Consider the following 57262-nt stretch of genomic DNA (forward strand, 5'->3'; position numbering starts at 1 on the left):
AGCCATCGCGAGAGCCAATGTTGCTCGCCATGTGCCAGATCGTGTGCGCCTGATACAGAGTGACTGGTATAGCGGTGTTGATGGCTTCGTGTTTGATACGATCGTGAGCAATCCACCCTACATCGTGAAAGACGATCCGCATCTCTCACAAGGCGACCTACGTTTTGAACCGATCAACGCATTGACAGATCATGCGGATGGTCTCAGTGCTTACCGAACCATCATTGCCAACGCGCCCCAACATCTCGTTCACGAGGGATGGTTGCTGATGGAGCACGGCTATCACCAAGCAGAAGATGTACGCGAACTGCTCTCTGGACACGGTTTTGTACACGTACAAAGCTGGCGTGATTTGGCGGGGATTGAACGGGTATCTGGCGGACAATGGGTCAAATAAAAAAAACGACTGCCAAGATCACTTGCAGTCGCTTTTTTCGGTCGTAAGAAACGTTGATCAGTTGGCCTGCTAATTTAGCGCGCACCAAGTGGAATCGATGAACCTGCCGATTTTTTGGCATCCTTCGCCGCTTTTTTCTCTTTGGGTGAGAGCAATGCCTGCTTTTTTACTTCTTTATTGGTCTTAGTTACTTTACTCATGCTATTGCTCCTGGTAGACGCCTGCGAATGCGGGTGTTACCTCAGTATAGGCGATGAAGACCTCTACGATGCATATTTAAATTCAAGACCTCCAGAGAAGGCGCTACTTCACCTGCTGCTTATTCAACTTTCTTGCCAACGTTCGGCGATGCATGCCTAATCGCCTTGCGGCTTCAGAAATATTAAAATCAACCTCCACCAACACCTCGTGAATGCGCTCCCACTCCAGTGTTTTGATCGACGTTGAACGGTTCGTTAACTCAGGCTCGGACACACCCGCCACATGGCCAAAGGCGGCTTCAATATCATCCGTGTTAGACGGTTTCGCCAAGTACTGACACGCACCCAACTTCACGGCCTCGACTGCCGTAGCGATACTAGCAAAGCCCGTCAGCACGACAATGAGCATGGTGGGGTCGTGCTTATTGAGCATCTGCACGCAAGCGAGACCCGACGCTGCACCATTGAGTTTCAAATCAACCACGGCATAGCGTGGCGAATGCTTGCTTAATAAGTCTGCCGTATCCTCAAGATTGGCAGCGTGAATGACCGTATAACCCCGCCGTTCAAAAGAACGTGCAAGTGTACGAGCGAAAGCAGTATCGTCCTCGACTATCAATAGCAGACGATTTTCCGACATCATTGTGTTTTCCCTTAAAGCATAATTGCCGAGAGTGGCAAGCCAATTTTTACTGTTGCACCGCCATCTTCGCGATTACGCGCCGACACCGATCCCCCCAATTTACGTGCGACATTGACGACAAAGAAAATACCCAGCCCACTTCCCGGGCGTCCTTTTGTCGATTGATAGGGTTGGCCCAGTTTTTCCAAAATCTCTGGTAAAAATCCGGGACCACGATCAGTCACCACAATATTGAGCGTGTTATCTTGACGCGACACGGTCAGACTGACCCATTGTGGTGAAGCCTCAAGCGCATTATCTAACACATTGCAGATCATCTGCTTTAACGCGGAATCAAACACAACAGGCACATCTTCTTCGATGTGATTTTCAAAGAGGAAGGTCGTAATAGGACGCGTCGTTTTGAAATCATCAGCGAGGTGGTTTAAGAAGGTATTCAGGGTCGTTTTCACCGACGATTCACCCCGCGCTTCTCCCGCTGACAACAAGACACTGCTCACGATACTTTTGCATCGCTGGAGCTGTCGTTGCATCTCATTGATTTCTTCCAACAACTCTGGATTTTTACTGAACTCCGGCATGCGACGCCAGTCACCAACAATTACCGATAATGTGGCTAAAGGCGTGCCTAATTCATGCGCCGCACCTGAGGCAAGCAAACCCATTTTAACGATATGCTCTTCTTCCGTTGCATGCTGCCTTAACGCGGCAAGCTGTGCGTCGCGGCTACTCAAATTGCCGTTAATGCGCGTCAAAAAGAAGACCAATAAGGCTGCATTGACTAAAAAGCAGACGATCACACCATCTTGATATAAGCCGGGCATGCTGTCTGCATGTTCGGGTGGCAAGACCAAGGGGTAATAAAAAATCGATAAACCAAAAAGACAAACGCTGGTGATAGCGACAATCAACCACGTCGACCATGCTTCAAGCAATACTGCACTCAAAATCACTTGCAACAAGTACAAAAAGGCAAAGGGATTACTGGTGCCGCCCGACAAATAAAGCTGCATCGTCAAAATGCTGACATCGACCAACAGGGCAAGGAATAATTCTTTGTTCGAGACTTTGATTTCTTCATGCCAACGCAAATGACTGGCAATATTGAACGCGATTAATGCCGCGAGTACATATGAAATCTGTAATAGCGGGAGCTTGATATCAAAAACAAGAATAGCCAAAGCAATGGTGGATACCTGCCCGAGCATCGCAATCCATCGCAACTGAATCAGCTGGAGCATATTTTTATGCCCTGCTGAACTCTCGTAGTCAGATGCCGCATACAGAACGCGTTTTTGTTGCGTCTGTATCTCGTGCTCGCGTGTCTGACGTGCCGGATTCACAGTCATTCGTGCCTCTCCCATTGATGCTTCTTCATCGGTCTGTCTACTCGCACGGCGAAATGCGCCGTGCGACGTGCTATGTTAACAGACTATCGAGAGTTGGGCTCTGTCGCTTGCAATCGCAAACGACGATCATCGCGGCGAACATAGACAAATGCAGCGATAACCATTAATGCCAAGGCGTACCACGTGACGGCATACACCAAATGATTATTATGAAAAGCAATGACCGTCAGCCCCGGCACTGGGTAATCCGTCGGTTCAACTGTAGAGGATGTCGTTGCTGGAGAAAGACGTTCCTGATCAACAAAGAATGGTGCCGCCTGTGCCACATGGTGAGACTCAGAGAGCGCCTGAATATCTCTCGAGAACCAATGTTGCGTCGATGGTTCATTGTGACGTAAAAACCCACCATTGGGTTCACTCATGCGTAACAAGCCTTGCACCGACACACTCGCCTTATCATCAGCGTCTACGGGGGCTTTTTCAGGCTGATACTGCGACGCCATACTCGTTGGAATATAGCCACGGTTGATCCAGACGGTTTCACCGTTGGGCTGCCGCAAGGGCGTCATGACCCAAAACCCACTTCCGAGCTCTGTCGATGCTTGTACAAGACTGGTCGCGCGGTAGTCATACGCCCCTTGCAATTGCACGTGACGATATTCATCCTGTGCGGCAGTCACCAACGCCCACTGCGTCGCAGAAGGAACCGCCACTGCAGGCGCATGCACGCGTTGATCGACGCGCTGTATCAAATCCAGTTTCCATTGCAAGCGTTTCACTTGCCACGTACCAAGTGCAGCGAAGCCCACAAACAACAACCCCGCGCAGATTGCAAGAAAGACTCTCACAACGCTGGAGCGGGGTTGAGAAACATCGACCGCCGCCGCGTGGGCTGCGGCAGTCGGATGGTTCATTGGCTCAATCATGACATGCCAGGCATTTTCTTCATGTCTTTTTCAACGGGTACTGCACGAATCGATTCAGGGACAGTTTCGTGGTCCATACCAGGCATCATGTTGTGATTCAAGTGATACATGACCCACAAAGAACCACTCATCATGATCACAACCACCATCGTTGTGAACAATAAAGCCAACATTGTCCAGCCGCCTTCGGATTTCGAATTCATGTGCAAGAAATAAATCATATGCACAACGATTTGCACCGCAGCCAAAGCTAACAATACAAAACCAGTGGTGCTCGACTTATCAAACACTTTACCCATCACCAACCAGAACGGAATCACTGTCAGCAATACCGCTAAAACAAAACCGGTGGCGTAGCTCTTCAGACTGCCGTGATCTGCGTGGTCGTGACCATGGTGATCATCATGGTGGCCATGGGCCGCGTGGTCGTGGTGTGCGCTCATGGCAGAACTCCCATCAAGTAGACAAAGGTAAAGACGCCAATCCAGACAACGTCAAGAAAGTGCCAGAACATCGATAAGCACATCAGACGACGGCGATTTTCGTGGGTTAATCCATGACGCTTCAATTGGAATAACAAGGTCACCAGCCACACGATACCAAAGCTGACGTGCAAGCCGTGCGTGCCAACCAAAGCAAAGAAGGACGTCAAGAAACCACTACGTTGTGGGCCTGAGCCTTCCATGATCAGGTGAACAAACTCGTACAGCTCGAAATAAATAAAGCAAGCACCTAACAAACCGGTCACTGCCAACCAGATCATTGTGTTACGCAAACGATCCTTTTGCGATTCCAGCATGGCGAAACCGTACGTAATCGATGACAACAGCAGCAATGATGTATTCAGACCAACCAAAGGCAAGTCAAAAATTTCAGCACCTGTTGGGCCGCCTGCGTAGTTGCGACCCAATACCGCGTAGGCAGCAAACAAACAAGCGAACACCAAACAGTCACTCATCAGGTATAACCAGAAACCCAACATCGTGCCGTTTTCTGGATGGTGTTCCAGAACAAAGTAGCGGGAGCCGGAAGTCGCGCCCGTCGCGTTATGAGTAGAAGTAGATGTATTAGACATGGCTAGCTAACAAACGTGTGCGTTCTGCTTCAGTACGGGCGACTTCGTCGGCCGGAATGTAGTAATCGCGGTTGTAATTAAATGTATGAGTAATGATGGCGGCCATCATCGCGATAAACGCGATACCAGCAGGCAACCACATTTGCCAGATCAATGCGAAACCAACTGCCGCACTCAGACCAGCGATAATCACGCCAGCGCCAGTGTTCTTTGGCATATGAATCGCAACGAAGCCATCGGTAGGACGCTCATACTTATTGCTCTTCATATCAGCCCATGTATCGATATCATGCACTTTTGGTGTGAAGGCAAAGTTGTAAGCAGGTGGTGGCGACGATGTCGACCATTCCAGCGTACGACCGCCCCATGGATCACCAGTGAAATCACGCAGGGATTCGCGACGCATGAAGCTCACGCCCAACTGAATCACGAAGCAAGCGATACCCAAAGCAATCAACGCTGCACCGAACGCTGCGATCTGGAACCAGATCTGCAACGATGGATCTTCGAAGTGGCTCAGACGACGAGTCACACCCATCAAACCCAGTACATACAATGGCATGAACGCGAAGTAGAAACCAATCGTCCAGAACCAGAAGGAGCATTTACCCCAGAACGCGTCGAGCTTGTAACCGAATGCTTTCGGGAACCAGAAGTTAATACCAGCAAACGTTCCAAATACGACACCACCGATAATCACGTTATGGAAGTGAGCGATCAAGAACAAACTGTTGTGCAATACAAAGTCAGCAGGAGGAACCGCCAACAACACGCCGGTCATACCACCGATAACGAAGGTCACCATAAAGCCCATCGTCCACAACATCGGTACTTCGAAGCGGATACGACCACGGTACATCGTGAACAACCAGTTGAAAATCTTCGCGCCGGTTGGGATCGAAATAATCATCGTCGTGATCCCGAAGAACGAGTTAACACTCGCACCAGAACCCATCGTGAAGAAGTGATGCAACCATACTAAGTAAGACAGGATGGTAATAACGACCGTCGCGTACACCATGGAGGTGTAACCAAACAGACGCTTGCTGCTGAATGTCGATACGATTTCAGAGAACACACCAAAAATCGGCAAGACCAGGATGTACACCTCTGGGTGACCCCAGATCCAGATCAAGTTCACGTACATCATGGAGTTACCACCCATGTCGTTCGTGAAGAAGTTCGTACCAAAAACGCGATCCAGAGACAACATCGCCAACACTGCAGTCAACACAGGGAAAGCAGCAACAATCAATACGTTAGTACACAACGCAGTCCATGTGAACACTGGCATCTTCATCATTGTCATGCCAGGTGCACGCATCTTGATGATCGTCACAATCAGGTTCACACCCGAAAGCAAGGTCCCGACACCGGCAATCTGTAATGACCAGATATAGTAATCAACCCCCACATCCGGACTACCGAGAATGCCTGACAGTGGTGGGTAAGCCAACCAGCCTGTACGTGCAAATTCACCCACAAACAAGGACGCCATCACCAATACGGCACCGAAGGTCGTCATCCAGAAGCTGAAGTTATTCAGGAACGGGAAAGCAACGTCACGTGCGCCGATCTGCATCGGTACCACGTAGTTCATCAAACCAGTCACAAATGGCATCGCCACGAAGAAAATCATGATGACGCCGTGTGCGGTAAACACTTGGTCATAGTGATGCGGTGGCAGAAAGCCGTGTGAATCACCGAATGACATTGCTTGTTGTGCACGCATCATCAATGCATCGGCAAAACCGCGCAGCAGCATCACGATACCGAGAATCATGTACATGATACCGATGCGTTTATGATCGATACTGGTGAACCAGTTGCGCCACAACACACCCCACATACGGAAGTAAGTCAGTGCGCCTAATAAAGTGATCCCGCCCAATGCAACCATGGCAAAGGTTGCCAGCAAGATCGGCTCATGGAAGGGAATTGCATCCCAGCTCAGACGGCCGAATATCAGCTTAGTCATATCAATTTGATCAAACATTATTTTTTCCCACTAGTAATTGACGGCGTGGTACATACATCAGCATCAAGAGCGCGCCCGTTACGCTGATTTTGCGCCAGCAAGGCAAGACCTTTTACTTCGCTGTTTTTTGCAGTTTTGACGTTCATATCGCTCGCCATCAACTGATCCATACACACCTGATCTTCCGCAACGCAACGATTCACGATTGCATGAAACAGATCTGCATCAACGGTACCGAAATGACGCACCGGATCTTTGATACTTGGCTGCTCTAATTGCAGATAATCAGCGCGCTTGAGTGCACGTGTGTCTGCTTTCGCTGCTGCTACCCAATTGTCAAAGTCCTGCTGGTTCATACCGTGGAACTTGAATTTCATGTCAGAGAAACCCGCACCACTGTAGTTGGCGGAGAAGCCTTCGTAGACACCTGCCTTATTGATAACTGCATGTAATGCTGTCTGCATACCTGGCATCGCATAGATCTGACCTGCCAACGCTGGGATGTAGAACGAGTTCATCACAGAAGACGCGGTAATCTTGAAGTTAACAGGGACGTCAACAGGCACAGCCAATTCGTTGACTGTTGCAATGCCTTGCTCTGGGTAAATGAATAACCATTTCCAATCCAGCGCCACAACCTCAACTTCAATCGGTTTGACGTTTGCAGGAATCGCACGATGTTCGTCCAATCGAGACAACTTTCGATATGGATCAAGTGTATGCGTGGAAATCCAGGTTATCGTACCCAAAGCGATGATGATTAACAACGGTGCGCCCCAGATCACCAACTCCAACATCGTGGAGTGATCCCAGTCGGGTTCGTAGGCAGCCTCGGTATTGCTGTGGCGATAACGCCATGCAAAAAAGAGAGTGAGTGCTATCACCGGAACGATGATAATCAGCATCAATATTGTCGATACAACAATGAGCTTGCTCTGTTGTGCGGCAATATCACCAAACGGATTTAACACAATCGTGTCACATCCAGCCAACAGCGCGAAGCATAAGAGCATCAGTCCGCGCCGCAAGAGTAGGGAAATCATCATAAAAATTCCAATTTAGGCTAAGTTTTATGTTAAGGTACATCAACTGACTAGCATTAGCGATTGGACGTTTTGTCCTACCTTAGCAAAGTTATATCTGCGAGGGTTACCTGGCGTCCATCGATCAGACCATAACTACGAGAGACGACTATGCCAAGTATCAGCCACCACGGTGACCATAACACCGAATTCCCCCTCCGTTCCAACACGGGTTCGACTAAAAATACCAAAGAAGACCATTCAACGATTGCGCCGGGTGAGATTGCGATCGGCGTGGTCATTGGGCGAGCGTCAGAGTATTTTGACTTTTTCGTCTACGCAATTGCTTCTGTCTTAGTCTTCCCGTCGGTGTTTTTCCCATTTGCACCACGACTTGAAGGCACGCTGTACGCATTCACTATATTTTCTTTCGCGTTTCTTGCAAGGCCTTTTGGAACAGTCATCTTCATGACCATCCAGCACCATCTCGGTCGTGAGGCCAAATTGACGATGGCACTGGTGCTACTCGGCTTCTCAACAGCTGGTATTGCATTTTTACCTACCTATAAAAGCTTAGGTGCTACTGCGATTATCATTTTGTCAATGCTTCGAATCGGTCAGGGTGTCGCGCTCGGTGGTGCATGGGACGGCTTGCCTTCTCTTTTGGCACTTAATGCACCACAAAACAAACGCGGTTGGTACGCTATGCTGGGGCAACTCGGAGCACCGATCGGCTTTATGCTGGCGGGCACCATCTTTGCCTTCCTGATTTCCAACGTTTCAGCCGACGATTTTCTCGTCTGGGGCTGGCGCTATCCATTCTACGTGGCTTTTGCGATTAACGTTGTCGCCCTCTTTGCGCGCCTGCGTCTCGTCTCTACCAACGAGTACGCACGCCTCTTGGATGAACGTGAGCTTGAACCAACAAAAGTGACGGATTTAGTCTCGTCGCAAGGACGCAACGTACTGATTGGTGCCTTGGCAGCACTGGCGAGTTACGCTTTGTTCCATTTAGTCACCGTCTTCCCACTGTCGTGGATTACGCTGTATTCGCCACGCTCATTGAGTAGCTTCTTATATCTCCAAGTGGGCGGTGCAGCGCTGATGGCAGTGGCGGTGATTGTATCGGGTCTGATCGCTGATCGCTTTGGTCGCCGTAACACGCTGGGCACTCTGGCACTGATGATTGCGGTACTCAGCGGCTTTGTCCCGACCTTGTTGGATGGTGGAGAAAGTGGTCAAAATCTGTTCATCTTGCTGGGTTTTGTCTTACTTGGTCTCTCCTACGGCCAAGCAGCAGGTGCAGTGACCGCTAATTTCGCCGCAAAATATCGCTACACTGGCGCGGCGTTGACCTCCGATCTGGCATGGCTGGTCGGTGCTGGATTTGCACCGCTGGTGGCGCTGGGTCTGTCTTCCCACTTTGGTTTAGAGTATGTAAGTCTCTACTTACTCTCCGGTGCAGCTTGCTCGCTCGCGGCGTTGAGTCTGAACCGTGCACTAGAGATTCGAGATTAACTTGGGACTCACTCGAAACGACAGTGCAAGCATGACGAGTATGTGAATGCAAGGAAACATCGATCAACAAGGCGTGTCAGGCAATGTGTCGTTGCTTTACACGCTTTTTTTATACGCCCGTCCGACATCATTGACCTCAACTCCCCGCTACATTGCGATCAGACAAATGCTGAGTAACACGCTGCAAAAGACTATAAATATAAAAAAGACAATATCATGACGTTGACTTTCGACACGTCAACGTCATGATATTTTTATTCTCGTACCCGCACTCTCCCTCGCTGTCAAGACTGGCGCAAATACACAAATTGCGTATCATCTGCGCCTTGATTGCTTTTTATTGTCTGGATTTATGCTGCCTTCGATTGAACAAAGACTCGCCTTAGAACTCGCTGCTAAGCCAGTTCAGGTTGCTGCTGCCGTTGCCTTGCTGGATGAAGGTGCAACGGTTCCGTTTATTGCCCGTTACCGTAAAGAAGTCACCGGCGGCCTGGATGATACCCAATTGCGCTTACTGGAAGAGCGTTTGCGTTATCTGCGCGAATTGGAAGACCGTCGCGCTGCGATCGTGGCTTCGATCGAAGAACAGGGCAAGATGACCCCGGCTTTGCTCGACGTAATTACCCACGCAGAAGACAAAACACGTCTGGAAGATCTTTATCTTCCTTACAAACCTAAACGCCGTACCAAAGCGCAAATCGCCGTCGAAGCGGGCTTGTTACCACTTGCCGATGCCTTACTCGCTAATCCTTTATTAACACCAGAAACAGAAGCCGCCGCTTATATTAAGCCGGCCTTTACGACGGACAATGGGGATAATCCCGGTGTGCCAGATGCCAAAGCCGCGCTGGACGGTGCCCGTCAGATTCTGATGGAACGCTTCGCCGAAGATGCGACCCTGTTGCAATCCTTGCGTGAATATCTCAACGACCATGGCGTTGTGGAATCGAAAGTGGTTCCGGGTAAAGAAGAAGCAGGCGAGAAGTTTGCCGACTATTTCGATTATTCCGAAACACTCAGCACCATCCCATCCCACCGCGCCCTCGCCTTGTTCCGTGGTCGTCGCGAAGAGATGCTGACCGTCACCTTGCGTCTCGACAGTGAAGAAGAAAAACCAACGTGGGCATCGCCATTAAATCCTTGCGAAAGCCGCATCGCAGCTCACTTTGGCATCAGTCAAAAAGAACGTCCCGCGGACAAATGGCTGATCGATACCGTGCGCTGGGCATGGCGTGTCAAAGTCTTTATGCATCTCGATACGGAGCTCATGGGTAAATTGCGTGAGCAGTCTGAGATCGAAGCGATCAATGTGTTTGCCCGCAACCTGAAAGATTTATTGCTGGCAGCACCTGCCGGTCCACGCGCGACCATGGGTCTGGATCCTGGTTTGCGTACTGGCGTTAAAGTAGCTGTCGTCGACGCTACTGGCAAAGTCATGGAATACGCCACTATTTATCCGCACCAGCCACGTAATGACTGGGATGGCTCCTTGCACGTCTTAGCGCAACTCGCTGCAAAATATAATGTGTCGCTGATCTCGATTGGTAACGGCACCGCTTCGCGTGAAACCGATAAGCTCGCGCAGGATCTGATTAAGCTCAAACCTGAGTTAAAGCTGACCAAAATTGTGGTATCCGAAGCAGGTGCGTCGGTCTATTCCGCATCTGAATTTGCATCGAAAGAATTGCCAGACCTCGATGTCTCCATCCGTGGTGCGGTATCAATCGCTCGTCGATTGCAAGACCCGTTGGCAGAGCTGGTGAAAATTGACCCGAAATCCATCGGTGTCGGTCAATATCAGCATGATGTCAGCCAAAGCCAACTCGCTCGTTCGCTCGACGCTGTCGTCGAAGATTGCGTCAATGCGGTGGGTGTGGATGTGAATACGGCTTCAGCGCCTTTATTGGCGCGGGTATCAGGTTTGTCATCGAGTGTGGCGCAAAGCATTGTTCATTTCCGCGATGCCAAAGGGATGTTCACTTCCCGCGCTGACTTACGTTCGGTTCCCCGTCTCGGCGATAAAACCTTCGAGCAAGCAGCAGGCTTTTTGCGCATTATGAACGGTAATAATCCGCTCGATGCCTCAGCAGTTCACCCAGAATCGTATCCGGTCGTTGAAAAAATTCTGGCGGATATCAAAAAAGACGTCAAAGGCGTGATTGGTGATAGCAGCTTATTAAAATCACTGAATCCAGCGAAGTATGCCGATGAAAAATTTGGTATTCCAACCATTACTGACATCATTAAAGAATTAGAAAAGCCTGGTCGCGATCCACGTCCAGAATTCACGACTGCCACCTTCAAAGAAGGCGTCGAAGAAATCAAAGATTTGCGCCCAGACATGATTTTGGAAGGCGTCGTGACGAACGTCGCAGCATTCGGTGCGTTCGTCGATATCGGCGTCCATCAAGACGGATTGGTTCATATTTCTGCGCTCTCTCATACCTTCGTTAAAGATCCGCACACCGTTGTGAAAGCGGGTCAGGTCGTGAAGGTGAAAGTCTTGGAAGTGGATGTCAAACGCCAACGTATTGCACTGACAATGCGTCTGACCGATGCTGCGCCACAAGCTGGCAGCAAGCCAGAACAACGCGGTGATCGCAATGACGCAAAACGTCTCAATCAGCATCGCGCACAGACACAAACCGCGCCAGCAGGTAACGCGATGGCTGCCGCTTTTGCAAAACTGCGCGGCTAACATCACGCCCTGAGCGTCATGAAAAACCGGAGCAATGCCTCCGGTTTTTTTCGTCTAAGAAATACCGTAACGTCCCACTGTCCCAATTTGCAACAGTGTGTACCACCGTTCTGCTCCGACTTGTCACAGTATGTACATGGCGTTATTTGCCTCCGTGCAAAGTTCCTTCTCATTGCCCTCGTACACGCTTCACGGTGCAGCGCAACATCCACCATGGCACAGGGTTTGCTCAATAGGTCGTGTGCAACAGCACGATTAACCACCATAACGACATTACGGAGACAACCACCATGAACATGGCAGACATCAGCAAACTGGGTATCAGCAATCCTTTCAAAAACCGTTACGACAATTTTATCGGCGGCAAATTTGTGGCCCCAGTGAAAGGCGATTATTTTGCCAATATCAGCCCTGTCATTGGCAAAGCGTTTTGCGAAGTGGCACGTTCCACTGCGGAAGATATCGAGTTGGCGTTAGATGCGGCGCATGCTGCTAAAGCGGCATGGGGCACAACCTCCGCTGCCGACCGCGCCAATATTCTGAATAAAATTGCGGACCGCATGGAAGCCAATTTGAGTTTGCTAGCGACTGCTGAAACCATCGACAATGGCAAACCAATCCGCGAAACCATGGCCGCCGATATTCCACTGGCTATTGATCATTTCCGCTATTTTGCTGGCTGCATTCGTGCGCAAGAAGGTTCGGTTTCTCAAATCGATGAGACCACGTTTGCGTACCACATCCAAGAGCCTCTTGGCGTCGTCGGACAGATCATCCCATGGAATTTCCCTATCCTGATGGCGGTCTGGAAACTCGCGCCAGCATTGGCAGCCGGTAACTGTGTCGTGCTCAAACCCGCAGAGCAAACACCCGCCTCTATCATGGTCTTGATTGAGCTGATTCACGACCTGTTACCAGCGGGCGTGGTCAACGTTGTCAATGGCTTTGGCTTGGAAGCAGGTAAGCCACTCGCATCAAGCAAGCGTATTGCGAAAATCGCCTTTACCGGCGAGACCGGCACTGGCCGTCTTATCATGCAATATGCCGCGCAAAATCTGATTCCTGTCACACTCGAACTGGGCGGTAAATCACCCAATATTTTCTTTGAAGACGTCATGGACAAAGACGATGCGTTCTTTGATAAATGTCTTGAAGGCTTCGCCATGTTTGCACTCAATCAAGGTGAAGTCTGTACCTGCCCTTCCCGCGTGTTGATTCAAGAATCGATCTACGAGCGCTTCATTGAACGCGCCATTAAACGCGTTGCCGCTATCAAGCAAGGTAGCCCACTCGATGCGACAACAATGATCGGTGCACAGGCATCGCAAGAGCAATTAGAAAAAATTCTGTCCTATTTGGATATCGGCAAACAGGAAGGCGCTGAAGTATTGATCGGTGGCGCGCGCAAAGCCATGGGCGGCGATCTGGAAACAGGCTTTTATGTTCAGCCAACGATCTTTAAAGGCCACAACAAAATGCGTATCTTCCAAGAAGAAATTTTTGGACCGGTCGTATCAGTGACAACCTTCAAAGATGAGGCTGAAGCGCTCGCCATTGCGAATGACACCTTGTACGGTCTCGGTGCTGGCGTGTGGACACGGGATGGCTCACGTGCATTCCGTGTTGGTCGTGGCATTCAGGCAGGTCGGGTTTGGACGAATTGCTATCACCTGTATCCCGCACATGCTGCTTTCGGCGGCTACAAGCAATCCGGTATCGGACGTGAAAATCACAAAATGATGCTGGATCACTACCAACAAACGAAAAACTTGTTGGTGAGCTACAGTCCAAACGCGCTTGGGTTCTTCTGATCGAATAGATCGAAGAGACAACCATGCCACTGGTTTACTCGTCTGCGCGATCGCTACTGTCGCGCAGACGGGATTCCAGTGGTTCGCATGCAGCCTCATCCGAGCGTCAAATTCAACAATGAAGCCCCGACCATGACTCAACCGGTATTACACCCCGCATTACCTCGCGTCCTTGGTACACCCGAAGCCATTGCGTTTCTTCAACAATTGCAAACCAAACACGGTGCACTCTTATTTTTTCAATCCGGTGGCTGTTGCGACGGTAGCGCCCCACTATGTTACGCGCAGAATGATTTTCAGATCAGCGATCAAGACATACTCTTAGGCGAGATCAACGGGGCACCGTTTTACATGAGCCCAAAACAATTCGAATACTGGAAACATACCCAATTAATCATCGATCTCGTTGATGGCATGGGTGGTATGTTTTCTTTGGATAACGGCACAGGAAAACGCTTTTTGACGCGTTCTCGACTGTTTAGCGATGAGGAATACGCCCAGCTCGAAGCGATCAGCGCCAGCTAAACCTGACTGAATGACGGTTGGATCACTGCCGTCGTTTCAATTCAGTTTCTTGCGATAGATCGTATTTCGCGATACCCCTAATGCACGGGCTGCCGCAGATACGTTCCCATCATTTGCTGCAAGCGCACGTTGAATGAGGTCTCGCTCGACTTCATTCATCGTTGCAACAACAGGGACCGAGGTTACCGTAGCGTGATCCGTCAGAGAGGTAGATGCCGTCGCTGGGTAGGTCGGTGCCATCTCCACGATGTCATCCAAAAAATCATCAGGTAAATGTTCCATCCGGATTTCGCGTTCATCTCCAGCCATCAATATCGCAGTCCGTAACAGGTTGCTGAGTTGACGGAAATTACCCGGCCAGTGGTGTGCATGAAACAAGGTCATCACTTCAGGATGCAATGTGTAACTTACGCCATTGCTTTCTGTTTGCAAAATTTTGGCCACGACGATATCGAGGTCACTACGCTCACGTAATGCGGGTAAGCGCACCACCAGACCATTAAGACGATAGTACAAATCGTCTCGGAACTCGCCACGGGCAATCATGTCGCGTAAATGACGATTCGTCGCACAGATCACGTCAACGTTGACAGGGATCGATTTGCTACTACCTAACGGTGTCACCATGCGCTCTTGCAACACGCGTAACAAGCGCGCTTGCAGGCTGAATGGCATATCGCCGATTTCATCTAAAAATAACGTGCCACCGTTGGCTTGTAAAATTTTTCCGATGTTCCCTTTTTTCCGTGCGCCAGTAAAGGCACCATCTTCATAACCAAACAATTCAGCTTCGATCAAGGTCTCGGGGATCGAGGCGCAATTAAGCGCGACAAACGGTGCGGCATGTCGTGGCGAGTCATTATGGATTGCCTGCGCCAGTAATTCTTTGCCAGTCCCCGTTTCGCCAGTAATCAAAATCGAAATACCTCGGCCGATGACTTTCCGTATTTTTTCGATACTCCGCGCCACTTGTTGGTCTCCGGTATCGAGGTAATTTAAACTCGATAAACGTGGCTGGGATTTCAGCTCTGGGATCACCGTTGGCGAAGCAGGTCTCGCATTGTGCAATGCATGCTGATACACCGACGGCGACGGGCGCATGTCGCTACATTTCGCATACACCTTCACACCGTTGTGTAAGCACAGTTGCAGTAAGCCTGGCGTGGCGGTTCGGTGGTGGTCGATACAGGCCGAAATGGGCATACCAAAGAGAGAGCTAAACGTATGCGCTTGTAATGCCGATGCCGACATGCCAATCTGAAATAAGCCACTGCGGCTCGCTGAGATAAACCGTCCGTCTGGTGTAAAACATACGATCCCTTCCATGAGGGTGCCGAGGAATTCTGGACGGCTATGAAAATGAATTTTAACCGCCCCTTGGAAGGCTTCATTAAATAATTGATTTTCAATCATCTGCGCCGACATCCGCACCAATGCTAAGGTGTGCCGCTGAAAGTGATGATGATCTCCCGTCACATCGAGGACACCAATCATGGCCCCTCTTGCATCAAAAATAGGCGCGGCTGAACACGTCAAAAAATTGTTTGCCAGCATGTAATGTTGATCCGCATGGACAACAGTCGGGCAGGCACTGGCAATCGCTGTACCGATCGCGTTCGTCCCTTTACTTTGCTCTGACCACGCCACGCCGGGGCTCAACGCGACTTGGTCTGCCTTGGCTAAAAAATCAGCATCGCCGAGCGTATGTAAAATTTGACCATGCGTGTCGGTTAATACGATCATATGATGCGTATTAATGATCTGCTCGTAGAGATTTTCCATGACTGGCACAGCATGGCTATGAAGCAAACGGTTTTGCTCTAACAGCAATGAAAATTTCTCTTTGCTCGCGGGTTCATAGTCAGGCATGGCTTCACGCGTCACGCCATAGGCAGCCGATCGCTCGTGCGCTTGTAGAATCTGGGTACTGGCATCCACGATTGTGGAAGTGGATGACAAATTGACACCCATTGATTGCGCAAGCTCACTTGGCGCATGGTGGTTTCCCAGCTGCTGCATTGATGTCTCCTAGGCAATTGTGCCCCTATATTGGAGCATCTCTGGTCGTGAATGCCGTCTGTGGTTGATGGTCGCTTTGCATTGACCTCATCAACAGTTAATGTACCACCCTTTCTTATCGCACAGTGCGCTCTTTGGAGTGGTTGGACACGTTGCAATCATGTAATTTAGATAACATTACACGCACCGTAGAGGGCTATTTTGTCTTTTCCACTTGCCAGTTCGAGGTTTGCGGTAGGAGACGACATCAGATTTCTCTTTCCACTATAATGTCGAGATTCGTTTTATAAGGAAGAGTGCCATGAGCGACGTTCAAAGCTGGATCAAAGAAACCGTAACCCAAAACCCTGTAGTGCTGTTCATGAAGGGAACTGCCCAATTCCCACAATGCGGCTTTTCTGGTCGTGCAGTACAGTTGTTGAAAACCTGCGGCGTACAGAGCCTGGTCACCATCAACGTGCTCGAAGACCCAGAAGTACGCCAAGGCATCAAAGACTACTCTAACTGGCCAACAATTCCGCAGTTGTACGTCAAAGGCGAGTTCATTGGTGGTTCTGACATCATGAATGAAATGTATGAAAGCGGCGAATTGCTCGCTTTGCTGAAAGACTAATGTTTATGACGCCAACGCACACCGCACCGAAACGCTTGATCATCGCCATCACTGGCGCTACGGGGTCGGTGTACGGCGTGCGTTTGCTTGAAGTATTACGAGATTTACCGGATGTCGAAACGCATCTGATGGTTTCAGAAGCAGGTGTGTTGAACCTACATCAAGAGATGGATTTCAAACGCAAAGACGTCGAGGCGTTGGCGGATGTTGTGCATAACGTACGGGATGTCGGCGCGAGTATTGCTAGTGGATCTTTTTTGTCCGACGGCATGATCATCGCTCCCTGCTCCATGAAGACACTGGCCTCGGTGGCGCACGGCATGTCGGACAACTTGATTACCCGTGCCGCTGACGTCGTACTGAAAGAACGCCGCCGTTTGGTGTTAATGGTCAGAGAAACACCATTCAATCTCGCTCATTTACGCAACATGACGGCTGTCACTGAAATGGGCGGCATCATCTTCCCTCCACTACCTGGCTTTTACCAACGTCCACAATCGATTGCCGAGATGGTCGATCATACCGTGGGTCGTGTATTGGACATGTTCAGTGTGCCACACCAACTCACACCACGTTGGCAGGGCATGAAGTAAGCGACCACGCTGGCTTCATCAGAATTGCAGTCGCTTTCTAAGTGCTAAGAAAGGCACTACCGTGCCACTGGATTACCCGCCTTCGCGGGTAATGACGGTTTATACAAATCGAGGCTGGTCTTGATGACGTTTTATACAAATCGCGGCTGGTCTTGATGACGATTTAAACCTGCTACAGCAGCTTCACCTTGTTATCCCACGTCATTACACGCCCCCCCCATCCGTCGCTCCCGCGCAGGCGGGAGCCCAGTGCGCCTTCGGCGCTTTATAGGTTATTCCTCAAGAACTCCCATTTCGCTTTTTGCAGTGACCAAATAACCCAATCACCGCGCGGACCATGTGTTTGTCCAGGATACAGTTGCAAGCTATAGTCTTTATCCGCCTTAATGAGCGCATCGATCAGCATGACGGTATTCTGAGGATGGACATTGTCATCCATCGTTCCATGCATCAACAAGACTTTGCCATGTAAGTTGGCGGCGGCTTTTTGCACGCTGCTGCTCTCGTAGCCTTCTTTGTTATCAACTGGCAGCCCCATATAGCGCTCAGTATAGACGCTGTCATACAGATGCCAATCGGTCACTGGAGCGCCGACAAATCCGACTTTCCATGCATCGCTGTGCGTCAATGCGTAAGACGTAAAGAAACCGCCATAGCTCCAACCATCCAATGAAATTCGGCTCATGTCAGCCCAGCCTTGCTGACGTAACCATGCGAGACCATCCAACTGATCCCGCAATTCCAATTCACCTAATTTTTTGTGAATGGGCCACGCGCTAGCAACACCCTTATTACTCGCGCTGCGGTTATCTAAGATCCATACGATGTAGCCTTGTTGCGCCAGAAAATGGTAATACAAGTCGTTTGTCCAACGATCAATGACGGTCGGTGTCATCGGTCCGGCATAGAGGTGCTGATAGACCGGATATTTTTTATGCGCATCGAAGTCGGGTGGTAAGTACAGCAAACTTTCAAGGGGGAAGCCATCACGCGACATAATTTGCTGTTGCTTCACTGTTGCCAGACGTAAGCCTTTCATTTTTTCTGGCATGCCAACATCGTCAACTAACTTTTGCTGCGCACCATGATCGTCGAACAACGCTTGTCGCGGCGGTTGCTTGAGGCTACTCCAGCTGTCGAGGAAATAAGTAAAATTATTATTCCATCGAACAGCATGTGTTCCCGATTCAGTCGTCAATCGATGAAGATCAGAACCATCTAGGTTCACGGCATATACGTCATTCCCGATGGGGTTACGTTCATCCGCCGCAAACAGGATGCGACCATGTTCTTCATCCACACCATAAGCGGTACGCACTTCCCAGTTACCTTGGGTGATCGGTCCTTGCAGCTGATAATCTTTGTTATAGCGATAGAAATGACGATGACCAGTACGATCTGATTCCCAGACAAATCCACCATCTTTGAGAAAGACGGGGAACGGTAAGCGTTCTGTCCATGCAGGACTGCTCTCATGGACCATCACATTGCTGTGCATCATCGTTTGATCGTGCAAGCGCAAATCGAGCCACGTTTGAATACGGTCTTGCCACGCGGAGAGCAAATGACCATCTGGCGTCCATCCTACTTGTACGATGAGTGTTTCTTTGCCCTGATACGGGTTCTCCGTCCATTGAAGCTTCCCTGTGACATCGACAACACCAAGTTTGACTGTCGGATTCGGGTCACCTGCTTTGGGATAATGCGTGAGATTCGTCTGTTCTGGCTGGTCGTGGTCTCCGGCCAAGGTGTACACCGGCACTTTGCTTTCGTCAAAATTCAGAAACGCGAGCTTGGTGGAATCAGGCGACCACCAGAACGCCCGTAAGACCCCGCGACCATAAATTTCTTCCATGTACACCCAGTCGAGTCGACCGTTGAGATTGGTGTCACTGCCATCGGTCGTTAAACGCCGCTCTGTCGCTGTCGCAATATCTGTGACGTAGAGATCATTTCCCTTTAAATAAGCAACGGATTGCGCGTCAGAAGAAAGTTGCGCTTCATCTTTACTCACATCGGGGCTATGCGTCAGCTGACGAGCTTGGGCACTCTTCAGATCTAACAGCCACAAATCGCGATTAAGCGTGAATAGATAGCGTGAGACTTCAGGTTTGATCTGCGGACCAAGTTGGTCCGTCAGTAATCTCGCCTGCGCCTGCGGAACACCCGATTTCTGCAAAATACTGAGAATCTGCGTATTGGCGGTCAGTGCTTGTTTGTTCCATGTCTTTGGGTCAACAACGAACAATTTGACTTCGCCGTCCTTGATCTGTGTTTCGATCAAACGATTTTGCGCATCCCAAGACAATCGCGTTAGCGGTGTCGTGCTAAAGCTTTGCTTTTTCTGCGGATGGTACAACATCTCCAGACTCAGTTGTCCCTCATCGGCATTGGCGATCCCCATCCCCATTAACCATACCGCTACTACACTCCATCCCCAACGCTTATTCATCCATCCCCCACACTCTTTTTTAAAGAAGCAAATTGCTTTTAGTAAATTTTTGTCGTTATTATGACTAACAAAATAAAAAGAGGTTCAAGAATTTCGTTCTAGAAAGAGAACAATCCAACGAGGAATACCTCCTTTCTTGCCTCTCAGCTGATTGATGGTCTTGGTAGGGTGGCGATAAGATCACGAGCCCGCGTCAGTCTGCGAAAAATTAGAACGCGAACAACACTGAAAGTTACTTTGTAACAGAATATTTCAGCTACTCAAATAGCGAGCAACGAGCCGTTCTCGGCTTCATTTTTTTCTATTTCTGGTACACAAAATAACAGCATCGACAAAAAAGACAGAGATCATCTCTGTCGTCATTGAGAGCGACAGGATTTGCCAAATACAAGCAAACCAATGCATATGAAAACGCTGAAAGCCGACATCATTGACCGCTGATGAAGGTATTGAATTTGCATTTTTTTTCAGCAAAAAGATCGCGAACCCGCATTAAAAAAAAGAAAACGATCAATTGGGCAAGACTTCGTTTGGAACGATTTTTTACGCAAGCCATCGCCACCCATCCTCATAAAAAAATCGATGCGATCATCAACAGCAGAATCAAGTTGATAGTTTTTCTTAGAAGAAATTAATCTATATCAATCAGCCCAAAATGCAGGCCTGATGGTCTATTTTGGGCTGATTACATTTACTTACATCTGAGCCTGTTCGAAAGAAGCTTGATCGGTAGAATTTGTAAGCCAACTAAACCGAAGCACTACACACAGAATAAAAAAAATAACATCTATGAGCTCTCTCGTACCTGATTAGTAATCGAACACAAGCTCTCCAGCAAATTCACTGCAATCGCAGTGAATATCGCCAAGCAAGAAGCATCAATTTTGCCTTACCTACATCACCAGCATGTTCTGTGCTGATCGTGGCAGGTGAGTTATCGACTCTGGAAAATCAAAGTAGACCGATCATCGAAAGCACAAGTGCACTTCGGTACGCATGGGATGCTGAGAACGTTCAGATCGATGCAAACAACGTATCGTCGATTGAGAAAACAACATCATTAATGAACAAGAAATATCCAACTGAAGTCACTGGAAAAAACGCCATGAACGTTAACCAATTTTTGCTCATCACACGTCAACAAACCATTGCTTTTCAATGTGAAAAAATCCTCGCCATCTGCGCTGCGTCTATCGCGATATGGTCACTACAATCTGCCTACTCATCACTAGAAAAAGAGCCCTCTTTCCTGCATGAAGAGCCCTCCGCTCTGCAACATGAGAAAGTATTTTCCGACCCGTTCGTCACAACGGAGAGTACCCCAGTCCCTAGACCCGTCCATGAATGACGCAGACCACCGAGAGGCGATGGTTTCCACAGCGCTTTCAAGACCGACCAATAACCCCTAATTGCCAACACAGATCAAACACCTTTTACAACATGGGTGATCCGCTTTAAAAAGAATGAGGACAACGTGGGATTCAGACCAACGAACAAAAAAAACGCTCCCAAGACCACAACAGGAATGACAGCAGGTATATCGATTTCAGATCACTTACGGCTGCCATTAACAACAAAAACGTGGCAACAATCTATTGTAAAAAACTATACGATGCGTGTGATTTCGCATCGACTCATGTTACGTGATACCCCGCATGAGCGTGGCATGATTATTCTTGAACTGGTCATGCATTCGACGGTCAAACTCGGCACAGAAGAATCCCAGTTTTCGGATAACACTCTCTGGAAAAATGTCATCTCTGGTAGTGTCAAAGGATGGGTATTAGCATCAGGTCTTGAGTCTTACGATCAATCGCAACAATTTCATCCAGACCATACGACGGCGGAACCGCTGACTCTGCTCACAACATGCCAGACTGATTCTCATATTGCCAAGAGTGAAGGGATTTTTACGCCCCTGAGCGCCTCCATGATCGCGCCCCTGAGTGCTTTGACGGACAATCACCTGTGCCGTGTGCTTCTCAAAGATCTTGCCTTGCGGACTGGACCCGATATTAAGTCTCGTCTCATCAAAAAATTAGATGAGGGGCAGATCGTTGAGTGCAACACCCAGCAGATGCAGGGAAATTGGGTCACGATTTCAGCCGATGGCGATCACGGATGGGTAGCGAGTCACTGGCTGCAGCCCTTAGCAGATCATGATTTTTAGTTGAGCGGACTTTCATCAAGCACAAACCGCCTCTCCCTCAACGTTATCCCACCACTCTGACTCGGCGCACGTCACGTAAGGGCGGTGCCCCAAACAAGCGGGTGTATTCACGACTAAATTGTGATGCACTCTCATACCCCACACGAAGCGCCGCATTGGTGGCATCAACGTTGTCATTCAACATTAATTGCCGCGCCCCTTGAAGACGTAATTGTTTGAGATATTGCAATGGGCTCAACCCTGCCACCGCCCGAAAGTGTTGGCGGAACGTCGAGGGGCTCATATGCGCTTTATTGGCAAGATCCTCCATCGAAATATCCTCCGCATAATGCTGCTTGAGCCAGGCAATAATTCGGGCGATTTGCTGACCTTGCGACCCGACGGTGATCAAGTGGCGTAAGCAGGGACCATGCTCACCTTTCAACAACCGTACAATGATTTCCTGTTTGATCAGTGGTGAAATCATCGGAATCAACTCAGGCTCTTTTAACAATTGAACAAGCCGTGTCATGGCACTGTAGACCCCGTCGTCTAACGTCACAACAGACATTGCGAGCGATGTCACACTGCGCAACGTACTGACGGATTGCATCTCCGCAGCACATTGCGTGATCATGCGTGCGTCTAAGGCTAAACCAATTCCCAAAAATGGCACTTCCTCACTGGCTGAGGTGACATGAGAGGTAACAGGCAAATCCAAGGCGGTCACCAAGGACTGTCCCGGCGCATAGTCAAACACCTCGTCACCCAAGGTAAGACGTTTATGCCCTTGCACGGTCAAGCCAAGTCCAAGACCATAAATACAATGCATCGGCTCCGTGGTCTTACTACGGCGATAGATCGTTAGGCCCGGGATCGCCGTCACGTGGTCACCGTCGGATTGGGCAATATCACTAATGAGTTTAGCAAGCATAAAATATCGATGAGGGGCAGCGTAGATGAACGAATAGCCATAGCGTAACATTTCCTACGATTTGCTTCTGACCTGCACCAAGGAATCATTGAATTAGGCAAAAAATACCGCGAAATAGGCAAGCGAATAGACGTGATGTCAGCAGACAATAGCCGTGAATTAAAAATGTCAGCACGCGTCTGGCGATTTAATACTATTATTCCTGAGCTTCGCTCTTCCCTTCTCCCCCATTCTTTACCACCAACTGGAGGTTGCCATGATCAACACGACTATTAACGGTAAAAACACCGCAGTGGATGTTCCACCCGATACACCCATTCTATGGACGTTGCGTGACGCTCTGGGTTTGACCGGCACAAAATTTGGTTGCGGCGCAGCATTGTGCGGCGCGTGCACCGTGCACTTGGATGGACAAGCGATCCGCTCTTGCGTCACGCCAATCTCGGTGGCCGAAGGTAAAAAAATTACGACGATCGAAGCAGCGACTGGCGGCGAAGATAAGGTTGGCAATGCAGTACATGCTGCGTGGGTCAAACATGACGTGGCGCAATGCGGTTACTGCCAAAGCGGTCAAATCATGAGTGCCACCGCCTTCTTAAAATCGCTGCCACGCGGCAAACAGCCGACGGTCGCAGAAATCGATTCCGCCATGGCAGGCAATATCTGTCGCTGTGGTACTTACACCCGTATCCGTGCTGCCATCGCTGATGCAGCGAAAGCCATTGCCTGAGGATCAGACCATGTTACCTAATATCGACTACAGCGAACTGCCACGCGCTTTGCAGCATATTCTCAACCGTGACAACCCAGAAGTACCTACAACACCGTCCCGCCGGAGTTTCCTGAAGCTTGCTGGTATTGGTGGCTTTGCACTCGGCGCGTTCCCTATGCTTTCGGTCGCACAGGCAGCAGGCGACGCGGCCAAACCACTGAGCCCGACACAGCAGCCCTCAGCGTTTGTTGAAATTGCGGCAGATGGCGCAGTGACGGTCACGATCAACCGTCTCGATTTTGGTCAAGGCGTACAAACTGCGCTGCCGATGATCTTGGCTGAGGAACTGGATGCTGATTGGTCAAAAGTACATAGCAAGCACGGCAACAGCGACGGTGCCTATGTTGATCCAGTGATGGGACTCCATCTAACAGGTGGCTCTAATTCCATCAAAAACAGTTTCACGCAATACCGTGAACTCGGTGCACGTGCCCGTGCGATGTTGATCGCTGCCGCAGCAAAACAATGGAATATCGATCCAGCACAATTGCGTACCGCCTCTGGCGAAGTCATTGCACCAGACGGCCGCAAACTTGGCTATGGTGAGCTGGCGCAGGCAGCCATGACACAGCCGGTTCCAGAAACGGTCAAACTCAAAGATCCGAAAGAATTCCGTCTGATCGGTAAGCCAACAAACCGCCTCGATAGCGTCGCGAAAAGCAGCGGAAAACAAAGCTACGGCATCGATACGCATCTGCCAGGTCAATTGACTGCCGTCGTTTTACGTCCTCCTGTCTTCGGTGCAAAGATTGCAACGCTCGATGACAGCGCTGCACGTGGTGTCCATGGCGTCAAAGCCGTACTGCGCGTCCCGCTTGATCGTGGCGCTGAAGGTGTGGCGATTATCGGTGAGGGTTACTGGTCTGCAAAGCAAGGGCGTGATGCAGTCAAAGTCACTTGGGATACCTCTGCCGTCGAGAAAGTCGACACCAAAAAACAATTCGCTCAGTACCGCGAGTTGGCCAAGCAGCCTGGCAACAAGTATTTTGATGCCGACGTCACGCCGATCAGCACTGCCGCTAAAAAGATCCATGCCGAGTTCACGTTCCCTTACCTCGCGCATGCGCCAATGGAGCCATTGAACTGCACGGTGAAATTCAATAACGATTCAGCCGAAATTTGGCTCGGCAGCCAGATGCCTGGTCTCGATGGCATGATGGCGGCTCGCGTTTTAGGTCTCAAGCCCGAGCAAGTGAAAGTCAATGTACAAATGGCTGGCGGTGGTTTTGGTCGCCGCGCGATCGCCACAAGCGATTATGTTTTTGAAGCATGCTCCATCGCTAAAGCCGTCAAAACAGCAGGCATGGATGTGCCAGTGCGTACGATGTGGAGCCGCGAAGACGATATCCGCGGTGGTTACTACCGTCCGGCCCAATTGCATCAAGCGAGCATTGGTCTCGATGCGCACGGCAAGGTACTGGCTTGGGATCACGTCATCGTCGGACAATCAATCACAGCAGGCACGCCATTCGAAGGTTTCATGATCAAGAATGGCATCGACAATACAGCAGTTGAAGGAATGCGTGAACCCTACGATCTGCCAATGAAGTTGACTGTGCATCATCCAAAAATGAATGTGCCAGTCCTGTGGTGGCGTAGCGTCGGCTCAACGCATACGGCCTTCGTGATGGAAACACTGATCGACGAAATCGCGCATGCAAGCAAAAAAGATCCTGTGGCATACCGTTTAGAAGCCTATGGCGACAAGCACCTGCGTCATCGTGCAGCATTGCAATTGGCCGTCGAACACAGTGGCTACGGCAAAAAGACACTGCCAAAAGGCCATGCGTGGGGCGTTGCTGTGCATGAGTCCTTCCAGACCGTTGTCGCTTATGTGGTTGAAGCCTCGATCAAAAATGGCAAACCTGTTTTACATCGCGCTACCGCAGGGGTCCATTGCAATCTGGCGGTCAATCCTCGCACCATTGAAACACAGGTGCAGGGCGCTGCCTTGATGGGCTTGTCGATGTGCTTGCCGGGTGCAGCGATCACCTTCAAAGATGGCGTGGTCGAGCAAAGTAATTTCAGTGATTTTGTGGTGCCACGTATTACGGAAATGCCAGAAATCACGGTCTTTATCGTCCCAAGTGCTGAACCACCAACCGGTATGGGTGAACCTGGCTTGCCACCGTTGGCACCAGCATTTGCCAATGCGGTGTTCAAATTGACGGGTAAGCCTATTCGTCAGTTGCCGTTTAATGTCTAAATAACGACTAAGAAAGCACATGGAAGATCTCGATACGATCGTCTTACGGACGGCCCGCGGCTGGCAACAGCAAGGGCTGGCCGTGATCCTCGTCACTGTCGCGCGGACATGGGGATCATCCCCCCGCCCGCCCGGCTCGCTATTGGCGATTAATGAACGCGGAGAGACGGTGGGCTCAATCTCTGGCGGTTGTATCGAAGATGACCTGATTAGCCGCATCCGTGAAGAGGGCGTCCAAGCCGTCTGTGCGGATGCGCTGCCACAAGTGCAACGCTATGGCATTTCAGCCGATCAGGCACATCGCTTTGGTCTGCCGTGTGGTGGTACGATTGAATTAGCCTTAGAACCACTCAGCGAAAAGAGCCATCTCGATGAGCTCTTGCTCGCTTGTGAACAACGTCGCAACATTGCACGTCATTTGCACCTACAAACCGGCGAAGCAGAACTGCGCGCAGGTCACCGGGGTGGTGTCCCCGTCTTAAACGACCATGAATTAGTGACTTACCTAGGCCCGCAAGTCCGCCTGATCGTCATCGGCGCCAGCGACCTCTCACGCTTTCTGTGCCAGTTCGCCTTAAGCCTGGGATTTGAAGTGATTGTGTGCGACCCACGTGAAGAATACCGCGCTAGCTGGCAATTAAGCGGCGTCACGGTCACAGCAGAGATGCCTGATGATCTTATCCTGCGCCTGCAGCCCGATGCACGCACCGCCGTCATCGCCCTCACGCACGATCCCAAATTGGACGACCTGGCACTCATCGATGCCCTGCAATCCCAAGCCTTCTACGTCGGCGCGATCGGCTCACGCCGCAACAGCGAACACCGCCGCGAACGCTTACGCACCCATTTCGATATCCCCGAAGAAAGCCTACAAGCCCTACACGGCCCCGCTGGCCTCTACATCGGCAGCAAAACACCCGCCGAAATCGCCCTGTCCATCATGGCACAAATCGTCGCTGTCAAAAACGGGATTCCTGAGGCACTTGCCACCGAAGTCGCCACCGGCAAGCAACACCATGAAAACCCACCCAACCCAGAATTGAGTTACTGCGGTACCTAAGCCGATTGGCAGAGGAAACTTGTGTTTAATCGATGCGATGCGCAGCGAAAAGCGTTGCTGCGTTGTTACTCTGCTGGGTCCGTTTTGGAGAGCCGACCCTGCAGCTACCGCAACGATCGAACGATACAACTGACCGACCGCTACATCTTTAAGTGGAATCGATATAAATGATTTTAGGCTGATAGCTTGCAGTTAGAAGTTCGCTAAATTTTGCAATCCACAGATACGGATATGTGAATTGGAAAATTACTCATCATATTTCGCTCTTCTTTAGGCTAATTCGTTAAGCTTTTCGAAAATTAACGGTAGGTCCGTGACTGAATATCGCTTCTCTTTCTTCCAACTAGGCATACATGAAACAACTATCTCCGGTTCAACTTCGATATAGCCTAGATTCAACGACTTCGCTGCATTCACTACATTCGTAGCATGAAGATCAAAACCAGTTAGATTTTTTATTCAAGCGAAACTGAATAAATAGTCTGCAAATATATTTTGCAAAATTATGAGATTTCAGATTGCAAGAATTCACTTAATTCTTTGTTTTTTCTCTCTAAAGTCATCATTCTTTGCACTTCCTCGCGCTTGATAAATGTTTGAGCTAAAAATTGAAATTTATCGTAATACTCTTCAATTCCAGTATTCCTTTCCTCAATTATGTAATCTTCTAATGCGTACCACCATTGCATGACGGGATAAGAGAATGAACTGTACACAAGCGAGTTATCTAACCAACCACGTTGATGCAAAACACCTACTGATTCTAAAATATCAATGACGTGTTCAACGCCGGCAGTATATATACCTTCCTTATTTACATGGCCATATTCCCTCTCCTGCATTAAGTGCCTCGCTAATTCCTTTCTTTTTTCTCTAATATGTGGGCTATCGTATTTATCAATAAATTGCATTGTCAAATTTAGCCTCGTCATCTCTTTTTGTGACTCAATTGAAGCATTTGTGACACGATTATTTGCTTTAATTTGGCACACTGAAACAATTACAGTACAAAAAGCAAAAAACGCAGCACCTATATTTCCCCATGTAGACAATGAATTCAAATCCGTAAACATACATTCCTCAAATTAATTTTTGCTTTTTTAAGACAATTCAGGTCTAAATCAAACTATATTTGGACGCTGTTTTCCACTTTCGTCATAAAAAGCTCGAAGCACAAGTTCAGGTATTGAAACAAACGCCAATTCAAATGCGTCACCCGCATGCTTGCCACCAAGCAATTCATCATTTGTCAAATGTGCTAATCGCTGATTGGCTGCGGCAAAAGTTTCCCCCCAAGCCTGGGTCAGAACGTCAAAATCATCTGCTCTATCCAAAATTTCAAATGCCGATTCGCGAGTAAGTTTCTGCAAATTCACGCCATCACGATTAAAGAAATGTTCAATACCAATGTCGCCCTTTTGTCTTGCCCTATTTGAAGCCGTCACATTAAGTTGTTTAGCACTTTTATCTAATGTCAAACCTAGAAACTCAAGTAAGCATCTACTATGAAAAATGGCACAGGATACTAATGGCTGAGTGAATTCCCCAAGAAACCCACGATATTCAGACTTTGGCTCAACACCAATCTTCAATTCAACCACCGCATTGATTGTATGTTTTTTTTCGAGAGATATAGCAGTTTTCCCAAAAGCAATTGCTCTCAATCTATAGGGTATGACCAAATCACTTGTTCGGATAAGATTTTCGGGTGTAAGCATTGCAAGCCTTAGCCTAATTTTGATATTAAGATGAATTAATTATATGCAAAAAAGTTAAAACTTTTATTTGAATTAGGAAAAGTTTCCTATAGTTACTTCGCAAATAAACTTGTCCAAAGAACTCCATTAGATGTACTTCGGAACACTTTTACTAGTCACTTCGTAATGAGTGGAGGGGATATTTTGACCTTACAGAAAGTCTTAGGCCATAGAGATTTGAAAACGACAATGATATAGCGCACCTAAGCCCAGAGCATCTTCAAGAAGTTAGGGCATTAAACCCACTTTCTCGGTTGACACTTGTTTGACAGTTTCGGAAATAAAAAAGGGCTCACATTTCTGTGAGCCCTTAGTCTTACTGGTGCCGGCTGCCGGAATCGAACTGGCTACCTGATGATTACAAGTCAACTGCTCTACCAAGTGAGCTAAGCCGGCGAAAATCTTATCGTTTGCACTTAATTGCTTAAGCACTTCCGAAGACCGAGATTATAGGCTACTTTATGATTTTTAGCGAGGGCTTTTCTGATTTTTTTTGATCTTTTTCAGAAATTTCTTGTTTGCCCTCTGATTTTCCCTCTGCAGCACCGCCACTTACGGCGGCTAAGCCCAGGCTAGGCTTGCTTTTTTGCTCAGTGGGTGCGGGTGTTGGCTCTGGTGTCTGAGCGGATTCGGTTAAATCGACTTCAAATGCCATGCCCTGACCGTTTTCGCTGGCGTAGACCGCCATGACGTTACCCACAGGGACGTAGATATCGCGAGAAACACCGCCGAACCGGGCTTTGAATGTCACTGCCTCGTTGTCCATCTTCAAGCCGCTCGTCGCGCCGAAGCTGATGTTGAGGACGATTTCGCCGTTTCTGACGAATTCCATCGGCACTTGTGCTGCACCGCCGACTTTGACTGCCATGTAAGGGGTATAGCCGTTATCTGTGCACCATTCGTAAATAGCACGCATGAAATATGGCTTGGTCGATGTTTCTTGCATAAGAGGTACTCAAACGTATAAATAATTAAGCATAGAATGCGGCGTATAAAACAACAAGGCTGACCTGATGGAGCTAGTCAGCCTCGTTGATGTACTGCAAGAGTCAGTCTGCGACGTTGGTCAGCAGATTAACGACGCATTACTTTTTCAGATGGTGTCAGCGCTTCGATGTAAGCAGGACGAGAGAAAATACGCTCTGCGTATTTCATGATCGGTGCTGCTGTTTTAGACAACTCGATACCATAGTGGTCGAGACGCCATAACAACGGTGCAACTGCCACATCCAGCATAGAGAACTCATCACCCAGCATGTATTTATTTTTGATAAATAATGGTGCCAGCTGTGTCAGGCGATCGCGAATTTCTGCGCGCGCTTTGTCCTGCACTTTTGCTGAGCTGGTGTTTTTGTCGTTTTCTAATGTGTGAACGTGTACGAACAACTCTTTTTCAAAGTTGAACAGCATCAGACGTGCACGTGCGCGTTGCAGCGGATCTGCTGGCATCAATTGTGGATGCGGGAAACGCTCATCGATGTATTCATTGATGATATTGGATTCATACAAAATCAATTCACGTTCAACCAGAATAGGTACCTGGCCATACGGATTCATTGTCGAAATATCTTCTGGTTTGTTGAACAGGTCAACGTCACGGATTTCAAAATCCATGCCTTTTTCAAACAATACCAAACGGCAACGTTGAGAAAATGGGCAAGTGGTGCCCGAGTAGAGAACCATCATTTTTATAGTTCCTTAAAAACGATCAGGGCGAGGTGCCAGTTTTGCGCACCTCACCCTAGGGATTACTCGTCCGTTTACGACGGAGAAAAACGGACGATCTGAGAAAATTCTGACTTGTTAATATCTCAATTCACAAGACAGAAACATTGCTTTTTATTTAACTTCCTTCCAGTAGGACGCGTTCAGTCGCCATGCAAGTGTCGCTAAAAATGCCATGAAAATCACAACTATAGCACCTAAACGCTTGCGCGTTGTTTGCGCTGGTTCGCCCATCCACTGTAGATATGCTACCAGATCACCCACTGCGTTGTCATATTCTGCCGCAGTTAATGTCCCGTCAGACACTTTTTCGAAGCCTTCAAACTTATGAATTGTCTTCGATTCGTCATGCGGATCCTTCTCTTCGACGAACTTGGCAGTACGAACACCTTGCAATTGCCACAACACATGCGGCATCCCAACGTTCGGGAAGACTATGTTGTTCCAGCCAGTTGGACGGGAGTCATCTTTGTAATAAGTACGCAGATAAGTGTAAATCCAGTCAGCACCAGAACCAGCGTCCGAGGCTTTCGCGCGGGCAATCACTGAGAGATCCGGTGGCACCGCACCAAACCACGCTTTTGCATCTTTTGGAGACATGGTTGTTTTCATCAAATCACCCACTTTTTCACCTGTAAAAAGCAGGTTGGATTTGATTTGGTCTTCTGTCAAACCAATGTCACGCAAGCGGTTGTAACGCATCGCTGAAGCAGAGTGGCAGTTAAGGCAATAATTGATAAACAATTTAGCGCCATTTTGCAAAGCAGCCATATCGGTCGAACGATCTGGTGCGTGGTCTAACGTGTAACCACCCTCATTGGCCATTACCAAAGCCGGAACCAAGGCCAGCGTCGCGATCAGTTTTTTAAGTAATTTCATGCTTATTCTTCCTCGCTTTATTTGCTCAATGTGGCGTAAAAGTTACGCGCTTCGGTACTGGTTTAAAGGTACCCATCGCACTCCACCAAGGCATCAACAGGAAGAAGCTGAAGTAGATGATTGCGCAAACCTGAGAGATGCGTTCACGAACTGGTGATGGTGGTTGTACACCAAGGTAACCGAGCGTCACGAACGTAATCGCGAAAACGATATAGACCAATTTATGCCACTCTGGACGGTAACGAATCGATTTCACTGGTGAGAGATCGATCCATGGTAATGCCGCAAGAATCACGACAGAACCACCGAACAAAACGACACCCCAGAATTTCGCATCCAATGCACCAGGCATCATGCCCGCAACCGCTACCAAAGCAACACCAGCAATCGCAAACTTGATCGTTTGTGGCAGTTTGGTTTTTAGGAAAATCAAACCAACGTAGGCCACAACACCCGCCTGCACCACATACAAGAACTCAGACGTTGTTGCACGCAGAATCGAGTAGAACGGTGTGAAATACCATGTCGGCGCAATGTGCGGTGGCGTTTTGAGTGAATCTGCTGGAATGAAGTTGTTATATTCCAAGAAGAAGCCACCCATTTCTGGCGCAAAGAAAATCACAGCACTAAACAGTGTCAAGAACACAGTCACACCGAAAATATCGTGGAATGTGTAGTAAGGATGTGAAGGAACACCATCCAATGGATGACCATCAGGGCCTAAGTTTTCTTTGATTTCGATACCGTCTGGATTGTTGGAACCCACTTCATGCAACGCGATCAAATGCGCCATGACCAAGCCCAGCAAGACCAACGGAATAGCGATCACGTGGAACGAGAAGAAGCGGTTCAATGTCGCGTCAGAGACCACGTAGTCACCGCGAATCCACAAAGACAGATCTGGACCGATGAAAGGAATCGCGCCGAACAAGTTAACAATCACTTGTGCGCCCCAGTAGGACATCTGACCCCATGGCAGCAAATAACCGAAGAACGCTTCAGCCATCAAGCACAAGAAAATGGCAAAACCAAACAACCAGATCAACTCACGTGGTTTGCGATACGAGCCGTACATGAATGCACGCGCCATATGCAGATAAACCACAATGAAGAAGGCTGATGCGCCTGTCGAGTGCATATAGCGAACCAACCAGCCCCATGGCACATCACGCATGATGTATTCAACCGACGCAAACGCCAAGGTTGCATCTGGTTTGTAATGCATCACCAAGAAAATACCAGTCACGATCTGAATGACCAACACCAGCATCGCCAGCGAGCCAAAGATGTACCAGAAATTAAAGTTCTTCGGTGCGTAGTATTTACCCCATTGATCATTCCACAGTTTGGTCAGTGGAAAACGGGAATCAACCCAGTTCAGGGCTTTATCAACAACTGGCGCATCCGCCGGGAGCTTTTTCTCAACAAATGCCATGATTACGCCTCACCTTTCTCATCTTTACCGATGATAATTTTGGTATCCGATAAAAACATGTGACGTGGCACATCCAGATTTTGTGGCGCTGGTTTATTTTTATAGACACGTCCAGCCAGATCGAATGTCGATCCATGGCATGGGCATAAGAAGCCACCTTGCCAGTCGTCAGGTAAGGAAGGTTGAGGGCCGGCTTGGAATTTAGAACCAGGAGAACAACCGAGGTGAGAACAGATACCAACGGCGATAAGCAACTCTGCGTGTTCTTTGCGGGAGCGAGTCTGTTTATCACAGTACTCTGGCAGATCCATGGTGTAAGGTTTTTTTGACTCTGGGTCAGCGACCTTATCTTCTGTTTTGGCTAAGCTGGACAACATCTCAGGTGTCCGCTTCAAGATCCACACTGGCTTACCACGCCATTCGACGGTGGTCATCTCACCAGGTTTTAAAGCGGAAATATCTACTTCAACCGGAGCGCCTGCAGCTTTCGCCCGCTCTGACGGCTGAAAGGTACTGACAAGTGCCCCTGCCGTTGCCAACCCTGCTACACCACCCGCCGCGCAAGTGGCGACGAGCAAACCGCGACGGCCGGAATCGACCTGCTTTTCATTACTCATACCAACCCCAATCTGTCAAAAATCGAAACTCGATGAAGCTCAAACCCGCATCTAGCAACATTTGATTATAAAGTAGCTATATTTGGTTTTAAAGCAAAAACCAGCGTAAACAGCAACACTTACTCTTTATTTTTACAAATCCGCCACTATTTGACATAGTTCATATTGGCGTCGGAAATTTTATGCTTATTAACGAAAATAAATGATTTTGTGTAAAGATAATTGACAAACTAAAACGTAAAATTAATCGTTTCGCACATTAAAATACGAACAATTCAGCTTACGGCAATGTTGCCAATGACCTTTTAGGAGAACCACAATGAGCATGATGCAAGAATTCAAAACATTTGCCACAAAAGGAAATGTAGTCGATCTCGCGGTCGGTGTCATCATCGGCGGTGCATTTGGAAAAATTGTGGACTCACTTGTTGGCGACGTGGTAATGCCTGTCGTTGGTAAATTGTTCGGTGGCCTCGACTTTTCAAATTACTATTTACCACTCAATGGCCAAGGTACGCAGTTGACGCTGATCGAAGCGAAAAAAGCAGGTGGCGTTTTAGCGTACGGTAATTTCATCACAGTGACAGTGAACTTTATCATCCTCGCATTCGTGATTTTTCAGATGGTTCGCCTCGTGAATAAATTCCGTAAAAACGAACCTGTGCCAACACCAGCGCCAGCACCGACACCAGAAGATGTGTTGCTGCTGAGAGAAATTCGCGACGCTTTGAAGAAATAATCACCCCAAAAACGAACAACGCCCTCGTCTCAGAAAATAGGTGAGGAACGAGGACGTTGTTGTAATTTTGCCGCAAACGTACATACACGCGACAACGTGTGACGGTCTATACCGGATTGTCGATATCAACAAAATGGTGCTCAATGCCGAACGTGTGCGCCAGATGCTCTCCCAACGCTGCAATACCATATCGTTCTGTCGCATGATGACCACAGGCGAGATAGGCGACGCCGGTTTCGCGCGCAAGATGCACCGTCGGTTCTGAAATTTCACCACTCAAATACACCGTGGCGCCTGCGGCAATCGCTTGGTCAAACATACTGTGCGCCGCACCAGTGCACCATGCGACTTTGCCCACCGCTTGCGCCGGATCGCCGATCAATAAAGGTTCTCTACCCAACCGTGCTGCCACATGCGCTGCAACATCGCCGATCGTCGTGACGCCGGCTACGTCAAATTGACCAAGCCAACCAATATTGTCTTCACCAAAACGCCCCTCAGGAAGCAAACCCAGCACTTGAGCCAATCGCGCATTGTTACCGAGGCTAGGGTGCATATCTAAGGGCAAGTGATATCCGAAGAGAGAGATATCATGCTGTAAGAGGAGCTTGAGACGACGCTGCTTCTGCCCTATCACCCGCATGTCTTCACCACGCCAAAAGTAACCATGGTGTACCATAACAGCATCGGCTTGCAGTTGGATTGCCGCTTCGAGAAGCGCAATGCTGGCGGTAACGCCAGTGACGATACGACCGATCTCATTTCGTCCTTCCACCTGCAGACCATTTGGGCAATAATCACGGACACGTGCAACTTGCAATTCTGTCTCTAGATATGTTGCCAATTGACCCCTATTTATCGTCTTTTTACTCATCATTCACCTTATGCGACGTCTTTGGTTATTATTTGCCCAGACTGTGACAGTTGGTCTGGCGATTTGGTTTATTGTAACCACCCTCAAACCCGATTGGGTAACGAATGCCTTGAGCAACACGCGGGGCGCGTTATTATCACCGACCTTCAAAACAACGGAAGCACCGGCGAAGAGTATTCCTGCGCAAGGATCCTATCGACTGGCGGCGCAAAAAGCGATGCCTTCGGTTGTCAATATCTACACCTCCAAAGAGGTGCAGCGCTCCCGCAATCCTTTACTGAATGATCCCACCTTGCGCCGCTTCTTTGGCGAACAAGCCGGCCCTAAGGCCGAACGTCAGTCCAGTTTGGGGTCGGGCGTCATTGTGAGCCCAGAAGGTTACATTCTGACCAACAACCACGTGGTTGAATCTGCCGATGAAATCGATGTGGCGTTGGCAGATGGTCGTTCGGCGGCGGCAAAGGTCGTTGGCACAGACCCAGAAACAGATCTCGCTGTGATCAAAATCGATTTACATGATTTACCTGCCATCACATTGGGACACCCAGATGACGCACAGGTTGGTGACGTTGTTTTGGCGATTGGCAATCCGTTCGGCGTTGGACAGACCGTCACCATGGGGATTGTTTCAGCACTGGGACGCAATAATCTCACGGAAAACGCGTTTCAAAACTTTATTCAAACCGACGCAGCAATCAATCCGGGCAACTCCGGTGGCGCGTTAGTGGACGTCAATGGCAATCTCCTTGGCATCAACACCGCCATTTACTCCCAAACGGGTGGTTCGGTCGGTATTGGCTTTGCGACACCGATCTCGACAGTCAAAACAGTCATGGAGTCCATTATCAAACAAGGTCAGGTCGTTCGTGGATGGATTGGTGTTGAGCCACAAGACATCACACCAGAACTGGCAGAAAGCTTTGGCATCAAACAACACTCTGGCGCGATTATCGCGGGTGTGATCCGTGGTGGCCCGGCAGATAAAGCAGGAATGAAACCTGGCGATATTCTCGTCTCCATTGAAGGAAAACCTGTCCGAGGCACGATGGAGATGTTGAATTTGATTGCACAACTCACACCGGGTGAGAAAGCGAAAATTACCGTCTTAAGAAATAATCAAGAGACTACCCTTCAAGTATTGATCGGGAAGCGACCACCTTCACGTCGAGAAGAGTAACCACCCCATGCATCTGATTGATCTACAAGGCTTTTTATCGGAGTTATCTGACAACAATAATCGTGCTTGGTTTGTCATGAACAAACCACGCTACGACATTTTGCGGGCTGAATTTTTGCAACTGGTCTCAGAGCTGATTACCGGGATTCAGAAATTTGATCCTGCCATCGCGGGATGCGAACCCAAAAAGGCGCTCTTCCGAATCAACCGGGATGTACGTTTCGGGCATGATAAGTCGCCTTACAAGACGACTTTTTCTTCGTCGATTCTCCCGAGTGGACGCAAGAAACCGAGCGAAGGCGGCGGACCGGCTTATTATTTCCAATTAGATGCCCACGGCAGGCTGTTTTTTGCCTGCGGTGAGTACATGCCTCCGGCAGATCGCCTGAAAGCTATCCGTGAACATATCATCCATGATGGCGCTGGCTTTGACAAAGTCCTCAAGGATAAAAAGCTCAAGCAATCCTTCGGCGAGTTGCAAGAAGAAGGCAAACTCAAACGCCCACCCAAGGGCTATGACGCCGACCACAAGCATATTGAGTATCTGAAGCTGAAAAATTTTATGGTCTGGACGGAATGTCCGTATCAGGGATTAAGCAGTGAAGAAGTGAAGCAGACGCTACTGAAAGCCTATCAAAGCGCCCTGCCACTGGTGCTTTGGTTGCGCGGCGCAGAAACGGCCACGGCGTAATTAACGCCCGTTCAAAGCGAACAGCCGTTGCTACATTGGTGACAAGGGCACCGGGATGTGCATGTGCTGCATCCCGGCATCTTCCATGGGCTAGGGCGTCTCAGGCGCCTGCGTCACCCGCACAAACAAGGGTGCAACAATCAAACCCAGTTCATACAGCAGCCACATCGGCAGCGCCAGCGAGAACTGGCTGACGAGATCCGGTGGCGTCACAATCGCGGCAATCACGAATGCGCCGACGATCACATAGGGTCGAATCGAACGTAACTTCTCGACCGACACCAAGCCCATCCGAACCAGAACAACCACCACGACAGGAACTTCAAAAGTCACACCGAACGCCAAGCACATCGACATAATGAAGTCGAGGTAGTTTTCGATGTCGGGAGCCATGTGAATGGACGTAGGTGAGAAGGCGTTAATGAACTTGAAAACGCGTCGGAACACAATGAAGTAGCAAAAAGCAACGCCCAACATGAACAAGAGAGATGATGAAATCACCAATGGTGCAATCAATCGCTTTTCGTGCGCATACAAGCCAGGCGCGATAAACGCCCACGCTTGGTACAAAATCCAAGGCAACGCCAAAATCACAGCGAGCAACATAGTGACCTTCATTGGCACCATGAAAGGCGAAATCACGCCAGTGGCAATCATTTGCGAGCCAACCGGCAGCGAATCCAGCATAGGCGCAGCCAGAAAATCATAGATAGCCGAAGGACCAGGCCAGATCATGAGGAGAATTGTCGCAAAAGCGAGACCATAACAGGCCTTCACCAGACGATCGCGCAACTCCACCAGATGTGAAATAAACGTTTCTTCAACGCCGGGTTCGATTTTATCGCTCATGCGAAGACCACCCTAAAGAGAGAACGTTGGATCATGGAACACATTAAAAGAAACTGATAGGTGGGCGAGACTTAGCACGATGACGCGCCATGCGGGCAGATCCAGAGACAATATGCTGCCGTTGTCCGTGACGGCTCTTGTACCATGCGGGAAGCGCCGACGTTTTCGCCAATTTTTTGCGACGAAAATCTTTGGCTTTACGAGCAAGTTGCTCTGTACTGACATAGACCGCGGTATCCGCAACAGGGTTTTCCTGGCCGATGGAACGTATTTCTTCCGTCGTTTCGTTCCAGGACTGCGATACCGTTTGCTCTACATGTTGAGCGGCTTGTTGCACATCCTTTTGCATCTTCCGCAGTTCATCGAGCTCAATTTCTTTTGACACTTCAGCTTTCACATCGTTGATATAACGCTGTGCCCTTCCAAGCAGAGTGCCTGCCATACGTGCAACACGCGGCAGTTTTTCGGGGCCAATGACAATCAATGCCACAACACCAATCAAGGCGAGCTTACTGATGCCTAAATCAATCATCGTGTACGCCCGCCAACAAAATCAAATGTCATCAACACGGAGCAAATCACTGTTTAGATTTCTCTTTGGCGTCAACATCGATCGTTTTTTCAGCATTCGCTTGGGCGACAGGTGCTTTTTCTTCTTCACCTTTGATGCCATCTTTAAAGCCTTTGACCGCTTTACCCAGATCGCTACCGATATTGCCCAGTTTTTTTGTACCGAAAACCAGAATTACAATGACCAGAACCACCAGCCAATGCAAACCACTAAATGAACCCATGATCTACTCCTGATGAGAGTCATACTCTCATAAAAATGATGACTTGATGCATGCGCACCGGCAGCAATTTCGCTGCTACCCAGTGACCAACATCACATTAAATTAGCTTAGGCCGCGCCATGGTTTTGGACCACCAATGACGTGCATGTGCAAATGATACACCTCTTGTCCACCGTCTGCGCCCGTGTTGATCAGCGTTTTATAGCCACCAGTATATTTACCATCGCCTTGCGGGACAGGTGCACAGCCATGCTCGGCAGCTAATTTCGGCGCTAACGCCAGCATTTTGCCTAATACGCCTTCATGCTCAGGCTGCGCGGACGACAGCGTATCGAGGTGTACTTTGGGGATGATCAGCAAATGCACCGGCGCGGCAGGATGAATATCTTTAAATGCCAAAAGAGTTTCATCCTCATAGACGACGCTCGATGGAATTTGCTTGGCGACGATTTTACAAAAAATGCAATTATCCACGTTCTATCCGTTTCTTATCAATGAATAAGCGTTCTAAATAAGCTTTCTGTTATAGGAATGTGTACCAAGTCGTCCTCAAGCAACCAGCGCGCAAGGGCTTATTTTTCTGAGCGGGCCGCTTTCTCATCGAGGCCAGATAAGCCTTCGCGTCTGGCCAATTCATCGAGGACTTGCTGTGGCCGCAGATCATACTGGGCAAGCATGACAAGTGAATGAAACCACAAATCGGCACACTCATACAAGACTTTAGAATGATCGCCAGAGACACGTGCGTCTTTGGCTGCCATGACGGTTTCCGTCGCTTCTTCACCGATTTTCTTCAAAATGGCATCGTCGCCCTTAGAAAAAAGCCGGGCAACATACGATTTGTCTGGATCACCGCCATTGGCAAGCTTGCGGCTCTCAATGATGTCTGCAAGGCGCTGCAGCACCTGTTCTTGGGAAATACTCATTTATAAATGCTTTCAGGATCTTTCAAGACGGGATCCACTGTCTGCCAATCGCCATCGTTCAGTGTGCCTTCAAATTTCTGATAGAAGCACGAATGTCGCCCTGTATGGCATGCAATGCTGTCAGCCTGCTCAATTTTCAGCAAGATCACATCTTCATCGCAATCAAGGCGAATTTCTTTGATCTTTTGCACATGGCCCGATTCTTCGCCTTTGTGCCACAACTTTTTACGAGAACGGCTCCAATACACAGCTTCACCGAGTTCTACTGTTCTGGAAAGCGCCTCACGATTCATCCAAGCAAACATCAATACGTCGTTGCTGCTGGCTTCTTGCGCGATCACTGGTACTAAACCTTGATCGTCCCACTTCACTTTGTTTAACCACTTAGCGGCACTCATACCAACCTCATAGGAATATGTTGCGCTGCCATAAATTGCTTTGCTTCGCCAACGGTATGTTGACCATAATGAAAGATACTGGCAGCAAGGACGGCATCTGCTCCGCCTATTTTGATGCCATCAGACAAATCTTGCAAACTACCCACACCACCGGAGGCAATCACCGGGATCGGTACCGCATCTGAAATGGCGCGAGTCAGGCCTAAATCGAATCCGGAGCGCGTGCCGTCTTTGTCCATACTCGTGAGCAAAATCTCACCAGCGCCCAGTTTGGCCATGTGCTGCGCCCATTCAACCGCATCCAGACCCGTCGCATTGCGACCGCCATGCGTGAAGACTTCCCATTTACCAGGTGCAACATTTTTGGCGTCAATGGCCACGACGATACATTGCGACCCGTATTTGTGGGCTGCGTCGGCGACCAATTGCGGATTGGTCACTGCTGACGTGTTGATACCAACTTTATCAGCACCAGCATTGAGCAAGCGACGAACGTCTGCTACGGTTCGGACGCCACCGCCCACCGTCAATGGAATGAAAACTTGGGAAGCCACAGCTTCGATAATGGGCAAAATCAAGTCACGACCATCCGACGAGGCAGTGATATCAAGAAAAGTGATTTCATCAGCACCTTGGGCATCGTAACGGCGAGCGATTTCTACCGGATCACCCGCATCACGCAATTCCTGAAAATTGATTCCCTTAACGACCCGACCCGCTGTGACATCCAGACACGGAATAATGCGTTTAGCTAAAGTCATTCGGCCTCTTCTTCTGTGTAGTACTCACTATCATCGTCTGTGAGTTCGTCAGCGCGTTCTTGGGCTGTCAGTAGGTCCAGTGTGCCTTCATAGATCGAACGACCACAAATAACCCCTTCGATACCCTCACCTTGTACTTCACACAAGGCTTCGACGTCAGCGAGATTATGGACGCCACCCGAAGCGATCACTGGAATACTCACGGCCTGTGCCAGTTTGACGGTAGCATCGATATTAACGCCGCCCATCATGCCATCACGGCCAATATCGGTATAAATAATTGCCTCGACACCGTAATCTTCAAATTTTTTAGCAAGATCGATGACTTCGTGACCAGACAATTTACTCCAGCCATCGGTCGCTACTTTGCCATCTTTGGCATCAATACCCACAATAATTTGGCCTGGGAACGCACTGCAGGCATCCGCTAAAAAGCCAGGGTTTTTCACTGCAGCAGTGCCGATGATGATGTAAGAGAGACCATCATCGAGATAGCGTTCGATCGTGTCTAAATCACGAATACCGCCACCTAACTGCACAGGAATTTCTTCTGTACCGGTTTCTTCAGCGTAGTCGCGAACCGCTTGAATGATTGCTTTTACCGCCGCCTCATTTTTTGGTTTACCAGCGAATGCACCATTGAGATCGACCAGATGCAGGCGACGTGCGCCTTGCTTGAGCCAATGACGTGCGGTTTCAGCAGGATCCTCAGAAAACACGGTGGCTTGGTCCATATCACCTTGTTTGAGGCGTACGCAGTGACCATCTTTCAGGTCGATAGCAGGGATGAGCAACATGATGTAAAAGAAATATAAGCGTCTAAAAGACAGTAAAAAATCAAAATACCAAATTCTGGCTAACCGAAGGAGAGTATGCCGCGTTTTGCACAACGTCGCTGCGCATGTCTCGGATCAGGGATTCCAGTGTACAAAGTTTTTATATAGTTGCAAGCCAGTTTGCGCACTCTTTTCCGGATGGAATTGGGTAGCAAAAATATTGTCACGCGCAACCGCGCAAGCAAACGGCTGGCCGTAATCGGTTAATCCAACGGTGTGTTGTGAATTTTCAGGCTGCGCATAATAACTATGCACAAAATAAAAATACGCATCATCGGGTATATCCTGCCACAAGGCATGAGACCTCGCTTGCTTCACGCGGTTCCATCCCATTTGCGGTACTTTAAAGCGGGAGCCGTCGGCCTGTACTTGGCCATCGAGCGCAAAACGCACCACTTTACCGGGTAGCAAACCCAGACCTGGCGTGTTACCTTCTTCGCTCAGATCGAACAACATTTGCTCACCAACACAGACACCGAACAGTGGCTTGCTACGCGCGGCTTCCAGTACCGCTTCTTGTACACCAGAATCACGCAAGCTGCTCATGCAATCCGGCATCGCACCCTGACCTGGTAATACAAGACGGTCCGCACTTTGGATATCCGCAACCTCACCAGAAATCACCACATTGGCTTCGGGTGCGACTGCACGCAGGGCCTGCGCAACAGATCGCAGGTTTCCCATTCCGTAATCAACAACAACAATTTTATTCATCATAATTTACCCCGCATCGACTGCACCGCTCAGACAGCAAGCCCATGTCGTGACAGAGGTTGGCATCAATAATTAAAGGCTACCCTTAGTAGACGGGATCGTACCAGCGGCGCGGGCATCCAATTCTGCCGCCATGCGCAATGCACGACCGAAGGCTTTGAAGACCGTTTCGCATTGATGGTGCGCATTGTCGCCACGCAAATTATCAATGTGCAAGGTCACCAACGCGTGGTTCACAAAGCCTTGAAAAAATTCACGTGTGAGGTCCACATCAAAACCGCCGATCATGGCGCGAGTAAAAGGGATATGGTATTCCAAGCCTGGACGACCAGAAAAATCAACGACAACGCGTGACAAGGCCTCATCCAGCGGGACATAAGCGTGTCCATAACGACGGATACCTTTTTTGTCACCGATTGCTTTGGCGAATGCCTGACCGAGCGTAATGCCAACGTCTTCGACCGTATGGTGGGCATCGATATGCAAATCACCGACGGCTTCGATATCGAGATCGATCAAGCCATGACGCGCAATTTGGTCAAGCATGTGATCCAAAAACGGCACTCCGGTGTTCAGTTTTTGCTGACCTGTACCATCCAAGTTGATCGCAACACGGATTTGTGTTTCGTTGGTATTGCGGGTAACCGCCGCAATGCGTTGAGTTGAGTTATTCATTTTGATGACATAGAAGCTGCAAACGCAGCAAGAAATTGCGCATTCTCTTCTTGGGTGCTTACAGTGATCCGTAAGCAATTCTCCAATAAAGTATGCATTTTACCCACATTCTTGACTAATATTTTGTGATTCAACAATTTGACAAAGACTTGTTCAGCATTCGCAACACGAATCAGCAAAAAATTCGCTGCTGACGGGAACACCTCGACACCGTCCATTGTACTCAATGCCGCCGCCAATTGCGTGCGCTGGGCACGTAATTCAGCCGCTTGGGCATCGAGCACTTCGACCCGTTGCAAGACAAATTCGGCTGCTGCTTGTGTTAATACATTGATATTATACGGTGGACGGACTTTTTCAAATTCATTCATCAATGCGTTATTGCCCGCCATATAACCGAGACGAATACCTGCCAGTCCCAGCTTCGACACGGTACGCATGACAACCAGATTATCAAATTCATCCAAACGCGACATAAAGCTGCTTGGTGCAAATGGCTGGTACGCTTCATCCACAACCACCACGCCAGTATCGCCCACCGCATTGAGGATCGCGACGATATCGTCCTCGTCGAATAAAGTGCCTGTCGGGTTGTTCGGATAAGCCAAATAGGTAATCGCAGGTTGGTGCTCGGCAATGGCAGCGAGCATCGCATCTTTGTTTAGGGTGAAATCGGGATGAAGATCAACGCCGATAAATTCCAAACCCGCGAATTTAGCCGACATCGCATACATCACAAAACCAGGGACAGGCGCCAACACTTTGGCACCCGGTTTCGCGCAGGCAACCGACATCATCGAAATCAACTCGTCAGAGCCGTTACCGACAATGATATCGTGACCCGCCGGTACACCTAATTGATTGCCAATCATGTGTTTGAGGCTAGCGTACGATGGCACTGGGTAGCGATTCATGGCAACCTGCGCCAGATGCTGGCCGAGCTCTTGCTGCATGGCTTCGGGCAATGCAAATGGGTTTTCCATGGCATCGAGTTTTAAAAACCCAGCGGAATCCGGCACATGATACGCCGACAAACGCGCGATCTCAGGGCGGATGATATTTGTTACGTTGGTACTACGCATTCCTTGTACTCCAGGCAGTATGGCAAATCAAAAGCAGAAAACGCCTCAATGTCGGTGTCAGTCGCCACCAGAATCTTCCTTTTTACTGCCGATCCTCTACGCCGGTAGGGCGGACGATACAGCAGGTTCTTGCAGGTGAAGGCGTTTCTCAATCATGGCGCAATAGTCAGGGTTTAATTCAAACCCCACAAAATCACGCCCACAACGTTTTGCTGCGACGGCGGTGGTACCGCTGCCCATGAAGGGATCAAGTACGACGCCGCCGGGTGGGCAAGAGGCCTTGATCATACGCTCGATAATTTCAAGCGGTTTTTGGGTGGGATGCTCTTGCCGCTCCGCGTGCTCACGATGCAAGCGCGACACGCTCCAGACATCCTTGGGATTAAAGCCAAGCTCCAACCATTTTGCACCTTCGAAAATCTTCCGACTACGCGCTTTTTTTGTCGCCGCATCGTAAGGGATTCGTATTGCATCCAAATCAAAATAATAGTCTTTGGCTTTCACAAAAAAACCAATCGTGTCATGCACTGATGAATATTTGCGGACACTGCCACCCATGGATGGCACACGACGATCCCAAATAATTTCATTCATCATCGTCATTCGTTGCTTCAACAGTACAAACACTTCCGGCGAATAACGCCAGGTCAGAAAAATATACAGACTGCCGTTTGCTTTGAGCTTTGGCAAAGCGGCATCGATCCATTGCGCCATCCACTCTAGGTAAGCAGCTGACTCCATTTTGTCGGAGTCATTACCGTAATCCTTACCTAAACCGTAAGGTGGATCCGCCAACAATAAATCAATGCTGGCATCTGGTAGACGCGCTAATCCCTGAAGCGCGTCTTCACAAAAAATCTGATTTTTCCAATCAGCCGTCATGCGCAAGGACTCAGGCAAATCGTCATTTCAGTCGCAGTTCAGCACTACGCGCGTGGGCTTGTAAGCCTTCACCATAAGCCAGTTCAGCAGCCACTTTACCGAGGGTTTGCGCGCCTTGTTCACTCACAAAAATAAGGGACGAACGCTTCTGGAAATCATACACACCTAACGGTGAAGAAAATCTCGCAGTACGTGACGTTGGCAAAACATGGTTCGGGCCGGCGCAGTAGTCTCCGAGTGCTTCTGATGAATAACGTCCGAGGAACATGGCACCAGCGTGGCGGATTTTATCGGCCCATTGCTGCGGATTTTCAGCAGAAATTTCTAAATGCTCGGCAGCGATACTGTTAGCGATCTCACAGGCTTCGTCCATATCGGCCACTTTGATCAACGCACCGCGATTAGCAAGCGAGGTACGGATTACTTCATGGCGCGGCATGGTCGGCAGCAATTTGACGATGCTTGCCTGTACCGCCTCCAGATACGCTTCATCTGGGCACAAGAGAATAGACTGCGCTAATTCATCGTGCTCAGCTTGCGAAAACAAGTCCATGGCGACCCAATCCGGATTGGTGGTGCCATCGCAAAGCACCAGAATTTCGGATGGTCCAGCGATCATGTCGATGCCGACCGTACCAAACACACGGCGCTTTGCCGCAGCAACGTAAGCGTTACCTGGGCCAACAATCTTATCCACCTGCGGAATCGTCGCGGTACCGTAGGCCAAAGCGCCCACCGCTTGTGCACCGCCAATCGTAAAGACGCGATCAACGCCAGCGATCGCAGCAGCAGCCAAGACCAACGGATTTTTCACACCATCCGGTGTCGGTACGACCATGATGATTTCCTTGACGCCAGCAACCTTGGCTGGAATCGCATTCATCAACACGGAGGACGGATAAGCGGCTTTACCACCTGGCACATAGATACCCACGCGATCAAGCGGCGTGACTTTTTGGCCTAACACCGTGCCATCGGCTTCTGTGTAAGTAAAGCCTTCAGAGCCGCATTCTTTTCTTTGAACTTCATGATAAGCACGCACCCGTTGTGCGGCGGTCTCCAGCGCGAGCCGTCGTTCTGGCGTCAGCGAAGCCAATGCTGCTTGCATTTCATCTTGAGACAATTCAAGACTAGCGACACTGGCGGCCTGCAAACGATCGAAACGATTTGTTGCTTCGAGCACGGCGGTGTCACCTGTGGCTTTCACGCTAGCCAAAATATGCGCTGCAGCGCGGTCAATCGCTTCGTCTTCACTCGCTTCAAATGCCAGTAATGACGACAATTTGGTAGAAAAATCTGCGTCCGCTGAATCCAGCCGGGTAATAAGTGAAGCCATGCTTATCTCTGAAAAATTTACTGGTTTAATTTGGATGCACGATCAAAGGCATCCAGGATCGGTTGTAAGCGTTCACGTTTCAATTTCAGTGCAGCCTGATTCACCACCAAGCGCGACGAAATATCCATGATGTGTTCGACTTCTACCAAGTTATTCGCCTTGAGCGTGTTACCGGTACTGACCAAATCAACGATGGCATCAGACAAACCAACTAAGGGTGCCAATTCCATTGAGCCATACAATTTGATCAAATCAACGTGAACGCCTTTACTCGCAAAATGCTGACGAGCGGTTTCGGTGTACTTCGTTGCCACCCGCAAACGCGCGCCTTGGCGCACTGCCTTGGCGTAATCAAAGCCTGCTGATACCGCCACGGACACGCGACATTTTGCGATGTGCAAATCGATAGGCTGGTACAGCCCTTCGCCGCCATGCTCATGTAAAACGTCTTTCCCTGCCACACCAAAATCCGCAGCGCCGTACTGTACATACGTCGGTACGTCTGAGGCACGGACGATAATGACACGGACGCCAGGATCATTCGTTGCCAAGATCAGCTTGCGCGATTTTTCAGGATCTTCCATGACCCGAATGCCAGCGGTTTCGAGCAGCGGCAAGGTTTCTTCAAAAATACGACCTTTGGATAGCGCCAATGTCAGTTGTGTTGTTTGAGGTGTCGTCATTATTTCACTCGTTGAATGTTGGCACCTACTGCCGATAATTTCACTTCGATACGATCGTAACCGCGATCGAGGTGATAAATGCGGTCAATCAGCGTTTCACCTTCAGCAACCATCCCCGCGATCACCAGCGATGCGGAGGCACGTAAATCGGTTGCCATGACAGGTGCACCGATCAATTTATCGACGCCATTGACGACGGCAGTATGGCCATCAATTTCAATTTTGGCACCGAGGCGATTCAGTTCTTGTACATGCATAAAGCGATTTTCAAAAATCGTTTCAGTGACACGGCTATTACCATCAGCAATACAGTTCATTGCCATAAACTGGGCTTGCATATCGGTGGGGAAACCTGGGTATTCAGTGGTGCGGAAACCAACAGCTTTCGGACGTGCACTCATCTGTGCGCGAATCCAATCAGGACCTGTCGTCAGTACGACACCGGCTTCACGTAACTTATCAAGTGCCACATCCAGAATATCTGTGCGGGTATGGGTGACGGTAATATCGCCACCCGTCGCAGCAACAGCGCACAAAAAGGTGGCTGTTTCGATGCGGTCGGCGATCACTGTGTGCGTGGCACCGTGTAAGCGATCCACACCTTCAATGACTAAACGGTCGGTACCAATGCCTTCAATTTTAGCGCCCATCGCGACGAGCAGATTGGCAAGATCGGTGACCTCTGGTTCACGTGCAGCATTTTCCAGAATCGTCACGCCATCGGCCAAGGTTGCCGCCATCAACAGATTTTCAGTTCCTGTCACGGTGATCATATCGGTGACAACACGTGTCCCTTTGAGGCGGGATGCTTTGGCGTGGATATAACCGGCTTCGATGGTGATCTCTGCGCCCATTGCTTGCAAGCCTTTGATGTGCTGATCAACAGGGCGTGAACCAATGCCGCAGCCGCCTGGCAAGGACACTTTCGCCTCACCGAAACGGGCAACCAAGGGGCCTAGAACCAGAATCGAAGCACGCATGGTTTTGACCATGTCGTAGGGTGCTTCGAGTTTATCGATGGCATTGCCACGCAGCGTGGTGACACCGTTTTCTTGCGTGATACTAACGCCCATTTGGCGCAGTAACTTAAACATGGTACTCACATCTTGCAACGACGGCACGTTGTGCAATACCAGCTCATCTGAGGTCAAGAGAGCCGCACATAAAATCGGTAACGCCGCATTTTTTGCGCCCGAAATACGGATATCGCCGTTCAGACGAGAACCGCCAGTAATCAATAATTTATCCATTATGCTTGGTACTCTTCAGGCGTCAGTGTTTTCATCGATAAAGCGTGGATTTCTTCGCGCATACGGTCACCCAATACAGCGTACACAAGCTGATGGCGCTGAATCGGACGCTTACCCGCAAAGGCTGCAGACACAATCACAGCATTGAAATGCTGACCATCACCTTCGACTTCGAGGTGAGTACATTCCAGACCAGCTGCAATGTAGTTTTTAATTTGTTCAGGAGTAGGAAACACAGCTTATCTTTCTAATACGAATTGAATAACATCGTTCAGTGTACATGGTGGTGGCGGTGTGACTACATAGCCAGACCACCCCAGTCATGCATGCTTAATGACGCAACTTATAACCACGCTTCAACATTTGCAATGCAATTGTCGCCAGCAAAATAAAAAATACCGTCACAATGAGCAGGCTATGCATTGGATCGACATCGGATTTACCGAAGAACCCAAAGCGGAAGCCATCGATCATGTAAAAGAAGGGATTAAAGCGTGACAGCGTCAGCCAGAATGGTGGCAACGAATGAATCGAGTAAAACACGCCCGATAAGAACGTGGCAGGCATGATCAAAAAGTTTTGGAATGCTGCCAGTTGGTCAAATTTCTCTGCCCAGACACCGGCGATGAGTCCCATGGTTCCGAGCATCGCTGCACCTAACAAGGCAAACAGCAGAATCCATAACGGCGACACAAAGCTCAAATTGGCGAACCATACGGTGACGATAAACACGCCTGAACCGACTGCAAGCCCGCGAAGAATCGCCGCCAACACGTAGGCACCAAAAATTTCCCAGTGCGACAACGGAGGCAATAAAACGAAAACGAGATTGCCCGTAATTTTGGATTGAATCAATGAGGACGATGAATTGGCGAACGCATTTTGCAATACGCTCATCATGACCAAACCAGGCACCAAAAACGCGGTATAACGCACACCCGGATAGACTTGCACATGATCTTCAAGCACATGCCCAAAAATCAGCAAATATAACAAGGCCGTCATGATCGGCGCGGTGATCGTTTGCGTTGCCACCTTCCAGAAGCGCAGCACTTCTTTGTATAAAAGGGTATTAAAACCAGTCATGTTTGTCATTTTCAGCCTTCCATAATTTGCAGGAAGACATCTTCCAGATCTGCTTGCAACAATTGCATGTCTTCAATCACACAGCCTGCTTGACGGAATTCCGCCAACATCGGTTCGACTTGCGCATAGTCCGTGACGCGCAGGAAGTGTTGACGCGGGTCTGACGGTGTTTCATGGCTGATAATTTTGCTACGCAATACTTCAGGCAGGGCAATATTGCTACCTTGCTTGAGGGTAATTCGCAGTTGCGATCCAGAAATCCGTTTAATGAGGGCGGCTGTACTATCAAGCGCCACGACTTTGCCTTGTTTTAGCATCGCGATACGATTACACAATGCCTGCGCTTCTTCAAGGTAGTGCGTCGTCAGGACAATAGTATGGCCTTCACGATTGAGACGGGCGATAAATTTCCAGAGTGTCTGACGTAACTCAACGTCCACACCTGCGGTTGGCTCATCGAGCACAATCACGGGGGGACGATGCACCAAGGCCTGCGCAACGAGAACGCGACGCTTCATGCCGCCTGACAAGGCGCGCATATTGGTATCGGCTTTATTGGTGAGATCAAGATTTTCCATAATCTCATCAATCCATTTGTCATTATTTTTAATGCCAAAATAGCCAGACTGCATACGCAGGGTTTCACGCACCGTAAAGAACGGATCAAACACCAGCTCTTGTGGAACAACACCGAGGTTACTACGCGCTTTGCGATAGTCAGTCACCACATCGTGACCTTTAACAGTGATGGTTCCTGCATCGGCGCGGTTTAAACCGGCAAGAATGGAAATCAAAGTCGTCTTGCCAGCACCGTTAGGGCCGAGCAGTCCGAAAAACTCACCTTCTTCGATCGAAAGCGAGACGCCACCCAAAGCCTGTAAAGACTGATAGCGTTTTTGAATATTGCTGATTTGTATGGCTGCCATGTGGCGTGCTCGCACTTACGTGCTCTAAAGAAGTCGGAAAAAAAGAGATCGTTTGGTTCATCCCCACGCGCGTAGGGACGAAACCTTTGATTATAGGGGATTTTCAGAGATTGGACTGAAACTCGACGCGCTGATCGCGGCTAAAACGCCTTCCCGGACGAGAAGCGTCAATGTCGCTCTGCAGGAGAGAGCTGGAATTGGCCTGTCAGACCGTAAAGTTGAATCAAACTGATGAGCGTGGCTGGCACTGCGTGGAAATGCAGTGTTTTATTGTGTTGTGCCGCCTGGCGTTGCCATTCAATCATGCTGGCCACCGCAGTCGAATCCATCTTCACAACATTTGAAAAATCGAAATCACATTGCCCTTGAGCAATAGCAGCATTCCCTGCTGCCACTTGCTCGTGGGCATTATTCTGAGATAGTTCACCCGCTAATGTATACACAGAACGCTTTCGTTAAAAAATAATTATTTTGACGCTGGCTTGATTGGTGCAGCAGCGAGTTTCTTATTTTTGTCGGACAAGGTTTTGATCAAGCCATCAATTCCTGATTTGCTGATGGTTTCAGTGAACGTACCTTTGTAGGTTTCGACCAACCATGCACCCAAGACGTTGATGTCATAAATTTTCCAGCCAGTCGCCGACTTCGCTAAACGGTAATTCAATTGAATCGGGTCGCCACGTGACTGAATCACTTGGGAGCGCACTTCCACTTCGGTGTCATCCGGTGCTGCGCGCAGTGGCTTGAATTCAACGCGCTGATCTTTAATTTGCGTAATGGCGCCAGAGTAAGTGAAGACCAGCAATGTACGGAACTCTTTGATCAGTTGTTGTTGCTGATCTGGTGTCGCGTCGCGCCAGCTTTTTCCAGCAGCCAATGAGGTCATCCGTTGAAAATCGATATACGGCAGAATTTTTGTTTCTACCATGTCGTAAACACGCTTTTGATTACCCGCTTGAATTTCTTTGTCGGTCTTTGCCAGATCGATAATGTCCTGACTAATGCGCTTGACCAACTGATCAGGTGCTTCGTCTGCAGCGACCGCTGATGCGGAAAATAAGCTACCAACGGCCACCAACAAGAAAAGTTGCGCAATACCGTTTTTTAACAATGTCATGAATTTCATTTTTATTCCATTTCTAGCGAGCCAATTACGGGCACTCGCTTGTTTAACTATCTGTATCAGGGACAATCCATCCCGTGCCCAACCATCTTAATCGATTTGCCAATTACTCGTCGTCTGGATGAATTTCATTTGCACGACGCTGTAGGTAAGCATCACGAATAAACACATATTTATCTAACGCAGCATCCTCAATCAACGATCCGGCATCAAGCACGCCTGCACGTAAGTCGACCAAACGTACTACGCTACCTGTATTTCGGACATACACAGGTTTGTAGTAGGACCACGCATCTCCGTAGAAATCGATTGGTTGCGCTAACGCATCGCGAACGGTTGTTGGTCCAAATACCGGCAATACCAGATAAGGTCCAGAACGAACTCCCCAATATCCCAGAGTCTGACCAAAATCTTCTTTGTGCTTGCTCAAACCTGCAGGTGAGCTAATATCAAGCAAACCGCCTAAACCGAAGGTCGTATTGAGACCGACGCGCATAAAACCATTCACACTTTCAGCACCCTTGCCTTGCAGCAAGCTGTTAAACGCGCTCCAAATATCGCCAATATTACCGAAGAAATTGCCGATGCCCGTTTGAACAAAAGACGGCGTCACATCGTGATAGACCTGCGCTACCGGTTTCAGAACGGCCTGATCAACGCTATCGTTGAAGTTAAACATCGCACGGTTAAACCCTTCCAACGGATCCCTTGGGTTTTGTCCGATGTTGGTCTTGACCGCGATTGCATCGATCGTTTTGTCTGCTTTGTCCTTGATTTTTTCCACGGTGACCGTGGTGCAGGCGGTCGTCAGCAAGCTCACTGTGAGGGCTAACATCACCCCTAGGCGAGGGGGCAGCATTTTACTTGTAAGGTATGTCATTTTTTCTCTTCCGAACTGCTGTCGGTCGCTTTACTGAATAAAAACTGACTAATCAGATTTTCCAGAACAATTGCCGACTGCGTCATTTTAATTCTGTCACCAGCGACCAGATTATTCGTGTCGCCACCGGCTTCCAGACCAATGTATTGCTCGCCCAGCAAACCTGCGGTCAGGATCTTTGCTGAACTATCTTTAGGAAAGTGATACCGCGTATCCAAACGTAAAGTCACCGTCGCTTGGAACGTTTTATCATCAAATTTAATATCGGCAACGCGTCCTACCACCACACCTGCGCTTTTGACTGCAGCACGTGGTTTCAAACCGCCGATGTTATCGAATCGTGTTACGACATCATAGGTCTTATCCAGGGACAGCGAGCTCATATTGCCCGCTTGCAGTGCTAAAAATAACAGCGCCGCAGCACCTAACACCACAAAGAGACCTACCCAGAAATCTAAAGATTTTTTTTGCATGCTTTTTCCTAACGTAATCCTCTCACCCTGCTCAACATGGGGAGATGCTGTCATTTGTCGTCGTTACTGTTTCAACGCACCCGGTATCAGCAGGGATGACCTCTCCCCGCTTTTTTCTTACTGAAACATCCACGCGGTTAATAAGAAATCCAGCGCCAGTACCAACAGCGATGAAATCACAACCGTTCGGGTTGTCGCTCGCGCTACACCCTCCGGTGTTGGCTGCGCTTCATAACCCTGAAACAAAGCAACGAAGGTGACGGCGAAACCAAAGACGATACTTTTAATGACACCGTTACCAATGTCTTGCCACACTTCCACACCCGCCTGCATTTGCGACCAGAAAGAGCCTTCGTCGACACCAATCAGCTTCACACCAACGATATAACCACCAATAATACCCATGGCATTAAAAATGGCAGTCAGGATTGGCATGGAGATCAATCCTGCAATAAACCGAGGAGCAAGAACACGCTCAATCGGGTCCACGGCCATCATTTCCATGGCAGCGAGCTGCTCGCCCGCTTTCATGAGCCCGATTTCAGCTGTCAACGATGTACCGGCGCGTCCGGCAAAGAGCAACGCCGTCACGACCGGCCCCAACTCACGGGTCAACGACAAGGCAACCAGCAATCCCAGCGCTTCTTCAGACCCATAACGGTTCAGCGTGTAGTACCCCTGATATCCGAGCACAAACCCAACAAACAAACCAGAAATAGCGATAATCACCAGCGAGTAATTACCAATAAAATGAATCTGATCGGTAATCAGTCGCGGTCTGCGCCATAAACCTGACGCACTGCGCAAAATTAAAAAGAAACTACGGGTCGCGTACCCCAAATCACTGGCGGATTCACGCACCCATTTACCAACGTTTTCAATCATACAACGTGCCCTTTCAAGCCCAGATCATCCAACAACGACTTGCCTGGATAGTGAAAAGGGACGGGTCCATCTGCCTCGGCATGAACGAACTGCTTCACATAAGGATCTTCCGATGCCATCATCTCTTCTGGTGTACCGGTGGCAACAATTTTTCCTTGAGACAAGAAATAAACATAATCAGCAATCGCAAAGGACTCATTCACATCGTGCGAGACCAATATCGTGGTAGACCCTAAGGCATCGTTCAAGTTCCGTATCAAATTAGCAGTAACGCCCATTGAGATAGGATCAAGACCTGCAAAAGGTTCGTCATACATCATCAGTTGCGGATCGAGGGCCACAGCGCGAGCGAGGGCGACGCGTCGAGCCATCCCACCAGAAATCTCCGAGGGCATCAAACTAGCGGCATTTCGCAGGCCAACTGCTTGCAATTTTAACATCACCAGATCACGGATCATTGCTTCTGTTAAATCAGTGTGCTCACGGATCGGGAACGCAACGTTATCAAACACGCTTAAATCGGTAAATAACGCGCCATGTTGAAATAACATGCCCATTTTCCGACGGATTGCGTACAGGCCCTTGTTATCCAAGTCCATTATTTGCTGGCCATCAACACGCACAGTACCTTCTTGTGGGCGAAGTTGACCACCGATGAGACGCAGAATAGTCGTTTTTCCCGAGCCGGAACCGCCCATGACAGCGATGACTTTACCGCGCGGGAAATCCATCGTCAGCCCGGACAAAATTGCCCTGGCACCATAACTAAACTGCAGATTACGAATTTCTACGAGATTTGGCACGTCGAGGATGAGTATGAACGAAAGCTAGATTGTAATGCAGATCTGCAAACAGAGTTGTGACAAGAAGTATATTAAAAATGCAAGCAAATCACATTAATTTTGCTTTTTAGAGGATTTTCAAAACAAATAGAAACAAAAGCTGTATTTTGTCATTACTTATTCATTTTGTTACTTTTTGGCAATGAAAAATTAGTGAATTCTCAGTCATTAATTTTTCATTCTTTTGTGTTTTTCTAAAAAAAAATTGACTGATCTCAACTTTTCAGCAGAAATCAGTCAATTATTTGTGCACTGCGATGAATGGAAAACCTACTCCATGTCATCTCTTCATCATTATCGAGGCAATACCGAGCTACCCATTAAAAATGCGTCTACTTCGCGTGCGCATTGGCGTCCCTCGCGAATGGCCCATACCACCAGCGATTGACCACGGCGCATATCACCCGCCGCAAACACTTTATCGACATTCGTTTTGTAGCAACCAACACCGTCTGTCGTCGCTTTCGCATTGCCACGGGCGTCTTTTTCAACACCGAAAGCATCCAACACTTGCTGCACTGGGGACACAAAACCCATTGCCAACAGCACTAAATCGGCCTTCATCTCGAACTCAGAATCGGGCACTTCTTGCATTTTTCCGTCTTTCCACTCAACGCGGCACGCAATCAATTTGTCGACTTTGCCAGCTTTGCCTTCAAGACGCTTGGTTGCTACGGCCCAATCACGCTCACATCCTTCTTCATGGGACGACGATGTGCGCAATTTCGTTGGCCAATAAGGCCACACCATTGGTTTGTTCTCTTGTTCCGGTGGTTGTGGCAACAATTCAAATTGAGCAACCGACTTCGCGCCATGGCGGTTCGATGTGCCAACACAATCCGAACCCGTATCACCACCACCGATCACCACGACGTGCTTGCCGCTCGCCATGATCTGATCTTTGACTTTATCACCCGCATTCACTTTGTTTTGTACCGGCAAAAACTCCATCGCGAAGTGAACACCTTTCAATTCACGACCAGGAACAGGTAAATCACGCGGTGTTTCAGCACCGCCAGCGATAATCACGGCATCAAAGTCTTTTTGCAGTTGCTCAGGCGAGATGATTTCTTTCGACCAATTGGTGATCGCGCCTGGGAAATCTTTACCTACCAACACACCAGTACGGAATGTCACACCCTCTGCCTGCATCTGCTCTACGCGGCGATCAATATGGGATTTTTCCATTTTAAAATCAGGAATGCCGTAGCGCAGCAATCCACCGACGCGATCGTTTTTCTCGAAAACCGTCACATCGTGACCAACACGCGCCAGTTGTTGGGCTGCCGCGAGACCTGCAGGACCGGAACCGACAATCGCGATTTTCTTGCCCGTTTTTGCGGTAGGCACTTTAGGCGTAACCCATCCGTTTTCCCAGCCTTTATCGATGATGTAGTGCTCAATCGATTTAATACCAACGGCATCCGAATTGATACCCAAAGTACACGCTGATTCACACGGTGCTGGGCAAATACGACCCGTGAATTCTGGGAAGTTATTAGTTGAATGCAACACATCCAATGCTTGCTTCACATCACCGTGGTAGACGAGGTCATTCCAGTCAGGAATGATGTTATTGACTGGGCAGCCGTTATTACAAAACGGGATACCACAGTCCATGCAGCGGGCTGCCTGAACTTTGGATTGTGCATCATCAAGATGGACCAAAAATTCTTTGTAATGCTTTTTACGTGACTGTGGCGCTTCGCTGGCTTCCTGCAAGCGCTGGTATTCCATAAATCCGGTTACTTTTCCCATGATCTGACCTCAATATCGTTGCGGGCTGGCTGCCCTGAATTCTTTGATGCCTCTCACACCAGTGTCACTGAAGTGCGAGAGGCACATTTTGGCAAACGCGCGATTAAGCTGCTTTTTCAACTACCACGGCAGCCTGTTTGGCAGCGTGCATCTCCGCCAAGGCGCGCTTGTATTCTGTCGGGAACACTTTGACGAACTTAGCGCGACTACGTGCCCAATCATCCAACAAATTACGTGAACGTGTGCTGCCAGTATGTTTGAAATGACGTTCGATCAGCGTACGCAAGATCGCTTCATCTGTTTCGCCTTCACCACCACGAACACGGCTGTGCCAAATTGCTTTATCGATCGTTGCTGCTTGGACATCACCTGCCAGTACTGGCTCAAGGGTGACCATCGACATATTGCATTTCGCTTCAAACTCGCCATCAGGATCGTAGACGTAGGCGATACCACCCGACATCCCTGCTGCAAAGTTACGGCCAGTATTGCCCAGAACGATCACTGTGCCGCCCGTCATGTATTCGCAACCGTGGTCTCCTGTTCCTTCCACCACGGCGACTGCGCCAGAGTTACGAACCGCAAAACGTTCACCAGCAACACCATTGATAAATGCTTCACCTGAAATAGCACCGTACAACACGGTATTACCGCAAATGATGTTGTCGACTGCCCAGCCACGGAACTCTGTGTTAGGGCGAATAATGATTCGTCCACCAGATAAGCCTTTACCAACGTAATCATTGCCTTCGCCAACCAGATCCAGTGTCACACCTTGTGCCAAGAACGCGCCAGCAGATTGACCTGCAGTCCCTTGCAACTGAATATGAATCGTATCGTCAGGCAAACCAGCGTGACCATATTTTTTCGCCACTTCACCAGACAACATCGCGCCGACTGTGCGATTCAAGTTTTTGATTGGCGAAATGAAGGAGACTTTTTCTCCTGTTTCCAATGCAATCTTGGCTTGTGCAATCAGTTTGTTATCCAAGGCTTTGTCGAGACCGTGATCTTGTCCTTCGACATGACGGATATCGGGGTGCGCTGTCGTTTCGGGTTGATGGAAAATCTTCGCGAAGTCCAACCCTTTTGCTTTCCAATGGGAGATCGCTTTGGATTTATCCAGCAGATCAACACGGCCGATCAGCTCATCGTAAGTACGTACACCTAATTGCGCCATGATCTGACGTACTTCTTCCGCAACGAAGAAGAAGTAATTCACCACATATTCAGGCTTACCAGAGAACTTCGCACGCAAGACTGGATCCT

60 protein-coding genes and 1 tRNA gene (2 of these 61 cut by a window edge) are annotated in these 57262 nt (G+C 49.1%); 15 read left to right on the forward strand and 46 right to left on the reverse strand.

Going from position 1 to position 57262, the window contains the following annotated elements; genetic code table 11:
• A protein-coding gene (gene prmC, locus ACO0K2_RS13395) for a peptide chain release factor N(5)-glutamine methyltransferase (RefSeq protein WP_423019606.1) crosses the window boundary here: on the forward strand, positions 1-397 show its 3' end. The gene continues 437 nt to the left of window position 1, outside the view; the window shows 397 of its 834 coding nt (coding positions 438-834); its start codon lies beyond the left edge, outside the window; the stop codon is at positions 395-397.
• A gap of 74 nt (positions 398-471) precedes the next feature.
• Here the strand turns inward: prmC and ACO0K2_RS13400 are convergent, their stop codons facing one another.
• From ACO0K2_RS13400 to cyoA, 8 genes are all read right to left on the reverse strand, one after another.
• Entirely contained in the window at positions 472-597 is a 126-nt protein-coding gene (locus tag ACO0K2_RS13400; protein ID WP_423019608.1) for a hypothetical protein, read from the reverse strand.
• A 103-nt stretch (positions 598-700) separates the two neighbouring features.
• Entirely contained in the window at positions 701-1237 is a 537-nt protein-coding gene (locus ACO0K2_RS13405; RefSeq protein ID WP_423020121.1) for a response regulator transcription factor, read from the reverse strand.
• A 14-nt stretch (positions 1238-1251) separates the two neighbouring features.
• Positions 1252-2589: an ATP-binding protein gene (locus ACO0K2_RS13410; protein ID WP_423019610.1), complete on the reverse strand. Its 1338-nt coding sequence runs from the start codon at positions 2587-2589 to the stop codon at positions 1252-1254.
• Between the two features lie 83 nt (positions 2590-2672).
• Positions 2673-3503, reverse strand: a complete 831-nt coding sequence (locus ACO0K2_RS13415; protein WP_423019612.1) for an SURF1 family protein — start codon at positions 3501-3503, stop codon at positions 2673-2675.
• Positions 3504-3511: 8 nt separating this feature from the next.
• Positions 3512-3958 carry a cytochrome o ubiquinol oxidase subunit IV gene (cyoD, locus tag ACO0K2_RS13420; RefSeq protein ID WP_423019614.1) on the reverse strand — a complete coding sequence of 149 codons (447 nt, stop codon included), beginning with the start codon at positions 3956-3958 and terminating at the stop codon, positions 3512-3514.
• Positions 3955-4590 carry a cytochrome o ubiquinol oxidase subunit III gene (gene cyoC / locus ACO0K2_RS13425; protein ID WP_423019616.1) on the reverse strand — a complete coding sequence of 212 codons (636 nt, stop codon included), beginning with the start codon at positions 4588-4590 and terminating at the stop codon, positions 3955-3957. Before cyoC ends, cyoD begins: the two co-directional genes overlap by 4 nt.
• Positions 4583-6586 carry a cytochrome o ubiquinol oxidase subunit I gene (cyoB, locus tag ACO0K2_RS13430; protein ID WP_423019618.1) on the reverse strand — a complete coding sequence of 668 codons (2004 nt, stop codon included), beginning with the start codon at positions 6584-6586 and terminating at the stop codon, positions 4583-4585. Before cyoB ends, cyoC begins: the two co-directional genes overlap by 8 nt.
• The gene (gene cyoA / locus ACO0K2_RS13435) at positions 6586-7611 is read right to left on the reverse strand and encodes a ubiquinol oxidase subunit II (RefSeq protein WP_423020123.1); all 1026 of its coding nucleotides are present in this window, start codon (positions 7609-7611) and stop codon (positions 6586-6588) included. Before cyoA ends, cyoB begins: the two co-directional genes overlap by 1 nt.
• A gap of 150 nt (positions 7612-7761) precedes the next feature.
• Here cyoA and ACO0K2_RS13440 point away from each other — a divergent pair, with 150 nt between their 5' ends.
• The 4 genes from ACO0K2_RS13440 to ACO0K2_RS13455 all read left to right on the forward strand — a co-directional run bounded on the left by ACO0K2_RS13440 (position 7762) and on the right by ACO0K2_RS13455 (position 14142).
• Positions 7762-9108 (forward strand): MFS transporter, encoded by a 1347-nt coding sequence (locus tag ACO0K2_RS13440; RefSeq protein ID WP_423019620.1) that lies wholly within the window; start codon positions 7762-7764, stop codon positions 9106-9108.
• Positions 9109-9460: 352 nt separating this feature from the next.
• A complete protein-coding gene (locus ACO0K2_RS13445) occupies positions 9461-11806 on the forward strand; it encodes a Tex family protein (protein WP_423019622.1) in 2346 nt (781 codons plus the stop codon).
• A 290-nt stretch (positions 11807-12096) separates the two neighbouring features.
• Complete coding sequence (gene adh / locus ACO0K2_RS13450; protein WP_423019624.1) at positions 12097-13617, forward strand: aldehyde dehydrogenase; 1521 nt, start codon at positions 12097-12099, stop codon at positions 13615-13617.
• A gap of 132 nt (positions 13618-13749) precedes the next feature.
• Positions 13750-14142, forward strand: coding sequence for a DUF779 domain-containing protein (locus ACO0K2_RS13455; protein ID WP_423019626.1), 393 nt, complete (start codon positions 13750-13752; stop codon positions 14140-14142).
• Positions 14143-14178: 36 nt separating this feature from the next.
• On the opposite strand, the gene ACO0K2_RS13460 is transcribed toward ACO0K2_RS13455, so the two are convergent.
• The gene (locus ACO0K2_RS13460; RefSeq protein WP_423019628.1) at positions 14179-16161 is read right to left on the reverse strand and encodes a sigma-54-dependent Fis family transcriptional regulator; all 1983 of its coding nucleotides are present in this window, start codon (positions 16159-16161) and stop codon (positions 14179-14181) included.
• 301 nt (positions 16162-16462) lie between these two features.
• Here ACO0K2_RS13460 and grxD point away from each other — a divergent pair, with 301 nt between their 5' ends.
• Both grxD and ACO0K2_RS13470 read left to right on the forward strand, forming a co-directional pair.
• Positions 16463-16774, forward strand: a complete 312-nt coding sequence (gene grxD / locus ACO0K2_RS13465) for a Grx4 family monothiol glutaredoxin (protein ID WP_423019630.1) — start codon at positions 16463-16465, stop codon at positions 16772-16774.
• Between the two features lie 5 nt (positions 16775-16779).
• On the forward strand, positions 16780-17367 hold the full coding sequence (locus tag ACO0K2_RS13470) for a UbiX family flavin prenyltransferase (RefSeq protein WP_423019632.1): 588 nt from the start codon (positions 16780-16782) through the stop codon (positions 17365-17367).
• Between the two features lie 265 nt (positions 17368-17632).
• Here ACO0K2_RS13470 and ACO0K2_RS13475 read toward each other — a convergent pair whose 3' ends face one another.
• Positions 17633-19819, reverse strand: a complete 2187-nt coding sequence (locus tag ACO0K2_RS13475; protein ID WP_423019634.1) for a DPP IV N-terminal domain-containing protein — start codon at positions 19817-19819, stop codon at positions 17633-17635.
• 913 nt (positions 19820-20732) lie between these two features.
• Here ACO0K2_RS13475 and ACO0K2_RS13480 point away from each other — a divergent pair.
• Positions 20733-21167: a hypothetical protein gene (locus ACO0K2_RS13480; RefSeq protein WP_423019636.1), complete on the forward strand. Its 435-nt coding sequence runs from the start codon at positions 20733-20735 to the stop codon at positions 21165-21167.
• Between the two features lie 288 nt (positions 21168-21455).
• Positions 21456-21989: an SH3 domain-containing protein gene (locus ACO0K2_RS13485; protein ID WP_423019638.1), complete on the forward strand. Its 534-nt coding sequence runs from the start codon at positions 21456-21458 to the stop codon at positions 21987-21989.
• A 43-nt stretch (positions 21990-22032) separates the two neighbouring features.
• On the opposite strand, the gene ACO0K2_RS13490 is transcribed toward ACO0K2_RS13485, so the two are convergent.
• Positions 22033-22902 (reverse strand): AraC family transcriptional regulator N-terminal domain-containing protein, encoded by an 870-nt coding sequence (locus ACO0K2_RS13490; protein WP_423019640.1) that lies wholly within the window; start codon positions 22900-22902, stop codon positions 22033-22035.
• 256 nt (positions 22903-23158) lie between these two features.
• Between ACO0K2_RS13490 and ACO0K2_RS13495 the strand changes: the two genes are divergently transcribed.
• Genes ACO0K2_RS13495 through ACO0K2_RS13505 form a run of 3 tightly spaced genes read left to right on the forward strand, consistent with a single transcriptional unit; the run spans position 23159 to position 26940 of the window.
• Positions 23159-23632: a (2Fe-2S)-binding protein gene (locus ACO0K2_RS13495; RefSeq protein ID WP_423019642.1), complete on the forward strand. Its 474-nt coding sequence runs from the start codon at positions 23159-23161 to the stop codon at positions 23630-23632.
• A 10-nt stretch (positions 23633-23642) separates the two neighbouring features.
• The gene (locus tag ACO0K2_RS13500; RefSeq protein ID WP_423019644.1) at positions 23643-25880 is read left to right on the forward strand and encodes a molybdopterin cofactor-binding domain-containing protein; all 2238 of its coding nucleotides are present in this window, start codon (positions 23643-23645) and stop codon (positions 25878-25880) included.
• A 19-nt stretch (positions 25881-25899) separates the two neighbouring features.
• Positions 25900-26940 (forward strand): XdhC family protein, encoded by a 1041-nt coding sequence (locus tag ACO0K2_RS13505; RefSeq protein ID WP_423019646.1) that lies wholly within the window; start codon positions 25900-25902, stop codon positions 26938-26940.
• Between the two features lie 503 nt (positions 26941-27443).
• Here the strand turns inward: ACO0K2_RS13505 and ACO0K2_RS13510 are convergent.
• The 8 genes from ACO0K2_RS13510 to petA all read right to left on the reverse strand — a co-directional run bounded on the left by ACO0K2_RS13510 (position 27444) and on the right by petA (position 33353).
• The gene (locus tag ACO0K2_RS13510) at positions 27444-28013 is read right to left on the reverse strand and encodes a DUF4760 domain-containing protein (protein ID WP_423019648.1); all 570 of its coding nucleotides are present in this window, start codon (positions 28011-28013) and stop codon (positions 27444-27446) included.
• 48 nt (positions 28014-28061) lie between these two features.
• Positions 28062-28658 carry a hypothetical protein gene (locus ACO0K2_RS13515; protein WP_423019650.1) on the reverse strand — a complete coding sequence of 199 codons (597 nt, stop codon included), beginning with the start codon at positions 28656-28658 and terminating at the stop codon, positions 28062-28064.
• A 359-nt stretch (positions 28659-29017) separates the two neighbouring features.
• Positions 29018-29093 (reverse strand) — tRNA-Thr (locus ACO0K2_RS13520).
• 58 nt (positions 29094-29151) lie between these two features.
• Positions 29152-29643, reverse strand: a complete 492-nt coding sequence (locus ACO0K2_RS13525; RefSeq protein ID WP_423019652.1) for a ClpXP protease specificity-enhancing factor — start codon at positions 29641-29643, stop codon at positions 29152-29154.
• Between the two features lie 128 nt (positions 29644-29771).
• The gene (locus ACO0K2_RS13530) at positions 29772-30383 is read right to left on the reverse strand and encodes a glutathione S-transferase N-terminal domain-containing protein (protein ID WP_186913049.1); all 612 of its coding nucleotides are present in this window, start codon (positions 30381-30383) and stop codon (positions 29772-29774) included.
• A 153-nt stretch (positions 30384-30536) separates the two neighbouring features.
• Positions 30537-31301, reverse strand: a complete 765-nt coding sequence (locus ACO0K2_RS13535; protein WP_423019654.1) for a cytochrome c1 — start codon at positions 31299-31301, stop codon at positions 30537-30539.
• Between the two features lie 25 nt (positions 31302-31326).
• On the reverse strand, positions 31327-32739 hold the full coding sequence (locus ACO0K2_RS13540) for a cytochrome b (protein ID WP_423020125.1): 1413 nt from the start codon (positions 32737-32739) through the stop codon (positions 31327-31329).
• The gene (petA, locus tag ACO0K2_RS13545; RefSeq protein ID WP_423019656.1) at positions 32739-33353 is read right to left on the reverse strand and encodes a ubiquinol-cytochrome c reductase iron-sulfur subunit; all 615 of its coding nucleotides are present in this window, start codon (positions 33351-33353) and stop codon (positions 32739-32741) included. The genes ACO0K2_RS13540 and petA overlap by 1 nt, the downstream gene beginning before the upstream one ends.
• A 319-nt stretch (positions 33354-33672) precedes the next feature.
• On the opposite strand from petA, the gene mscL reads away from it, so the two are divergent.
• Complete coding sequence (mscL, locus tag ACO0K2_RS13550) at positions 33673-34092, forward strand: large conductance mechanosensitive channel protein MscL (RefSeq protein WP_423019658.1); 420 nt, start codon at positions 33673-33675, stop codon at positions 34090-34092.
• Positions 34093-34198: 106 nt separating this feature from the next.
• On the opposite strand, the gene ACO0K2_RS13555 is transcribed toward mscL, so the two are convergent.
• Positions 34199-34951, reverse strand: coding sequence for a Nif3-like dinuclear metal center hexameric protein (locus tag ACO0K2_RS13555; RefSeq protein ID WP_423020127.1), 753 nt, complete (start codon positions 34949-34951; stop codon positions 34199-34201).
• Between the two features lie 25 nt (positions 34952-34976).
• Here ACO0K2_RS13555 and ACO0K2_RS13560 point away from each other — a divergent pair, with 25 nt between their 5' ends.
• Entirely contained in the window at positions 34977-36143 is a 1167-nt protein-coding gene (locus tag ACO0K2_RS13560; RefSeq protein ID WP_423019660.1) for a Do family serine endopeptidase, read from the forward strand.
• Between the two features lie 7 nt (positions 36144-36150).
• Entirely contained in the window at positions 36151-36834 is a 684-nt protein-coding gene (locus ACO0K2_RS13565; RefSeq protein WP_423019662.1) for a DUF2461 domain-containing protein, read from the forward strand.
• A 90-nt stretch (positions 36835-36924) separates the two neighbouring features.
• On the opposite strand, the gene tatC is transcribed toward ACO0K2_RS13565, so the two are convergent.
• The 26 genes from tatC to ACO0K2_RS13695 all read right to left on the reverse strand — a co-directional run.
• Positions 36925-37683: a twin-arginine translocase subunit TatC gene (gene tatC, locus ACO0K2_RS13570; RefSeq protein ID WP_423019664.1), complete on the reverse strand. Its 759-nt coding sequence runs from the start codon at positions 37681-37683 to the stop codon at positions 36925-36927.
• A gap of 43 nt (positions 37684-37726) precedes the next feature.
• The gene (gene tatB / locus ACO0K2_RS13575; protein ID WP_423019666.1) at positions 37727-38215 is read right to left on the reverse strand and encodes a Sec-independent protein translocase protein TatB; all 489 of its coding nucleotides are present in this window, start codon (positions 38213-38215) and stop codon (positions 37727-37729) included.
• 46 nt (positions 38216-38261) lie between these two features.
• Positions 38262-38477, reverse strand: a complete 216-nt coding sequence (tatA, locus tag ACO0K2_RS13580) for a Sec-independent protein translocase subunit TatA (RefSeq protein WP_186913041.1) — start codon at positions 38475-38477, stop codon at positions 38262-38264.
• 102 nt (positions 38478-38579) lie between these two features.
• A complete protein-coding gene (locus ACO0K2_RS13585; protein WP_423019669.1) occupies positions 38580-38951 on the reverse strand; it encodes a histidine triad nucleotide-binding protein in 372 nt (123 codons plus the stop codon).
• Between the two features lie 98 nt (positions 38952-39049).
• A complete protein-coding gene (locus ACO0K2_RS13590; RefSeq protein WP_423019671.1) occupies positions 39050-39403 on the reverse strand; it encodes a phosphoribosyl-ATP diphosphatase in 354 nt (117 codons plus the stop codon).
• Positions 39400-39801: a phosphoribosyl-AMP cyclohydrolase gene (gene hisI / locus ACO0K2_RS13595; RefSeq protein ID WP_423019673.1), complete on the reverse strand. Its 402-nt coding sequence runs from the start codon at positions 39799-39801 to the stop codon at positions 39400-39402. The genes ACO0K2_RS13590 and hisI overlap by 4 nt, the downstream gene beginning before the upstream one ends.
• Entirely contained in the window at positions 39798-40562 is a 765-nt protein-coding gene (gene hisF, locus ACO0K2_RS13600; RefSeq protein WP_423019675.1) for an imidazole glycerol phosphate synthase subunit HisF, read from the reverse strand. The genes hisI and hisF overlap by 4 nt, the downstream gene beginning before the upstream one ends.
• Positions 40559-41359 carry a 1-(5-phosphoribosyl)-5-[(5-phosphoribosylamino)methylideneamino]imidazole-4-carboxamide isomerase gene (hisA, locus tag ACO0K2_RS13605; RefSeq protein ID WP_423019677.1) on the reverse strand — a complete coding sequence of 267 codons (801 nt, stop codon included), beginning with the start codon at positions 41357-41359 and terminating at the stop codon, positions 40559-40561. Before hisA ends, hisF begins: the two co-directional genes overlap by 4 nt.
• A gap of 114 nt (positions 41360-41473) precedes the next feature.
• A complete protein-coding gene (gene hisH / locus ACO0K2_RS13610; RefSeq protein ID WP_423020129.1) occupies positions 41474-42112 on the reverse strand; it encodes an imidazole glycerol phosphate synthase subunit HisH in 639 nt (212 codons plus the stop codon).
• Positions 42113-42184: 72 nt separating this feature from the next.
• The gene (gene hisB / locus ACO0K2_RS13615; protein ID WP_423019679.1) at positions 42185-42787 is read right to left on the reverse strand and encodes an imidazoleglycerol-phosphate dehydratase HisB; all 603 of its coding nucleotides are present in this window, start codon (positions 42785-42787) and stop codon (positions 42185-42187) included.
• The gene (gene hisC, locus ACO0K2_RS13620; RefSeq protein WP_423019681.1) at positions 42784-43869 is read right to left on the reverse strand and encodes a histidinol-phosphate transaminase; all 1086 of its coding nucleotides are present in this window, start codon (positions 43867-43869) and stop codon (positions 42784-42786) included. Before hisC ends, hisB begins: the two co-directional genes overlap by 4 nt.
• Before the next feature lie 96 nt (positions 43870-43965).
• A complete protein-coding gene (locus ACO0K2_RS13625; RefSeq protein ID WP_423019683.1) occupies positions 43966-44751 on the reverse strand; it encodes a DNA-methyltransferase in 786 nt (261 codons plus the stop codon).
• Positions 44752-44773: 22 nt separating this feature from the next.
• Complete coding sequence (gene hisD / locus ACO0K2_RS13630) at positions 44774-46087, reverse strand: histidinol dehydrogenase (RefSeq protein WP_423019685.1); 1314 nt, start codon at positions 46085-46087, stop codon at positions 44774-44776.
• Between the two features lie 17 nt (positions 46088-46104).
• Positions 46105-46770: an ATP phosphoribosyltransferase gene (gene hisG / locus ACO0K2_RS13635; RefSeq protein WP_423019687.1), complete on the reverse strand. Its 666-nt coding sequence runs from the start codon at positions 46768-46770 to the stop codon at positions 46105-46107.
• Positions 46770-48020, reverse strand: a complete 1251-nt coding sequence (gene murA, locus ACO0K2_RS13640) for a UDP-N-acetylglucosamine 1-carboxyvinyltransferase (protein WP_423019689.1) — start codon at positions 48018-48020, stop codon at positions 46770-46772. The genes hisG and murA overlap by 1 nt, the downstream gene beginning before the upstream one ends.
• Complete coding sequence (locus ACO0K2_RS13645; protein WP_186913030.1) at positions 48020-48256, reverse strand: BolA/IbaG family iron-sulfur metabolism protein; 237 nt, start codon at positions 48254-48256, stop codon at positions 48020-48022. The genes murA and ACO0K2_RS13645 overlap by 1 nt, the downstream gene beginning before the upstream one ends.
• Before the next feature lie 94 nt (positions 48257-48350).
• Positions 48351-49106: an ABC transporter permease gene (locus ACO0K2_RS13650; RefSeq protein WP_423020131.1), complete on the reverse strand. Its 756-nt coding sequence runs from the start codon at positions 49104-49106 to the stop codon at positions 48351-48353.
• Between the two features lie 11 nt (positions 49107-49117).
• Entirely contained in the window at positions 49118-50032 is a 915-nt protein-coding gene (locus tag ACO0K2_RS13655) for an ABC transporter ATP-binding protein (RefSeq protein ID WP_423019691.1), read from the reverse strand.
• Between the two features lie 167 nt (positions 50033-50199).
• On the reverse strand, positions 50200-50475 hold the full coding sequence (locus ACO0K2_RS13660) for an STAS domain-containing protein (RefSeq protein WP_423019693.1): 276 nt from the start codon (positions 50473-50475) through the stop codon (positions 50200-50202).
• Positions 50476-50498: 23 nt separating this feature from the next.
• Entirely contained in the window at positions 50499-51149 is a 651-nt protein-coding gene (locus tag ACO0K2_RS13665; RefSeq protein WP_423020133.1) for an MlaC/ttg2D family ABC transporter substrate-binding protein, read from the reverse strand.
• 112 nt (positions 51150-51261) lie between these two features.
• The gene (locus ACO0K2_RS13670) at positions 51262-52035 is read right to left on the reverse strand and encodes an MlaA family lipoprotein (protein ID WP_423019695.1); all 774 of its coding nucleotides are present in this window, start codon (positions 52033-52035) and stop codon (positions 51262-51264) included.
• On the reverse strand, positions 52032-52508 hold the full coding sequence (mlaD, locus tag ACO0K2_RS13675; RefSeq protein ID WP_423019697.1) for an outer membrane lipid asymmetry maintenance protein MlaD: 477 nt from the start codon (positions 52506-52508) through the stop codon (positions 52032-52034). Before mlaD ends, ACO0K2_RS13670 begins: the two co-directional genes overlap by 4 nt.
• 117 nt (positions 52509-52625) lie before the next feature.
• The gene (mlaE, locus tag ACO0K2_RS13680; RefSeq protein ID WP_423019699.1) at positions 52626-53393 is read right to left on the reverse strand and encodes a lipid asymmetry maintenance ABC transporter permease subunit MlaE; all 768 of its coding nucleotides are present in this window, start codon (positions 53391-53393) and stop codon (positions 52626-52628) included.
• Positions 53390-54196 (reverse strand): ABC transporter ATP-binding protein, encoded by an 807-nt coding sequence (locus ACO0K2_RS13685; RefSeq protein WP_423019701.1) that lies wholly within the window; start codon positions 54194-54196, stop codon positions 53390-53392. The genes mlaE and ACO0K2_RS13685 overlap by 4 nt, the downstream gene beginning before the upstream one ends.
• 333 nt (positions 54197-54529) lie before the next feature.
• A complete protein-coding gene (locus ACO0K2_RS13690; protein ID WP_423019703.1) occupies positions 54530-55993 on the reverse strand; it encodes a glutamate synthase subunit beta in 1464 nt (487 codons plus the stop codon).
• 103 nt (positions 55994-56096) lie between these two features.
• Positions 56097-57262, reverse strand: the final stretch of a protein-coding gene (locus ACO0K2_RS13695; protein WP_423019705.1) for a glutamate synthase-related protein. 3520 nt of this gene lie beyond the right edge of the window; the window shows 1166 of its 4686 coding nt (coding positions 3521-4686); its start codon lies off the right edge, out of view; it ends in the stop codon at positions 56097-56099.

Source organism: Undibacterium sp. MH2W (assembly GCF_049340215.1).
Lineage (GTDB): Bacteria > Pseudomonadota > Gammaproteobacteria > Burkholderiales > Burkholderiaceae_D > Undibacterium.

What these genes read in the sequence shown, in the direction of transcription:
- ACO0K2_RS13400 (WP_423019608.1), bottom strand. Translation starts at nt 597, where the DNA reads ATGAGTAAAGTAACTAAGACCAATAAAGAAGTAAAAAAGCAGGCATTG.
- ACO0K2_RS13405 (WP_423020121.1), bottom strand. Translation starts at nt 1,237, where the DNA reads ATGTCGGAAAATCGTCTGCTATTGATAGTCGAGGACGATACTGCTTTC.
- ACO0K2_RS13410 (WP_423019610.1), bottom strand. Translation starts at nt 2,589, where the DNA reads ATGACTGTGAATCCGGCACGTCAGACACGCGAGCACGAGATACAGACG.
- ACO0K2_RS13415 (WP_423019612.1), bottom strand. Translation starts at nt 3,503, where the DNA reads ATGAACCATCCGACTGCCGCAGCCCACGCGGCGGCGGTCGATGTTTCT.
- cyoD (WP_423019614.1), bottom strand. Translation starts at nt 3,958, where the DNA reads ATGAGCGCACACCACGACCACGCGGCCCATGGCCACCATGATGATCAC.
- cyoC (WP_423019616.1), bottom strand. Translation starts at nt 4,590, where the DNA reads ATGTCTAATACATCTACTTCTACTCATAACGCGACGGGCGCGACTTCC.
- cyoB (WP_423019618.1), bottom strand. Translation starts at nt 6,586, where the DNA reads ATGTTTGATCAAATTGATATGACTAAGCTGATATTCGGCCGTCTGAGC.
- cyoA (WP_423020123.1), bottom strand. Translation starts at nt 7,611, where the DNA reads ATGATTTCCCTACTCTTGCGGCGCGGACTGATGCTCTTATGCTTCGCG.
- ACO0K2_RS13440 (WP_423019620.1), top strand. Translation starts at nt 7,762, where the DNA reads ATGCCAAGTATCAGCCACCACGGTGACCATAACACCGAATTCCCCCTC.
- ACO0K2_RS13445 (WP_423019622.1), top strand. Translation starts at nt 9,461, where the DNA reads ATGCTGCCTTCGATTGAACAAAGACTCGCCTTAGAACTCGCTGCTAAG.
- adh (WP_423019624.1), top strand. Translation starts at nt 12,097, where the DNA reads ATGAACATGGCAGACATCAGCAAACTGGGTATCAGCAATCCTTTCAAA.
- ACO0K2_RS13455 (WP_423019626.1), top strand. Translation starts at nt 13,750, where the DNA reads ATGACTCAACCGGTATTACACCCCGCATTACCTCGCGTCCTTGGTACA.
- ACO0K2_RS13460 (WP_423019628.1), bottom strand. Translation starts at nt 16,161, where the DNA reads ATGCAGCAGCTGGGAAACCACCATGCGCCAAGTGAGCTTGCGCAATCA.
- grxD (WP_423019630.1), top strand. Translation starts at nt 16,463, where the DNA reads ATGAGCGACGTTCAAAGCTGGATCAAAGAAACCGTAACCCAAAACCCT.
- ACO0K2_RS13470 (WP_423019632.1), top strand. Translation starts at nt 16,780, where the DNA reads ATGACGCCAACGCACACCGCACCGAAACGCTTGATCATCGCCATCACT.
- ACO0K2_RS13475 (WP_423019634.1), bottom strand. Translation starts at nt 19,819, where the DNA reads ATGAATAAGCGTTGGGGATGGAGTGTAGTAGCGGTATGGTTAATGGGG.
- ACO0K2_RS13485 (WP_423019638.1), top strand. Translation starts at nt 21,456, where the DNA reads ATGTTACGTGATACCCCGCATGAGCGTGGCATGATTATTCTTGAACTG.
- ACO0K2_RS13490 (WP_423019640.1), bottom strand. Translation starts at nt 22,902, where the DNA reads ATGCTTGCTAAACTCATTAGTGATATTGCCCAATCCGACGGTGACCAC.
- ACO0K2_RS13495 (WP_423019642.1), top strand. Translation starts at nt 23,159, where the DNA reads ATGATCAACACGACTATTAACGGTAAAAACACCGCAGTGGATGTTCCA.
- ACO0K2_RS13500 (WP_423019644.1), top strand. Translation starts at nt 23,643, where the DNA reads ATGTTACCTAATATCGACTACAGCGAACTGCCACGCGCTTTGCAGCAT.
- ACO0K2_RS13505 (WP_423019646.1), top strand. Translation starts at nt 25,900, where the DNA reads ATGGAAGATCTCGATACGATCGTCTTACGGACGGCCCGCGGCTGGCAA.
- ACO0K2_RS13510 (WP_423019648.1), bottom strand. Translation starts at nt 28,013, where the DNA reads ATGTTTACGGATTTGAATTCATTGTCTACATGGGGAAATATAGGTGCT.
- ACO0K2_RS13515 (WP_423019650.1), bottom strand. Translation starts at nt 28,658, where the DNA reads ATGCTTACACCCGAAAATCTTATCCGAACAAGTGATTTGGTCATACCC.
- ACO0K2_RS13525 (WP_423019652.1), bottom strand. Translation starts at nt 29,643, where the DNA reads ATGCAAGAAACATCGACCAAGCCATATTTCATGCGTGCTATTTACGAA.
- ACO0K2_RS13530 (WP_186913049.1), bottom strand. Translation starts at nt 30,383, where the DNA reads ATGATGGTTCTCTACTCGGGCACCACTTGCCCATTTTCTCAACGTTGC.
- ACO0K2_RS13535 (WP_423019654.1), bottom strand. Translation starts at nt 31,301, where the DNA reads ATGAAATTACTTAAAAAACTGATCGCGACGCTGGCCTTGGTTCCGGCT.
- petA (WP_423019656.1), bottom strand. Translation starts at nt 33,353, where the DNA reads ATGAGTAATGAAAAGCAGGTCGATTCCGGCCGTCGCGGTTTGCTCGTC.
- mscL (WP_423019658.1), top strand. Translation starts at nt 33,673, where the DNA reads ATGAGCATGATGCAAGAATTCAAAACATTTGCCACAAAAGGAAATGTA.
- ACO0K2_RS13560 (WP_423019660.1), top strand. Translation starts at nt 34,977, where the DNA reads ATGCGACGTCTTTGGTTATTATTTGCCCAGACTGTGACAGTTGGTCTG.
- ACO0K2_RS13565 (WP_423019662.1), top strand. Translation starts at nt 36,151, where the DNA reads ATGCATCTGATTGATCTACAAGGCTTTTTATCGGAGTTATCTGACAAC.
- tatC (WP_423019664.1), bottom strand. Translation starts at nt 37,683, where the DNA reads ATGAGCGATAAAATCGAACCCGGCGTTGAAGAAACGTTTATTTCACAT.
- tatB (WP_423019666.1), bottom strand. Translation starts at nt 38,215, where the DNA reads ATGATTGATTTAGGCATCAGTAAGCTCGCCTTGATTGGTGTTGTGGCA.
- tatA (WP_186913041.1), bottom strand. Translation starts at nt 38,477, where the DNA reads ATGGGTTCATTTAGTGGTTTGCATTGGCTGGTGGTTCTGGTCATTGTA.
- ACO0K2_RS13590 (WP_423019671.1), bottom strand. Translation starts at nt 39,403, where the DNA reads ATGAGTATTTCCCAAGAACAGGTGCTGCAGCGCCTTGCAGACATCATT.
- hisI (WP_423019673.1), bottom strand. Translation starts at nt 39,801, where the DNA reads ATGAGTGCCGCTAAGTGGTTAAACAAAGTGAAGTGGGACGATCAAGGT.
- hisF (WP_423019675.1), bottom strand. Translation starts at nt 40,562, where the DNA reads ATGACTTTAGCTAAACGCATTATTCCGTGTCTGGATGTCACAGCGGGT.
- hisA (WP_423019677.1), bottom strand. Translation starts at nt 41,359, where the DNA reads ATGTTGCTCATCCCTGCTATCGACCTGAAAGATGGTCACTGCGTACGC.
- hisH (WP_423020129.1), bottom strand. Translation starts at nt 42,112, where the DNA reads ATGAATAAAATTGTTGTTGTTGATTACGGAATGGGAAACCTGCGATCT.
- hisB (WP_423019679.1), bottom strand. Translation starts at nt 42,787, where the DNA reads ATGAATAACTCAACTCAACGCATTGCGGCGGTTACCCGCAATACCAAC.
- hisC (WP_423019681.1), bottom strand. Translation starts at nt 43,869, where the DNA reads ATGCGTAGTACCAACGTAACAAATATCATCCGCCCTGAGATCGCGCGT.
- ACO0K2_RS13625 (WP_423019683.1), bottom strand. Translation starts at nt 44,751, where the DNA reads ATGACGGCTGATTGGAAAAATCAGATTTTTTGTGAAGACGCGCTTCAG.
- hisD (WP_423019685.1), bottom strand. Translation starts at nt 46,087, where the DNA reads ATGGCTTCACTTATTACCCGGCTGGATTCAGCGGACGCAGATTTTTCT.
- hisG (WP_423019687.1), bottom strand. Translation starts at nt 46,770, where the DNA reads ATGACGACACCTCAAACAACACAACTGACATTGGCGCTATCCAAAGGT.
- murA (WP_423019689.1), bottom strand. Translation starts at nt 48,020, where the DNA reads ATGGATAAATTATTGATTACTGGCGGTTCTCGTCTGAACGGCGATATC.
- ACO0K2_RS13650 (WP_423020131.1), bottom strand. Translation starts at nt 49,106, where the DNA reads ATGACTGGTTTTAATACCCTTTTATACAAAGAAGTGCTGCGCTTCTGG.
- ACO0K2_RS13655 (WP_423019691.1), bottom strand. Translation starts at nt 50,032, where the DNA reads ATGGCAGCCATACAAATCAGCAATATTCAAAAACGCTATCAGTCTTTA.
- ACO0K2_RS13665 (WP_423020133.1), bottom strand. Translation starts at nt 51,149, where the DNA reads ATGACATTGTTAAAAAACGGTATTGCGCAACTTTTCTTGTTGGTGGCC.
- ACO0K2_RS13670 (WP_423019695.1), bottom strand. Translation starts at nt 52,035, where the DNA reads ATGACATACCTTACAAGTAAAATGCTGCCCCCTCGCCTAGGGGTGATG.
- mlaD (WP_423019697.1), bottom strand. Translation starts at nt 52,508, where the DNA reads ATGCAAAAAAAATCTTTAGATTTCTGGGTAGGTCTCTTTGTGGTGTTA.
- mlaE (WP_423019699.1), bottom strand. Translation starts at nt 53,393, where the DNA reads ATGATTGAAAACGTTGGTAAATGGGTGCGTGAATCCGCCAGTGATTTG.
- ACO0K2_RS13690 (WP_423019703.1), bottom strand. Translation starts at nt 55,993, where the DNA reads ATGGGAAAAGTAACCGGATTTATGGAATACCAGCGCTTGCAGGAAGCC.